The sequence below is a fragment of the Microbispora siamensis genome, from assembly GCF_016863095.1.
In the GTDB taxonomy this organism is placed as follows: domain Bacteria; phylum Actinomycetota; class Actinomycetes; order Streptosporangiales; family Streptosporangiaceae; genus Microbispora; species Microbispora siamensis.
This window is the reverse complement of sequence record NZ_BOOF01000009.1, coordinates 228,486-278,249: the sequence shown is the minus strand read 5'-3', so window position 1 is coordinate 278,249 and position 49,764 is coordinate 228,486. Positions and strand designations below refer to the sequence as shown.

47 protein-coding genes, 6 tRNA genes and 1 pseudogene (1 of these 54 cut by a window edge) are annotated in these 49,764 nt (G+C 71.4%); 28 read left to right on the top strand and 26 right to left on the bottom strand.

Annotated features, from left to right (window positions below):
• Nucleotides 1-93: 93 nt before the first annotated feature.
• Nucleotides 94-441, top strand: coding sequence for a hypothetical protein (locus Msi02_RS11220; RefSeq protein ID WP_204048264.1), 348 nt, complete (start codon nt 94-96; stop codon nt 439-441).
• A 563-nt stretch (nt 442-1,004) separates the two neighbouring features.
• On the opposite strand, the gene Msi02_RS11215 is transcribed toward Msi02_RS11220, so the two are convergent.
• Complete coding sequence (locus Msi02_RS11215; protein ID WP_204048263.1) at nt 1,005-1,778, bottom strand: GntR family transcriptional regulator; 774 nt, start codon at nt 1,776-1,778, stop codon at nt 1,005-1,007.
• Nucleotides 1,779-1,797: 19 nt separating this feature from the next.
• Here Msi02_RS11215 and Msi02_RS11210 point away from each other — a divergent pair, with 19 nt between their 5' ends.
• From Msi02_RS11210 to Msi02_RS43115, 4 genes are all read left to right on the top strand, one after another.
• Nucleotides 1,798-2,970, top strand: coding sequence for a replication initiator (locus Msi02_RS11210; RefSeq protein ID WP_239108300.1), 1,173 nt, complete (start codon nt 1,798-1,800; stop codon nt 2,968-2,970).
• A complete protein-coding gene (locus tag Msi02_RS43125) occupies nt 2,967-3,308 on the top strand; it encodes a replication initiator (RefSeq protein WP_239108299.1) in 342 nt (113 codons plus the stop codon). The genes Msi02_RS11210 and Msi02_RS43125 overlap by 4 nt, the downstream gene beginning before the upstream one ends.
• A 46-nt stretch (nt 3,309-3,354) precedes the next feature.
• Nucleotides 3,355-3,507 (top strand): helix-turn-helix domain-containing protein, encoded by a 153-nt coding sequence (locus tag Msi02_RS11205; protein WP_204048262.1) that lies wholly within the window; start codon nt 3,355-3,357, stop codon nt 3,505-3,507.
• 942 nt (nt 3,508-4,449) lie between these two features.
• Nucleotides 4,450-4,659, top strand: a complete 210-nt coding sequence (locus tag Msi02_RS43115) for a site-specific integrase (RefSeq protein ID WP_239108298.1) — start codon at nt 4,450-4,452, stop codon at nt 4,657-4,659.
• Between the two features lie 69 nt (nt 4,660-4,728).
• Here Msi02_RS43115 and Msi02_RS11195 read toward each other — a convergent pair.
• Nucleotides 4,729-4,800 (bottom strand) — tRNA-Val (locus tag Msi02_RS11195).
• 465 nt (nt 4,801-5,265) lie between these two features.
• Here Msi02_RS11195 and Msi02_RS11190 point away from each other — a divergent pair.
• Nucleotides 5,266-5,682, top strand: coding sequence for an SsgA family sporulation/cell division regulator (locus Msi02_RS11190; protein ID WP_036329836.1), 417 nt, complete (start codon nt 5,266-5,268; stop codon nt 5,680-5,682).
• Between the two features lie 3 nt (nt 5,683-5,685).
• On the opposite strand, the gene Msi02_RS11185 is transcribed toward Msi02_RS11190, so the two are convergent.
• On the bottom strand, nt 5,686-6,279 hold the full coding sequence (locus tag Msi02_RS11185; protein ID WP_239108297.1) for a DUF305 domain-containing protein: 594 nt from the start codon (nt 6,277-6,279) through the stop codon (nt 5,686-5,688).
• A gap of 83 nt (nt 6,280-6,362) precedes the next feature.
• On the opposite strand from Msi02_RS11185, the gene Msi02_RS11180 reads away from it, so the two are divergent.
• A complete protein-coding gene (locus tag Msi02_RS11180) occupies nt 6,363-7,742 on the top strand; it encodes an LVIVD repeat-containing protein (protein ID WP_239108296.1) in 1,380 nt (459 codons plus the stop codon).
• 3 nt (nt 7,743-7,745) lie between these two features.
• Here Msi02_RS11180 and Msi02_RS11175 read toward each other — a convergent pair whose 3' ends face one another.
• The 3 genes from Msi02_RS11175 to Msi02_RS11165 form a co-directional block, all read right to left on the bottom strand.
• The gene (locus Msi02_RS11175; protein WP_204048259.1) at nt 7,746-8,576 is read right to left on the bottom strand and encodes an aminotransferase class IV; all 831 of its coding nucleotides are present in this window, start codon (nt 8,574-8,576) and stop codon (nt 7,746-7,748) included.
• A 15-nt stretch (nt 8,577-8,591) separates the two neighbouring features.
• Nucleotides 8,592-9,605 carry a chorismate-binding protein gene (locus Msi02_RS11170; RefSeq protein WP_239108295.1) on the bottom strand — a complete coding sequence of 338 codons (1,014 nt, stop codon included), beginning with the start codon at nt 9,603-9,605 and terminating at the stop codon, nt 8,592-8,594.
• 69 nt (nt 9,606-9,674) lie between these two features.
• Nucleotides 9,675-10,562: a LysR family transcriptional regulator gene (locus Msi02_RS11165; RefSeq protein ID WP_204048257.1), complete on the bottom strand. Its 888-nt coding sequence runs from the start codon at nt 10,560-10,562 to the stop codon at nt 9,675-9,677.
• Between the two features lie 84 nt (nt 10,563-10,646).
• Between Msi02_RS11165 and Msi02_RS11160 the strand changes: the two genes are divergently transcribed.
• The gene (locus tag Msi02_RS11160; RefSeq protein WP_204048256.1) at nt 10,647-11,867 is read left to right on the top strand and encodes an NAD(P)-binding domain-containing protein; all 1,221 of its coding nucleotides are present in this window, start codon (nt 10,647-10,649) and stop codon (nt 11,865-11,867) included.
• A 21-nt stretch (nt 11,868-11,888) separates the two neighbouring features.
• Here the strand turns inward: Msi02_RS11160 and hutH are convergent, their stop codons facing one another.
• Nucleotides 11,889-13,436 (bottom strand): histidine ammonia-lyase, encoded by a 1,548-nt coding sequence (hutH, locus tag Msi02_RS11155; RefSeq protein WP_204048255.1) that lies wholly within the window; start codon nt 13,434-13,436, stop codon nt 11,889-11,891.
• A gap of 62 nt (nt 13,437-13,498) precedes the next feature.
• Nucleotides 13,499-14,269, bottom strand: coding sequence for an ArsR/SmtB family transcription factor (locus Msi02_RS11150; protein WP_239108294.1), 771 nt, complete (start codon nt 14,267-14,269; stop codon nt 13,499-13,501).
• Nucleotides 14,270-14,418: 149 nt separating this feature from the next.
• On the opposite strand from Msi02_RS11150, the gene Msi02_RS11145 reads away from it, so the two are divergent.
• The 3 genes from Msi02_RS11145 to Msi02_RS11135 all read left to right on the top strand — a co-directional run bounded on the left by Msi02_RS11145 (nt 14,419) and on the right by Msi02_RS11135 (nt 14,662).
• Nucleotides 14,419-14,490 (top strand) — tRNA-Gly (locus Msi02_RS11145).
• Nucleotides 14,491-14,503: 13 nt separating this feature from the next.
• Nucleotides 14,504-14,574: transfer RNA gene (locus Msi02_RS11140), tRNA-Cys, on the top strand.
• Nucleotides 14,575-14,587: 13 nt separating this feature from the next.
• Nucleotides 14,588-14,662, top strand: a tRNA-Val gene (locus tag Msi02_RS11135).
• A gap of 202 nt (nt 14,663-14,864) precedes the next feature.
• Here Msi02_RS11135 and Msi02_RS11130 read toward each other — a convergent pair.
• Genes Msi02_RS11130 through Msi02_RS11120 form a run of 3 tightly spaced genes read right to left on the bottom strand, consistent with a single transcriptional unit; the run spans nt 14,865 to nt 16,685 of the window.
• Entirely contained in the window at nt 14,865-15,098 is a 234-nt protein-coding gene (locus tag Msi02_RS11130; protein WP_079319924.1) for a hypothetical protein, read from the bottom strand.
• Complete coding sequence (locus Msi02_RS11125) at nt 15,095-15,970, bottom strand: nucleotidyltransferase domain-containing protein (protein ID WP_204048254.1); 876 nt, start codon at nt 15,968-15,970, stop codon at nt 15,095-15,097. Before Msi02_RS11125 ends, Msi02_RS11130 begins: the two co-directional genes overlap by 4 nt.
• 37 nt (nt 15,971-16,007) lie before the next feature.
• Nucleotides 16,008-16,685 (bottom strand): nucleotidyltransferase domain-containing protein, encoded by a 678-nt coding sequence (locus Msi02_RS11120; RefSeq protein WP_204048253.1) that lies wholly within the window; start codon nt 16,683-16,685, stop codon nt 16,008-16,010.
• A 61-nt stretch (nt 16,686-16,746) separates the two neighbouring features.
• Between Msi02_RS11120 and Msi02_RS11115 the strand changes: the two genes are divergently transcribed.
• Nucleotides 16,747-18,240, top strand: coding sequence for an LLM class flavin-dependent oxidoreductase (locus tag Msi02_RS11115; protein ID WP_204048252.1), 1,494 nt, complete (start codon nt 16,747-16,749; stop codon nt 18,238-18,240).
• Between the two features lie 154 nt (nt 18,241-18,394).
• Nucleotides 18,395-19,651 carry a hypothetical protein gene (locus Msi02_RS11110; protein WP_204048251.1) on the top strand — a complete coding sequence of 419 codons (1,257 nt, stop codon included), beginning with the start codon at nt 18,395-18,397 and terminating at the stop codon, nt 19,649-19,651.
• 215 nt (nt 19,652-19,866) lie between these two features.
• On the opposite strand, the gene Msi02_RS11105 is transcribed toward Msi02_RS11110, so the two are convergent.
• Nucleotides 19,867-20,871 (bottom strand): hypothetical protein, encoded by a 1,005-nt coding sequence (locus Msi02_RS11105; protein ID WP_204048250.1) that lies wholly within the window; start codon nt 20,869-20,871, stop codon nt 19,867-19,869.
• Between the two features lie 301 nt (nt 20,872-21,172).
• Between Msi02_RS11105 and Msi02_RS11100 the strand changes: the two genes are divergently transcribed.
• From Msi02_RS11100 to Msi02_RS11085, 4 genes are all read left to right on the top strand, one after another.
• Nucleotides 21,173-21,838 carry a response regulator transcription factor gene (locus Msi02_RS11100; RefSeq protein ID WP_204048249.1) on the top strand — a complete coding sequence of 222 codons (666 nt, stop codon included), beginning with the start codon at nt 21,173-21,175 and terminating at the stop codon, nt 21,836-21,838.
• 17 nt (nt 21,839-21,855) lie between these two features.
• The gene (locus Msi02_RS11095; protein ID WP_204048248.1) at nt 21,856-22,950 is read left to right on the top strand and encodes a sensor histidine kinase; all 1,095 of its coding nucleotides are present in this window, start codon (nt 21,856-21,858) and stop codon (nt 22,948-22,950) included.
• A 433-nt stretch (nt 22,951-23,383) separates the two neighbouring features.
• Nucleotides 23,384-23,902 carry an ATP-binding protein gene (locus Msi02_RS11090; RefSeq protein WP_239108293.1) on the top strand — a complete coding sequence of 173 codons (519 nt, stop codon included), beginning with the start codon at nt 23,384-23,386 and terminating at the stop codon, nt 23,900-23,902.
• Between the two features lie 190 nt (nt 23,903-24,092).
• The gene (locus Msi02_RS11085) at nt 24,093-25,136 is read left to right on the top strand and encodes a sulfotransferase family protein (protein ID WP_204048247.1); all 1,044 of its coding nucleotides are present in this window, start codon (nt 24,093-24,095) and stop codon (nt 25,134-25,136) included.
• Between the two features lie 41 nt (nt 25,137-25,177).
• Here Msi02_RS11085 and Msi02_RS11080 read toward each other — a convergent pair whose 3' ends face one another.
• Nucleotides 25,178-26,053, bottom strand: a complete 876-nt coding sequence (locus Msi02_RS11080) for a hypothetical protein (protein ID WP_079319934.1) — start codon at nt 26,051-26,053, stop codon at nt 25,178-25,180.
• Nucleotides 26,054-26,403: 350 nt separating this feature from the next.
• Between Msi02_RS11080 and gnd the strand changes: the two genes are divergently transcribed.
• Nucleotides 26,404-27,825 (top strand): NADP-dependent phosphogluconate dehydrogenase, encoded by a 1,422-nt coding sequence (gnd, locus tag Msi02_RS11075; protein WP_204048246.1) that lies wholly within the window; start codon nt 26,404-26,406, stop codon nt 27,823-27,825.
• Nucleotides 27,826-27,894: 69 nt separating this feature from the next.
• On the opposite strand, the gene Msi02_RS11070 is transcribed toward gnd, so the two are convergent.
• Nucleotides 27,895-29,493 carry an MDR family MFS transporter gene (locus Msi02_RS11070; RefSeq protein WP_204048245.1) on the bottom strand — a complete coding sequence of 533 codons (1,599 nt, stop codon included), beginning with the start codon at nt 29,491-29,493 and terminating at the stop codon, nt 27,895-27,897.
• Nucleotides 29,494-29,598: 105 nt separating this feature from the next.
• Here Msi02_RS11070 and Msi02_RS11065 point away from each other — a divergent pair, with 105 nt between their 5' ends.
• The 3 genes from Msi02_RS11065 to Msi02_RS11055 all read left to right on the top strand — a co-directional run bounded on the left by Msi02_RS11065 (nt 29,599) and on the right by Msi02_RS11055 (nt 31,414).
• Nucleotides 29,599-30,159, top strand: coding sequence for a TetR/AcrR family transcriptional regulator (locus tag Msi02_RS11065; protein ID WP_204048244.1), 561 nt, complete (start codon nt 29,599-29,601; stop codon nt 30,157-30,159).
• A gap of 28 nt (nt 30,160-30,187) precedes the next feature.
• Entirely contained in the window at nt 30,188-30,589 is a 402-nt protein-coding gene (locus tag Msi02_RS11060; RefSeq protein ID WP_079319937.1) for a nitroreductase family deazaflavin-dependent oxidoreductase, read from the top strand.
• A gap of 156 nt (nt 30,590-30,745) precedes the next feature.
• Nucleotides 30,746-31,414 (top strand): rhomboid family intramembrane serine protease, encoded by a 669-nt coding sequence (locus tag Msi02_RS11055; protein WP_204048243.1) that lies wholly within the window; start codon nt 30,746-30,748, stop codon nt 31,412-31,414.
• Nucleotides 31,415-31,424: 10 nt separating this feature from the next.
• Here the strand turns inward: Msi02_RS11055 and Msi02_RS11050 are convergent, their stop codons facing one another.
• Complete coding sequence (locus Msi02_RS11050) at nt 31,425-32,573, bottom strand: sensor histidine kinase (protein WP_204048242.1); 1,149 nt, start codon at nt 32,571-32,573, stop codon at nt 31,425-31,427.
• Nucleotides 32,574-32,711: 138 nt separating this feature from the next.
• Here Msi02_RS11050 and Msi02_RS11045 point away from each other — a divergent pair, with 138 nt between their 5' ends.
• Complete coding sequence (locus tag Msi02_RS11045; RefSeq protein WP_079319945.1) at nt 32,712-35,201, top strand: DEAD/DEAH box helicase; 2,490 nt, start codon at nt 32,712-32,714, stop codon at nt 35,199-35,201.
• 184 nt (nt 35,202-35,385) lie between these two features.
• On the opposite strand, the gene Msi02_RS11040 is transcribed toward Msi02_RS11045, so the two are convergent.
• Together Msi02_RS11040 and Msi02_RS11035 are read right to left on the bottom strand one after the other, a co-directional pair.
• A complete protein-coding gene (locus tag Msi02_RS11040; protein WP_204048241.1) occupies nt 35,386-36,348 on the bottom strand; it encodes a TAXI family TRAP transporter solute-binding subunit in 963 nt (320 codons plus the stop codon).
• Nucleotides 36,345-38,288 (bottom strand): TRAP transporter permease, encoded by a 1,944-nt coding sequence (locus tag Msi02_RS11035; protein ID WP_204048240.1) that lies wholly within the window; start codon nt 38,286-38,288, stop codon nt 36,345-36,347. Before Msi02_RS11035 ends, Msi02_RS11040 begins: the two co-directional genes overlap by 4 nt.
• Before the next feature lie 356 nt (nt 38,289-38,644).
• Between Msi02_RS11035 and Msi02_RS11030 the strand changes: the two genes are divergently transcribed.
• Together Msi02_RS11030 and Msi02_RS11025 are read left to right on the top strand one after the other, a co-directional pair.
• Nucleotides 38,645-39,544: a DNA-processing protein DprA gene (locus Msi02_RS11030; protein WP_204048239.1), complete on the top strand. Its 900-nt coding sequence runs from the start codon at nt 38,645-38,647 to the stop codon at nt 39,542-39,544.
• Nucleotides 39,545-39,546: 2 nt separating this feature from the next.
• Nucleotides 39,547-40,347, top strand: coding sequence for a hypothetical protein (locus Msi02_RS11025; protein WP_204048238.1), 801 nt, complete (start codon nt 39,547-39,549; stop codon nt 40,345-40,347).
• 45 nt (nt 40,348-40,392) lie between these two features.
• Here the strand turns inward: Msi02_RS11025 and Msi02_RS11020 are convergent, their stop codons facing one another.
• The 4 genes and pseudogenes from Msi02_RS11020 to dusB form a co-directional block, all read right to left on the bottom strand.
• A complete protein-coding gene (locus Msi02_RS11020; protein WP_204048237.1) occupies nt 40,393-40,788 on the bottom strand; it encodes a VOC family protein in 396 nt (131 codons plus the stop codon).
• Between the two features lie 20 nt (nt 40,789-40,808).
• The gene (locus tag Msi02_RS11015) at nt 40,809-41,861 is read right to left on the bottom strand and encodes a DUF6297 family protein (protein ID WP_239108302.1); all 1,053 of its coding nucleotides are present in this window, start codon (nt 41,859-41,861) and stop codon (nt 40,809-40,811) included.
• A 55-nt stretch (nt 41,862-41,916) separates the two neighbouring features.
• Nucleotides 41,917-42,087: pseudogene (locus Msi02_RS43915) on the bottom strand (ATP-binding cassette domain-containing protein); the annotation flags it as partial.
• A 67-nt stretch (nt 42,088-42,154) separates the two neighbouring features.
• Nucleotides 42,155-43,267 carry a tRNA dihydrouridine synthase DusB gene (gene dusB / locus Msi02_RS11005; protein WP_239108292.1) on the bottom strand — a complete coding sequence of 371 codons (1,113 nt, stop codon included), beginning with the start codon at nt 43,265-43,267 and terminating at the stop codon, nt 42,155-42,157.
• 102 nt (nt 43,268-43,369) lie between these two features.
• Here dusB and Msi02_RS11000 point away from each other — a divergent pair, with 102 nt between their 5' ends.
• The 3 genes from Msi02_RS11000 to Msi02_RS10990 all read left to right on the top strand — a co-directional run bounded on the left by Msi02_RS11000 (nt 43,370) and on the right by Msi02_RS10990 (nt 44,259).
• Nucleotides 43,370-44,032, top strand: a complete 663-nt coding sequence (locus tag Msi02_RS11000) for an ACT domain-containing protein (protein ID WP_143737706.1) — start codon at nt 43,370-43,372, stop codon at nt 44,030-44,032.
• Between the two features lie 54 nt (nt 44,033-44,086).
• A tRNA-Gly gene (locus Msi02_RS10995) sits at nt 44,087-44,158 on the top strand.
• A gap of 30 nt (nt 44,159-44,188) precedes the next feature.
• Nucleotides 44,189-44,259 (top strand) — tRNA-Cys (locus tag Msi02_RS10990).
• A gap of 164 nt (nt 44,260-44,423) precedes the next feature.
• Here Msi02_RS10990 and Msi02_RS10985 read toward each other — a convergent pair.
• The gene (locus tag Msi02_RS10985; RefSeq protein WP_204048235.1) at nt 44,424-45,341 is read right to left on the bottom strand and encodes an aminoglycoside phosphotransferase/kinase family protein; all 918 of its coding nucleotides are present in this window, start codon (nt 45,339-45,341) and stop codon (nt 44,424-44,426) included.
• Nucleotides 45,342-45,653: 312 nt separating this feature from the next.
• Here Msi02_RS10985 and Msi02_RS10980 point away from each other — a divergent pair, with 312 nt between their 5' ends.
• Nucleotides 45,654-46,298 (top strand): hypothetical protein, encoded by a 645-nt coding sequence (locus Msi02_RS10980; protein ID WP_204048234.1) that lies wholly within the window; start codon nt 45,654-45,656, stop codon nt 46,296-46,298.
• A gap of 62 nt (nt 46,299-46,360) precedes the next feature.
• Here the strand turns inward: Msi02_RS10980 and Msi02_RS10975 are convergent, their stop codons facing one another.
• The 4 genes from Msi02_RS10975 to Msi02_RS10960 all read right to left on the bottom strand — a co-directional run.
• Nucleotides 46,361-47,074 carry a phosphatase PAP2 family protein gene (locus Msi02_RS10975; RefSeq protein ID WP_204048233.1) on the bottom strand — a complete coding sequence of 238 codons (714 nt, stop codon included), beginning with the start codon at nt 47,072-47,074 and terminating at the stop codon, nt 46,361-46,363.
• A 52-nt stretch (nt 47,075-47,126) separates the two neighbouring features.
• Entirely contained in the window at nt 47,127-47,897 is a 771-nt protein-coding gene (locus Msi02_RS10970) for a phosphatase PAP2 family protein (protein WP_204048232.1), read from the bottom strand.
• Nucleotides 47,894-48,892: a YihY/virulence factor BrkB family protein gene (locus tag Msi02_RS10965; RefSeq protein ID WP_204048231.1), complete on the bottom strand. Its 999-nt coding sequence runs from the start codon at nt 48,890-48,892 to the stop codon at nt 47,894-47,896. The genes Msi02_RS10970 and Msi02_RS10965 overlap by 4 nt, the downstream gene beginning before the upstream one ends.
• A 230-nt stretch (nt 48,893-49,122) precedes the next feature.
• Nucleotides 49,123-49,764: the 3' portion of a hypothetical protein gene (locus tag Msi02_RS10960; protein ID WP_204048230.1), read on the bottom strand. It continues 81 nt past the right edge of the window; the window shows 642 of its 723 coding nt (coding positions 82-723); the start codon falls outside the window, past its right edge; its stop codon occupies nt 49,123-49,125.

Below are 49,764 nucleotides of genomic sequence, written 5' to 3'. Positions count from 1 at the left end.
AGCGACACACCGAACCAGGAACAGCTCCCCGGCACCCTCACCGCTTAACCTGCAGAAGCGGATCACGCGGTGGCAGGCTCATACACCACCTCCGTGGACGTGACCGGCGTGACGGCGCTTGCGCTCGCCGAGCGGCTCGCGGTGGCGCTGGCCCGGCACAACGTGCCCAGCTACGTGTATCCGCTGGGAAAGTGGTGGGTGGCCGTGTCGGTCTGGCGCGGCTTGGTCGCCCATACCAACGGAGAGATCATCTGGTGGACGCCTCCGCATCCGAGCCGCCGAGGGCAGGCTCTGCTCACCTACGCGCTCGCTCCGGACAGCGCTGCCAAACGGATCAGCGATCACTATCTCCTGGTTCGGGCTCGTCACCCTGATCCGTCCCCCTACCTCGCCGAAATCCACGGCCCGCAACAGGTCAATGTGATCGCCGGGCCTGCCTGAGACCGGGCGCGGCGGCACGATGACCTCTTCGCCGGGTTGAGGAGGTTGCCCCCGTATCGTGCCGCCGCGAGCCCTTCCCGGGGCTACGGCCCTGGCCCAGTCCTCCCCCTGCCCCCGATAGCTGCCGAACCCAGTGGCCCGACCGAGGGGTCAACGCCGTCTTCGCGTGTCCGTCCGCCAGCGTCGTACAGCGCAACCCACACCCAACGGGAACAGACGGCGTTGACGCCGACCGAGGGTCACGGACACTGAGGCAGCGGGGGCAGGGGGAGATACGGTGCTCAACCCTCCTGAACGTCCGGAGTGGAGCGGCCGGCGCAACGCCGTAGGCGCCCGAAGGGCCGCGAAGCGGTTGGGCCGGCGGCGGAGCGGTGGGCGACGGCGCGTGTGTGATCGGCGGGTTCGGTCGGTACGGCCTGGCGCTGGTTGCGGCGGGGCGGCCCGAGCCGCCGACGTCCGGGACCGGCCGGAGAGCCGGACGCCCGGACGGCGGGCGGGCGTGGGGCCGCCAGCGGCGGCGCGGAGCGCCGTCGCCTTGAACCAGTAAAGAAACTTTGAGCCACCTACACCCGAAGGGCTGCGAGTGCTCCCGGTTCGGCGGTGTCATGGTCGCTGACGGATGCGGCCTCGAAGCGGTCGCCGGGGGCTTCGATCTCGGTGAACTCCAGCGGGCGGCCGTGCTGGCTGAGCATGACCCGACGCACGACCAGCAGGGGTGTTCCGATCGGCTCCATGCCGAGGTCCTCGTAGGTCTCGCCGTAGGGCATCCGGGCGTGGACGGCGGTGGTCCAGCGCAGCGGCCCGTGCTGCCGCTCCAGGTGGGCGTAGTAGTCCTCGGGCTCGACGTGGGATTCGATCTCCCGGCCTGAGCCTTCACCTTTGATCGTCGCGACCTGGTCGGCGAGCACGTACGAGGACAGATGGATGCGGGCGCGGGTCTTGGTGTGCTGCCAGTAGGCGTAGCGGTAGACGACCATGGTTCCCCGGCGTACCGCCAGGATGTCGGCTCTGCTGCCCTCGGCGGTCATGAACAGCGCCGAGTTGGGCGTGACCTTGCTCTGGGCGCGTTCGGCCTCGCTGGGGACGGTGACGTATTCCCATCCTTGCTTGGCGGGGTCGTAGGCCGGGCTCAGCAGGTCCTCGTGGTCCGGCCAGCCGGTGAGGAGCAGACGGCGGTCGGGGGTCGGGCGGACGAATGTGCCGCGGCCGTGGGCGACGGTCAGTAGTCCCTCGCCGGCGAGTTGGGCGATGGCCTTGCGGATGGTCGGCCGGGAGGTGGCGTACTCGCTGATCCATGTGACCGAACACGTAGCACGTCTTGGACTACCTGCCGGCAACGAGGTAAGGAGGTCAACGATGAACGAGGAGGCAAACCCGGCGTCCACGAATGGACCGGACGCCCACCCCGAATGGCTCACCGACATGGTCCGGGTCCTCAACGACCCCGGCTATGAGCGGTGGCGCTCCATGGTGGCGGCAACCGGCGGTTGCTCCCACCCCGTGCACCTGGCCGGTGAATCGCACGTGATCGACGCGGCGACCGGCGAGGTTCTGCACTCCTACCGGACGGCCGACGAACCGTCCGGGCACCTGCTGGTCGCGTGCGGGAACCGCCGCGCGTCGGTCTGCCCCGCGTGCTCGGAGGTCTACCGGGCCGACACCTACCAACTCATCCGGGCGGGCCTGTCCGGCGGCAAAGGCGTGCCGGAACAGGTCAGCGAACACCCTCGCGTGTTCGCCACCCTCACCGCGCCGTCCTTCGGGCCGGTTCACACACTGCGCGAGCGCAACGGCAAGACGCTGCGCTGCCGCCCCCGCAAGAACGCAGGCACCTGCCCCCACGGGAACCCAGTGGGCTGCCCAGGGATCCACGGCGCGGGTGATCAGCTACTCGGGCAGCCCATCTGCCCGGAGTGCTACGACTACCCGGGCGCGGTGCTCTGGCAGGCGCACGCGGGCCTGCTGTGGCACCGCTTCACCCTCGGCCTGCGCCGGGAGATGGCCAAGATCGCCGGGATCAGCCGCACCTCCTTCACCCGGCAGGTCCGGCTGTCGTTCGCCAAGGTGGCCGAATACCAGCGGCGCGGCCTGGTCCACTTCCACACCGTGATCCGGCTCGACGGCCCGGACGGCCCGGCCGACAGGCCACCCGCGTGGGCGACCACCGACCTGCTCAGCGAAGCGATCCCGCTGGCCGTCCGCGCGGTCCAGATCCCCACACCGGACAGCGCCATCGGCACCCGCCTACTCGGCTGGGGTGACCAGCTCGACATTCGCCCCATCCTCCTGTCCCGACACCTGGACGGCCTCAGCGAGGAAGCGGTGGCGGGCTACATCGCCAAGTACGCCACCAAAGGCGCGGAAGCCTCCGGAACAGTCGATCACCGCCTGTCCTGCGGCACCTGCGGCGGACGGGGCCGCCCCCGGGCCGGGGCCTGCTGGTCACCTGCGCCCGCTGCAAGGGGACCGGCCTCAAACCGGGGCTCGACCTGGAGGCGCTCCCCGTCACCGACCACGCCCGGCGCATGATCCGCACCTGCTGGGACCTCGGCGCGCGGCCGGAGCTCGCGGGCCTCCGCCTCCGGCCCTGGGCGCACATGCTCGGCTTCCGGGGCCACTTCTCCAGCAAGAGCCGCCGCTACTCCACCCGCCTCCTCGACCTCCGGCAGGCACGCACCGACCACCGCGCCAAGGAGGCACGTGAACGCTACGGCCTGCCCGGACCCGGCGAGGAGACCACGCTCGTCCTCGCTCACTGGCGATTCGCCGGCAGCGGCCACACCCCTGGTGAAGCCGTCCTGGCCGAACAGCTCCGCCAGCGCATCGAACTAGCCCGGAAGATCGCCGCGCAGCGGACGGCCGAATGACCGAACTTGGGAGCGACGACCGGCGGCTCTACCGCGTCCTGACGCGATGCGCCTGCTCAGCCTGAGCCGCAGCGTGATCTACGAGCAGATCCGGGCGGGCCGCCTGCGCACCGTCCGCCAGGGCCGTGCCCGGCTCATCCCGGCCTCGGCCATCGACGACTACATCTCCCTACTCGAACAGGAGGCCAAAGCATCATGACCGCACGACGCAGCCGGGGAGACGGCGGCCTGCACTGGGACGAACAGCGGCAACGCTGGATCGCCTCGGTGACGGTCGGCTACTCCCCCGCAGGAAAGCGCATCGTCAGGAAGGCGAGTGGCAAGACCAAGACCGAAGCCAAGGAGAAGCTCAAGGAGATCCTGCGTGATCTCGATGACGGTCTGTCGGTCGGCCCGGCCAACTACACCGTCGCGGACGCCGTACAGGACTGGCTGAGGTATGGCCTGCACGGGCGGGACGAGGCCACCGTACGGACCTGCACGTACCTGGCCGACAAGCATGTGATCCCGGCGCTGGGGGCTCGCAAGCTCCGCGAGTTGTCAGCGGAGGACGTGGACCGATGGCTGGCCGACAAGGCGAAGACCCTCAGCACCCGGACCCTGCGGGACATCCGGTCCGTCTTGAAGCGGGCCGTGGACCGCGCGCAGGCACGTGACAAGGTCAAGCGGAACGTGGTCCTGCTGAGCGAGGTCCCCAAGGGTAAGGAGGGGCGTCCGTCCAAGTCGCTCACCTTCGACCAGGCGGCGGCCATCCTCGACGCGGCGGAGGGTACGACCATGCACGCGTACATCGTGCTGTCCCTCCTTCTCGGCGCCCGTACCGAGGAACTGCGGGCGCTCACCTGGTCACGGGTGGACCTGGACGGGAAGCCGGATGCCACTCCCCGGGTGCCGCCATCCATCATGGTCTGGCACTCCGTACGGACCGGAGGAGACACGAAGACCCGCAAGTCGCGGCGAACGCTGGCACTGCCCAAGCGGTGCGTGGAGGCGCTGCGGCTCCATCGGGAGAAACAGGAGAAGACGCGGCAGAGGGCCGGCGCCAAGTGGCAGGACCTCGACCTCGTCTTCGCCGGAGGAACGGCGCTCAACGCGGGCAACGTCCGCCGGGCCTTCCGGACCGTCCTCAAGAAGACCGACTGTGAACCCCGACGACTGGACGCCTCGGGAGATGCGGCACAGCTTCGTCTCGCTGCTGTCCGACAGCGGTATGCCGCTGGAGAACATCTCCCGGCTCGTGGGGCACGGCACGACGATCGTGACCGAGACCGTCTACCGCAAGCAGCTCCGCCCGGTCCTGCTGGACGGCGCGCAGGCGATGGACGATCTCTTCCCCGCCCGGGAACCGTAGTCACTCAGTTAGTCACTCGGAAGATCAGAAGAGGCCACCCGCGTGGTGGCGGATGGCCTCTGAGCTGTGTGGGCGATACTGGGATCGAACCAGTGACCTCTTCGGTGTGAACGAAGCGCTCTCCCGCTGAGCTAATCGCCCGGGATCGTCTGCGCCTTGCGGCGCCGACGGGGAAAACCATACCGCACTCGAGGGGGTGATGGCGAAAGCACGGCCCGGTCGGCTCGATCGTCCCGCCTTCGTCAACACCTTCGAAAGGTTCGCCAGACCGTCCCCGGCGTGGGGGTGTGGTGTCATAGCATCGTGATGCTCCATGCTCGACCTATACGCACGACCTGAGATCATTCGCCCGCAATGGCATCGCCGGCGCGGCCCCGCCGACACGCAAAGCAGAGGTAAGGACAAGCCTGTTGGTGATGTTTGAGCTGGTAGATGACCGAATGTCAAGCTGTGATGTGCGTTACAGAAGGGCCTGGAGGCGGAATCTTTCCTACGGGTCTCTTCGTTCGCCTCGTAGCACGAGCGCCCGGCGAGGCCCGACCGCACAGTGAAGACGCAGTGAAAGCCCCTGACAGGGGACCCGACGACGAAAAGGTTTGGCTGACGATGAACAGCACCACCGTCTCTGCCGAGCTAGGCCTTCGGCTTGTGGTCCCCGACCGTACGACCGTCCCCCTGCTCGCCGGCCTGAGCTACACGGCCGAGGATCCGTACGCCATTCGGATGGCCTTCCACGTGGGGAATGACGAGCCGGTCGAGTGGATCTTCGCCCGCGAGTTGCTGACCGTGGGCATCGTGCGGCGCGTGGGAGACGGAGACGTCCAGGTCTGGCCGGCCCGGTCGGACGGCGAACGGACGCTCAACATCAGTCTCACCTCGCCCTTCGGCCAGGCCCTGTTCGAGGTGCCCCTGGCCCCCCTCACCGAGTTCCTGCATCGGACCTACGAGCTCGTCCCCGCCGGCCGTGAGACCGACTTCATGGACCTGGACGAGGAGCTCACCAACATGCTGTGGAGCTCCTAGGGACTAGCCCAGCCTGCGCTGGATGCCCCGCATCCGCGCGATCTCGATCTGCTGCCCGGAGACGACGTCCTGGGCCATCGTCCACATGGCCCGGTCCCGTCCCCGGCGCAGTTCCTGCGCCGCCATGCGCACCGCGCCCTCGTGGTGCCGGATCATCAGCGTGAGGAACAGCGTGTCGAAGGCCCGCCCCCGTGCCGTACGCAGCCGGGTGAGCTCCTCCTCGCTCGCCATGCCGTAGCCGCCCGCCCCGTGACCGTGCGCCGGCGGAGGGGTGCGGCCCAGCCCCCGCAGCCACGACTCCATCACGGCGATCTCCGGGCGCTGCCCGTCCACCACGCGGTCCGCCACCGCCGTCACCAGCGGGTCGCCGGTACGCGCCGCGGCCAGCCCCGCCATCTCCAGCGCCTGCCGGTGATGCGGGATCATCGCCTCGGCGAACCGTACGTCCGCCGCCACCGGGCCCGCCTCCGCCGACGGGCGGGCAGACGCCGGACCGGACTGCCCGGGAGCGCCGGGGACGATCACCGGGGCGTCGGCGCGCGCCGGTGGAGTGGCCCCGGACGAGCAGGCGGCCAGCGCCGGCCCAACTGCCAGCACAACCGTTACCAATCCGGTCCGCACCGGCCGCGGGCTCGACATAACTTCCATAGTGGGCGATGATCCGCGGGCATGGGGGCGATGTGAGCAGACCGAGGCTGAAGGCCGCGCTGGTGGCGTCCGTCCTCCTCCTGGCCCCGGCCTGTGCCTCCGGCGAGCCCGCGCCGTCCCCGACGGCCGCCCCGACCGGCATCCCGGGGCAGGACGAGATCAGGCACAGCCCCAACATGACGCTGGTCGCCAACGTCCCCCTGGCGGCGCCGTTCGACGGCCCGGACGATTGGGGCACCGACCTGGCGTTCCAGGGCCGCTACGCGTTCGTGGGCAACTACCGGGGCTTCACGGTGCACGACATCGGCGACCCCGAGCATCCCAAGGCCGTCGCCCGGGTGGAGTGTCCCGGCGGGCAGAACGACATCTCGGTCTCCGGCGACCTGCTGTTCCTGTCGGTGGACGAGCCCCGTACGGACGACACCTGCGCGAGCGACGCCGGAGACCCGGCGGCCGCGGGAGCGTGGGAGGGCATCCGCGTCTTCGACATCTCCGACAAGGCCCACCCGCGCTACCTGAAGTCCGTACGCACGGAGTGCGGCTCCCACACGCACGCGATCGTGCCGGGCAGGGACGCCGGCACGGTCTACCTGTACGTCTCCTCCCCCGGCCCCGAGCCGGACACGACGAACTGCGGGCCGCCCCACCAGAACATCTCGATCGTGGAGGTCCCCGTCGGCGACCCCGGGAAGGCGCGGGTGGTGGCCAAGCCCGAACTGTTCGCGGGCAGGCCGGCGGGCGAGGAGGAGACGGGCGGCTGCCACGACATCACCGTCTACCCGGAGAAGCACCTGGCCGCGGGCGCGTGCTTCGGCGACGGCGTCCTGCTGGACATCTCCGACCCGGTACGTCCCGAACTGCTGCAGACCGTGCGCGACGAGAAGAACTTCTCCATCTGGCACTCGGCCACGTTCAACAACGAGGGCACCAAGGTGGTCTTCAGCGACGAGATGGGCGGCGGGATGGCCGCCACCTGCCTGCCCTCTGTCAGCGCGACCAAGGGCGCGGACGCGATCTACGCGCTGACGCCGGAGCGCAGGCTCGTACGGCAGGGCTACTTCAAGATCCCCCGGGCCCAGGGCGCCGAGGAGAACTGCGTGGCCCACAACGGCGCGCTGGTCCCCGTCCCCGGCCGCGACGTGATGGTGCAGGGATGGTACATGGGCGGAGTCTCGGTCTGGGACTTCACCGACTCCGCCCACCCGCAGGAGATCGCCTACTTCGAGCGCGGGCCGCTGCCGCCGGATCTCCATCTCGGCGGCTCCTGGTCGGCCTACTACTACAACGGCTACATCTACTCGAGCGACATCACCAAGGGACTCGACGTGCTGCGCCTCGACGACCCCCGCACCGATCCCGCCAAGGCCGTACGCCTGAAGGAGCTCAACGCCCAGAGCCAGCACGCCTACTGATGATCATGGGTCGAGGTCGGCCGCCGAACGCTCGGCGAAGACCTTCATGGCCTCCAGCGTGATCGGCCCGGGCGCCTGCGGCAGCACCTTCCCGTCCACGGCCCTGATCGGCTGGATGTCGCGGGTCGTGGAGGTGAGGAACGCCTCCTCGGCCTCGTACAAGGCCGAGATCGGCACGTCGGCCTCCTCTCCGCCGCACCATTCGAGGGTGAGCGCGCGGGTGACGCCGGCCAGGCAGCCGGAGGAGAGCGTCGGGGTGACCAGGCGCCCGCCGGTGACGATGAAGATGTTGCTTCCGGTGCCCTCGCACAGGTTCCCGGCGAGGTTCTCGAAGATCGCCTCGGCGCCGCCGCGCTCCTTGGCGTACGCCAGGGCCTTGGCGTTGTCGCCGTAGGAGGTGCTCTTGACACCGGCCAGCGCGCCGCGCTCGTTGCGGGGCCAGGGCACCACGGTGACGTCGGCCGTGGCGGGGAACGGCGCCTGCTCGCCCACGATGACGATCGCGTTCGTGCCGGCCGACCCCCGGTCGGAGCCGAGCGGGCCCGGGCCGCTGGTGTAGGTGATCCTGATGCGCGCCAGCGGCCACTTTGGCGCGGCCGCCAGGCAGCGGCGGACACCGTCGGCGATGGCGGCGAGGTCGGGCTCGGGCAGGTCCATCCGCTTGGCCGACAGCGCCAGCCGGTCGAGGTGGCGGGTCAGCGCGAAGGACTCCCCGTTCACCGCCTTGACCGTCTCGAACACGCCGTCGCCGACCATCAGCCCGTGGTCGTACACCGAGACCACGGCCTTGTCGAGCTCGTACAGCTCCCCGTTCACCCAGATGGGTACAGACATCTCCTGCTCCGTTCGTTACCGATGTCGCGGCCCGCCCGCGGACGCGAGGCCGATGAGCCGGGCGGCCTTGAGCTCGGTCTCGTGCCATTCCCGCCGGGGGTCGGACCCCCAGGTGATGCCCGCGCCCGTACCGAACCGGATCGTGTCGTGCTCGATCCAGAAGGTGCGGATGCCGACCGCCAGCGCCCCCTCGCGCCGGTCGGCGTCGACCCAGCCCACGGCCCCACAGTACGGCCCGCGGGGCTCAGGTTCGAGCTCGTTGATGATCCGCAGCGCCGACGACTTCGGCGCTCCGGTCACCGAACCCGGAGGGAAGGTGGCGGCGAACAGCTCCGGCCAGCCGGCGTCGCCGACCAGCCGCGCCCGCACCGTGGACACCAGATGCACGAGCCCGGGGTGCTCCTCGACCGCGAACAGCGAGGGCACGGTCACAGAGCCTACCTCCGCCACGCGGCCGAGGTCGTTGCGAACGAGGTCGACGATCATGAGGTTCTCGGCGTAGTCCTTGTCGAGGAGATCGTCGGCCGTCACGCCGGTGCCCTTGATCGGCCGCGACTCGACCACCGCACCACTCCTGGACAGGTACAGCTCCGGCGAGGCCGACACGACCGTCAGCCCCGGCACGCCCACCACGGCCGCGTACGGCGCGGGATTGCCCTCGGCCAGCCGTACGGCGAGGGCGAGGGGGTCCACGTCCGGAGAGGGCAGCGGCGCGGACAGGACGCGACAGAGGTTGGCCTGGTAGACCTCCCCCTGCTCGATGTAGTCCCTGATCCGCTGGACGCCCCGCTCGTACCCCTCCCGGTCGAGGGACGTGGCCCAGGCGTCGCGGGCGGGTCCGCGCCACGGGCCGCGCGGCCGGGGCAGCGGAGCGGGCCGGACCGTGTCGAACCGCGCGCAGACGACCTTCCCCTCGTACGACACGACCACCGCCCACCAGCCGGAGCCGTCGAGGGCGGACAGGTCGGTGGTCACCTCCCGCAGGCCGGTGGCCAGATGCCCCCCGATGTGGGCGAAGCCGTCGTACACGTGTCCATTCTCCCGCCCCTGTGCCGGAAACACGTGCCGTCCCCGTGGCTGCCCGGCCGAAGCCATGAATCAGACGGCCTGGCGAGCCAGCAGGCCGAGCAGCGCGCGGGCGGCCGGGAGCGGGGCCGTGCGCGGCAGGGCGCCGTACACGGTGCGGCGCGGCGCGAACTCGCCGAGCGACCGCAGCGCCACGTCCCCGCGTACGGCGGGCGCGGCCATGGCGGGCACCAGCGTCACCCCGAGCCCCGCGGCCACGTAGCCGAGCTTGCCGGTCCACTCCCCGATCCGCAGGTCGACCCTGGGCGCGAAGCCGGCCCGGGCGCAGGCGGCGCCGAGCATGGTCACGGTGCCGGGAGGCGCGCCCTCGATCCAGCTCTCGTCGCGCAGGTCGCGCAGGTCCACCTTCTCGTACCCGGCCAGCGGGTGGTCAGCGGGGAGGGCGACGAGCAGTTCGTCCTCCATCAGGCGGGTGACCTCCACCTCGGGACCCGCCCCCAGCCCGGAGGGATAGTCGCTCACCACCGCGATGTCGATCTCCGCCCGGCCGAGCCCGTCCATGAGCGCGGTGCTCAGGCCCTCCACCATGCTGACCGCCACCTCGGGGCGGGACGCCCGCAGCTCGCGCAGGGCGGCGGGGACCAGCACGGCGTTGGCCGTGGCGAACGCGCCGACCCGCAGCCGCCCGCCGGTGCCCTGGTGGATGGCGGAGAGCTCCTCCCCCGCCCGGCCGAGCCGCTCCAGCACCTCCCGGGCGTAGCGGTGCAGCGTCCGGCCCGCGGGCGTCAGCCGCACTCCGCGGGGCAGCCGCGCGAACAGCGGGCCGCCCGCCTGGGCCTCCAGGGACGCGATGCGCCGGGACACGGCTGACTGGGTGTAGTTGAGCTGCACCGCGGCGGCCGTGAACGACCCCGTACGGGCCACGACGTCGAGCAGCACAAGCGCGTCGGTGTCGAACATGCTCCGATCCATGAGCGAGGGGAATGGGTGTCATGCAATCTAGTCGCTGGTGGAATGACTTGTTCCTCCCATAACGTCCAGGACATGATTGCTTTTCTTGGCTTGGGACGCATGGGCGTCCCGATGGCCGGCCGCCTCGTCGTCGCCGGTCACAAGGTGGCCGTGTGGAACCGTACGCCACGGGACGTGCCGGGCGCGGAGGCGGCCCCCTCGCCCGCCGCTGCCGTCGCCGGAGCGGACGTCGTGATCACCATGCTGAGCGATCCGGACGCGGTGTCCGAGGTGGTGCGGGCGGCGTTGCCGGGGCTGCGGCCGGGGTCCCTGCTGGTGGAGATGTCCACGATCGGCCCCGACGCCGTGCGGCGGCTGCGCGGCCTGCTCCCCGAGAGCGTTGGCCTGGTCGACGCGCCCGTGCTCGGCAGCGTGGGCCCGGCCGCCGAGGGCACGCTGGTCGTGCTCGCCGGGGGCCGCCGCGAGGACCTCGACCGGGTGTCGGACGTGCTGCGGGTCTTCGGGACGGTCCGCGAGGCGGGCGGGCCGGGATCGGGCGCGGCGGCCAAGCTCGCCGTGATGAGCGCGCTGGTGACCGCCCAGGTGGGGCTGGCCGAGACACTGGCCTACGCGGACGACCTCGGGGTCGGCCGCACCGCCCTCCTGGACGTCCTCGGGGCGACGCCCCTGGCCGGGCTATCGGAGCGGCTGCGGCCGGTGGTCGAGTCGGGCCCGTTCGAGACGCGGTACGCCCTCGGCCTGGCCGCCAAGGACCTGCGCCTTGCCACGGAGGGGCCGGGGAGGCGCCAGACGGTGACCGCCGCCGCCCGCGACCTGCTCTCGGGGGCGGTCGCGGCCGGGCTGGCGGGGCACGACCTCACCGCCGTCGTCCCGTTCGCGGCGTCCCGGGCGGCGGGGACCCCCGCGTCGAAGGAGGTGCGGGCGGTCGACCCGCCCTCCGTCCCGGCGACCAACGGGTACTACTCCCACGCCGTACGCTTCGGCGACCTGCTGTTCGTGTCCGGGCAGGTGGCGCTGGGCGAGGACGGGAAGGTCGACGGCGAGGGCGACATGACCCGGCAGTCCGAGGTCGTGATGGAGAACCTGGGCCGGATCCTGGCCGACCAGGGCTCGTCGTTCGACCGGATCCTGCACATCAGGACGTTCCTGACCGACATGGACCGGCTGCACGAGTACGGCGCGGTCCGCAGCCGGTTCGTCACCGGCGAGCCGCCCGCCAGCACCACCGTGGAGGTCGAGCGGCTGTTCCGGCCCGGGCTGATGATCGAGGTCGAGGTGGTCGCGGCCCTCTGAGGCCTGCCGCCCTGTAAGGCCTTACGCCAGGGGGCCGGCGACGGATTCGGCGGCGGCGACCACGGCGCCGCTCTCGACGAGCCGGACGACCGCTTCGATCTCCGGCGCGAGGAAACGGTCCGGCCCCGGCCCGGCCACCGGCTCGCGCAGCGCCGCGACGACCGCGCCCGTCCCCGGCGCCGGCGCGTACGGCGCGCGCAGGTCGAGCGCGCGGGCGGCGGTCAGCAGCTCGATCGCGAGCACGCGGGTGAGCCCGTCGACGGCGCGGCGCAGCTTGCGGCCCGCCGACCAGCCCATCGAGACGTGGTCCTCCTGCATGGCCGAGCTCGGGATCGAGTCCACGCTCGCCGGCACCGCCAGCCGCTTGAGCTCGGACACGATCGCCGCCTGGGTGTACTGCGCGATCATGTGCCCGGAGTCCACCCCCGGGTCGTCGGCGAGGAACGCCGGGAGGCCGTGGCTGCGCGCCACGTCCAGCATGCGGTCGGTCCGCCGTTCGGAGATCGAGGCCAGGTCGGCCACCGCGATGGCCAGGAAGTCCAGGACGTACGCCACCGGGGCGCCGTGGAAGTTGCCGTTGGACTCCACCCGCCCGTCGGCGAGCACGACGGGGTTGTCGATGGCGCTGGCGATCTCGCGGGCGGCGACGGCCGAGGCGTGGGCGAGGGTGTCCCTGGCGGCGCCGGCGACCTGGGGGGCGCAGCGCAGGGAGTAGGCGTCCTGAACGCGGGTGCAGGAGCCGTCGCGATGGGAGGCCATGACACCAGAGCCGGCGAGCAGCGTCCGCATGTTGGCCGCCGCCAGGGCCTGGCCGGGATGGGGACGCAGCGCCTGCAGGTCGGCCGCGAACACGTAGTCGGTGCCGAGCAGCGCCTCCACGCTCATCGCGGCGCTGATGTCGGCGGTGGTGAGGAGCCGCGACAGGTCGTGCAGCGCGAGCACCAGCATGCCGAGCATGCCGTCGGTGCCGTTGACGAGCGCGAGCCCCTCCTTGGCGGCCAGTTCGACGGGCTCGATGCCGTGCTCCTTGAGCGCCTCCGCGGCGGGCCGCAGGCGTCCCTCGGCGTCCCTCACGACGCCCTCGCCCATGATCGTCAGGGCGACGTGGGAGAGCGGGGCGAGGTCGCCCGAGCAGCCGAGGCTGCCGTACTCGTGCACGATCGGGGTGAGCCGGGCGTTCAGCAGGGACTCCAGCACCCGGGCCGTGGCCGGGCGCACGCCGGTGTGCCCGGTGGCGAGCGTACGCAGGCGCAGCAGCATCATGGCCCGCACGACCTCGGTCTCCACCTCCGGCCCGGAGCCGGCCGCGTGGGAGCGGATGAGACTGCGCTGGAGCTGGGCGCGGAGCGCGGGGTCGATGTGCCGGGTGGCGAGGGCGCCGAAACCGGTGGAGACGCCGTAGGCCGGGGTGTCGGCCTCCGCGAGCTCCTCGACCCTCCCCCGCGAGGCGGCCATCTCGGCGATCGCGTCGTCCGTCAGGCGGACCTGTGCCCCGTACCTCGCGACCCGGACCACGTCGTCGAAGGCGAGCGGTCCCGGGCCGACGGCCACGACCTCGTTGTCGTGCATCGTCCCACTCTTTCACGTCGTGCCGCTCGCGCCCTGCGCGCGTGGCGAGTAACCAGCGTACCTCAGCTTAGGTCCTTACATCCAAAGATCCTCTCCAGTCCCTCCCGCCCCGGGCCTGTCAGCCGCAGGGCGCGGGGCACCGTGCCGCGCACCAGCCATTCCCGCGCCAGGAGCCGGTCCAGGACCGCGGCGCCGAGCGCCCCGCCGAGGTGCGGGCGGCGCTCCAGCCAGTCGAGGCAGTCGGGGGCGAACCTGCGGCGGGCGCGGCGCACCCGCTCCACGTCCACGCCCAGCTCCGTCAGCGCGTCCGCGCCGCTCGCGGTCAGCAGGCAGCCGCCGTCGGCCTCGACCAGACGCCCCTCGCGCACCAGCGCGTCGTACAGTTCGACCCCGACCCGGCCGGCCAGGTGGTCGTAGCAGCTACGTGCCTCCCGGAGCAGCCGGGCCTGCCGCGACTGCCGCAGGGACCGTACGGCGACGCGCCCGCTGATCCGGGCCAGCACCTCCAGAGTGCGGGCGACGTCGGGGCCGGCGAGGCGGTAGTAGCGATGCCGCCCCTGTTTGACCACGGTCACCAGGCCCCCGTCGAGGAGCCGGGCCAGATGGGAGCTCGCGGTGGGGGCGCTCACGCCCGCGATCCTGGCCAGCTCCCCCGCCGCCAGCGCCCTGCCGTCGAGCAGCGCGGTGAGCATGGCGGCGCGGGCGCCGTCCGCGATCAGGGCCGCGACGGGGGCGATGTCGGCGTCTCCCGCGATCTCGGCGTTCCCCGCCGTTTCGGCGTTCCCCGCCATCTCGGCCGTCGCGGCGTGTGTGCGGTCATGTGTGACGGACATGTGTCGACGCTAACGCGGGGACGGTTCGACGGAGCTGGAAGCATCTGCCGGAACTCGCGGCGTGAGCAGGGGGAACGCCGTTGATTTGGGGAGTCGGCGGAAGATTGGATAAGGTCTTCCCGTGAGCCCGGCCGGACAGAGCCGGGGACGCGGAAGTGGCTCAGTGGTAGAGCATCACCTTGCCAAGGTGAGGGTCGCGGGTTCGAATCCCGTCTTCCGCTCGGAGCTTTACACGGTGGAGTGGCCGAGAGGCGAGGCAGCGGCCTGCAAAGCCGCGTACACGGGTTCAAATCCCGTCTCCACCTCTTGGGTTTCCAAGGGCGATTAGCTCAGCGGGAGAGCGCTTCCCTGACACGGAAGAGGTCACTGGTTCAATCCCAGTATCGCCCACCACGCAGTACGGCAGAGGCCGGATCCCCCAGGGATCCGGCCTTTCGCGCGTCCGGCGTCGGGGTTGCGCCTGCTGCCGGGGGCGGTCCGGACGTCGACCACCTCCCGCACACCGGCAGCCTGCAGCAACGGGATCAAGGGAAGGCATGGCGACGGGACGGCCGCCCGGGCACGCCGGGCGGCCGGTTCCCGCACGTCGCGCGGGTCAGTCGGCGCGGGCGGAGAGCTCGTCGAAGAGCTCCAGCGCGGCCTGCCGTACGTCTGCGGGCGAGATGCCGTTCAAAGTGCTGCGTGCGTGATCGGCGTCACGGGTCGTGGCGAAAGTGATCGCGACCGACTTGGCGGCCGCGTGGCGCAGCGATCCGGTGGGCGCGCTGTCGGCCAGTGCCTCCGCGCTCGCGGCCAGGTCGAGGTTGTCTTTGCCGAACGGAGTGGTCAAAGCGTTCTCCTGGGATGATGGCGGCTTGGCCCATTATCCGCGATGGCCCCCGCGTGCGGTGCGGCACCCCGCGTTGTTCGCGTGTCCCCGTCCTGTTTCACCGTTCGGTCCCCCGTTGAGCGTCCGGCGAGGCGGGTCCGAACGACGAGGTCGTGCAGGGCGTCGTGGGCCGACGGGGCGTCCGGCAGCGCGGAGGCGTCCCGGGCCTCCTCCAGGCGGGCGGTGAGCGCGTCGAGATCGGCCGCGAGCCGTTCCCCGCCGGGCGCGCCGTCCGGCAGCCCGCCGTGCTCGGCCGCCCGCTTGGCCTCCACCAGGCCGGGCAGGTACGGCGGCCCGCCGTCGAGGAGCAGGGTGAGGTCGGCGACGAGCTCACCCGCGCGCATGAGGTGGATGCCCGTCAGCAGCACCCGGAACGCGTAGAGCAGCGGCTTCAGCTCCCCCGTACGGTCGAACAGCCGCCGCTGGGTGCGCGCGAAGCCGAGGTAGTGGTGGGCGTGGTGCCGGGTCAGGCACCCCCGCGCGAGGGCGCGCATCTCCTCGTGCAGCGGGGAGGTGGCCACGACCAGCGGCGACAGGAGCTGCTCCAGCACGTAGCCGTTGCGGCCGAGCAGCAGCCGGCAGAACTTGGCGAGGTCGTGGGTCACAAGGTCGACCTCCACGCCCTCGCGGATCCACGAGCGGGTCACGGTCTCCTCACCCGTGCGCAGGCCGACGACCTCCTCGGCCGGCAGCACGTGCACGCCCCGAAGGTCCACGTCCGAGTCCACCGAGGGGAACCCGTACAGATGCGCGCCGCTCACGGTGGCGAACGCGAGCGGGTGCCGCTCACCCGCGGCCACCTCGGGCAGCCAGGACGGCAGCACGGCGGTCACGACGCCTCCCCTCCCATTGCCTCCCCTTTCATCACGGTCACAGCGCCGACCTCCGTACGTCGATCAGGAACTCCTCCACGGCCGCCCGGTCCGGCCGCTCCGGCAGCGCGCTCCCGGCCCGCCCGTCCAGCTCGGCGAGCAGCCGCCCGCGCCACTCCAGTACCTCGGGCCAGGGCGCCTCCCCCCGCCGTACGGCGAGCAGCCGGTCGCGGTGTACGCCCACCTCGACCAGTGGCTCCCCGTGCCCGGCCAGATGGGCGGCGCCCAGCAGCAGCCGGATCATGTGCATGGCCATCTTCCAGCGCCTGCCGTCGCCGCCCGGCCGGGGCGGGTCCTCCGGCCCGAGACGGCGGAACTGCCGGTCGGCCGATCCCGCGAACGCCCGCTCCGCCTTCACGGACAGGAACGCGCGGCGCAGCGCCAGCAGCCGCTCGCCCACCGGGGTGACCAGCTCCACCAGCGGCGACCACAGGCACTCCAGCGCGGCCGGATTGCCCTCGAGCGCGAGCACGCAGAACCGCTCGACCTCCCACGAGAGCTGCTCGGGCAGCGGCCCCTCCACGTGGTCGGGCGGCTTGTCGAGCCGCCAGAACATCGGGGTGGGCGTCACGAACACGCCCCGCCTGTCGACGTCCGACTCCTCGGTCTCCAGCCCGTACGCGCGCGAGCCGATGACGACCGACAGGACGGTGCCGCCGGGAGCCCTCAGGGTCATGTCGCCGGATCTTGTCACGAAGGTAGGCTCCCGGTCCGGGACGCGGAAAGGTAGCGATTTAATGGCCGACTTCGGACATGAGCTGTGGTTCGGGGCGTTTCTCACGCCCGACGCGGCGGGGCATCACCGGATCGTCCGGCAGGCCGTGCTGGCCGACGAGATCGGGCTCGACATCATCGGCATCCAGGACCACCCCTACCTGCCGGCGTTCCTCGACACCTGGACGCTGCTGTCCACGCTCGCGGGGCGCACCGAGCGGGTGCGGCTGTTCCCCGACGTGGTGAACCTGCCGCTGCGGCCGCCGGCGGTGCTCGCCAGGGCCGCCGCGTCCCTCGACATCCTGAGCGGGGGCCGGGTCGAGCTGGGGCTCGGCTCCGGGGCGTTCTGGGACGGCATCGCGGCCATGGGCGGCCCGCGCCACAGCCCTGGCGAGGCCGTGGACGCGCTGGAGGAGGCCATCGGGGTCCTCCGCGCGCTGTGGACCCCGGGCGACGGGGGCGTACGGCTCGACGGCAGGCACTACCGGCTGGACGGCGCGCGGCCGGGGCCGTTCCCCCCGCATCCGATCGGGCTGTGGCTCGGCGCGTACAAGCGGCGCATGCTGGAGCTGACCGGGCGGCTCGGCGACGGGTGGGTGCCCTCGTCCGGGTACGCCGCGCCCGGCGAGCTGGGCGCGATGAGCGAGATCCTGGACGCCGCGGCCGAGCGGGCCGGGCGCGACCCCGCCGAGATCCGCCGCGTCTACAACATCGAGGGCCGGTTCTCCGGCGTCGCCGGGGAGGGGTTCCTGGACGGGCCGCCCGCCCTGTGGGCCGAGCGGCTCACCGAGCTCGCGCTCCGCCACGGCATGAGCGTGTTCGTGCTGGCAGTGGACGACGACAGGGACCTGAAGGTCTTCGCCGAGGAGGTCGCCCCCGCCGTACGCGAGGCCGTGGCGCGCGAGCGCGAACGGGGATCACGGCCGGACGCCGCGGGCCCGGCCGGGACCGCGAAGGTGACACCGGCGCGGGCCGTGCTCGACGAGGGCACGCGGCCCCGGCTGCCCAAGCGGGACATCGCCGCGCTCACGCCGCAGCAGCAGGCGAACGGCCGGCGGCTCGTGCTCATCCACGACCACCTGCGCCGGGAACTGACCCAGATCAGGGACGCCCTGGAGCAGGTCGCCGCGGGACGCTCCGACGCCGCCGCGCTGCGCTCGCTGATCAACGAGCTCACCATGCGGCAGAACTACTGGACGCTCGGCACGTTCTGCGCGTCGTACTGCCGCCTGCTGACCACCCACCACACGATCGAGGACGAGCACATGTTCCCGATGCTGGCGGCGGCGCAGGAGTCGCTGGCGCCGGTCGTGGCCCGCCTGGAGCAGGAACACGAGGTCATCGCCGGCGTGCTGACGGAGCTGGACGCCGCCCTCGTCGCGATGATCGAGGACCCGGACCAGCTCGACGGCGTACGCGACCAGGTGGACCTGCTGTCCGACGTGCTGCTGTCGCACCTGCGCTACGAGGAGGAGGAGCTCGTGGAGCCCATCGCGCGCCTCAATCTGGACATCTGACGCCTCGCGAGGTGGACGCGCTTCCAAGAGCCGACGAGCTCCTGTGACGGCGGTGACACGGACTGCTCACGGGGAGGCGCGTTTCGCACCACAGGACGACGCGGTTCTGGAATGATCTCGAGGAAAACCATCGGACGTCGAGAGACCGTGACTGATGCCCCCCATTGACCAAATAACCGCCTTCGCGTCGGCCCATACGGTCGAAACGATCCTCATCAGTGTCATCGCCCTGGTCTTGCTGGTCCTGGCCTTCTTCGCCCTGCGCGCCCTGATCCGCCTGTTCCGCCGCTGGGCGGCCGGCCGGCCCACCGAGGACGTTCTCACCATCGTCGCCGCCAGCATCGCCACAGGCGTCTCCGCACAGGGCATGTGGCGCTTCTCCGGCGACGTCCTCGGGTTCGACGGGCCGCTGCGGCTTCTGCTGTTCGCCTTCATCGAGGTCGCCGTCATCACCAGCGCCGTACGCGCGCGCCGCAACATGCGGGAGAACTACTCGGCCGGCATCGACGGTCTGGCCGTGTGGGTGCTGACGTCCCTGTCGGCCGTCCTGTCGAGCATGGACGCCCGCAGCGTCGCCGAGGCCGTCTTCCGTCTCGCCGCGCCGCTCGTGGCCGCCTGGCTGTGGGAGCGCGGCATGGCCATCGAGCGGGTGCGCATCACCGGCCGGGGCCGCATCAACTGGCGGCTCACCCCCGAGCGCGTGCTGGTCCGGATCGGCCTGGCCGAGGCGAGCGACCGTACGGCGAGCGAGGTGGACGCCCACCGCAGGCTCACCAGGGTGGCGCTGGCCGCCAAGCGGGTCCGCGCGCTGCGCGAGGCCGGGGCGTCCGACCGCAAGCTGCGCGCCGCGATGGCCAGGCTCGACAAGGCGATGGACCAGGCCGTGGAGTACACCGGCCTGGCCGTGGACGAGAAGCGGCAGGAGGCCCTGCTGTCCCAGATCGGCGCGCTCTACAACACCTCGGCGCTGATCGACCTCGCTCCGCCGGTCCCCTGGGCGCCCGAGCCCGAGCAGCCCGCTCCCCCGGCGCTGCCCGCCGCGGCCATCGCCGAGCTGATCGACGACGAGGAGGAGGACGTCCCGGCCGAGCCGGCGCCGCCCGTCGTCGACACCGCCCAGCGCGCGGCTCAGCTCCGGGCCGCCCGGCAGTACTGGGACCAGCAGATCGCCCGCAAGTACGTCCCCCGGGCCGCCGACATCGCCCAGGAGGTGGGCATCCCGCTCCTCGTGGCGAAGGAGTGGCGGGCGCTGTGGAAGCTCGAACCCCAGGCGTACGCGCTGATCGAGGCGGCGTACCGGGAGCACGGGATCGTCGACACCGGCACGTTCCCGGCCATCGAGGTGCCCGAGCGCGAGCGCGTGCTCGTCGTGAACGGCTCCGCCCCGGGAGCGGCCGCGCACGACTCCTGACGGGGAGCCCGCCCGGCTTCACCGACGGAGACGGGGCGGCGGGACCGGACCGACCGGTTCCGCCGCCCTGTCGCTTTTCCGCGTCGTGGACCTGGGCGCGCATGGCCGGCGCGCTGGTGGCGGGCACCATGGTGCGGCCGGTGCCGACCAGGATCCGGTCACCGGTGACCTTGCTGGACGCGGCAGCACCCTCGGGTGAATCCGCGCTTTCGCTGTCAGTCGCCGCGGCCGGCCGCGCAGCTCACCGGAGGTGGCGCGGGCAAAGTGATCGGCTGCTGCCGCCGGTACTGTTCCAGGTCGACGAGGTTCCCGTTGATCGCGTTGCGCCTCTGCAGTTCCGCCCAGTACACCGGGTCGAGGAAGATCGCGGGGTTCCACTGCGACTGTGTCAGGTCCGTCCGTTGCCCCAGGTACAGCACGGCGTCGGCCAGCTTTCCCAAGGGGACGCCGCACAGCCGCGGCGCGTCCATGAACTGTCCCGCGTCGGTGGATTCCAGCCAGCTGCCCGAGCACGGGACCACGGTGCGCCGTGGACAGGTCACCAAGCGGGGATGGCTGCCGGCCACGATCACGTAGACGCGCTGGCCGGTCTGTTCCTCGATCAGCGGGACTCCGTGATCGGCGTTCTGTCCTGGCTCCGGCGAGTGCATCACGTGCCCGCTGCCGTAGCAGATCAGTGCCCGGCGTCTCTTGGCGAGCACTTCCCGTTCCACCACTGACGCCATGTGGGCGTCACGCTGGGCGAGAAAGACATCCACCTGGTCTTGGGTGGTGATGTGGGACCAGTCGATCGGCGGATCCCCGAGCAGCACCCGGATCCTTCGCTCCGCGGGCAGCGTCCAGTTGACGGCGCGGACGGTCCGGAAGAACTGTTCACGGATCGGCTGGTCGCCGGTGGCCACGGGCGACTGCGTGGTGTTCCGCCAGACCTGCCGCAACACTTGGTCGTCGACGGCCGCACCGGCGACGAACCGGTCAACGATCGGCTGGTACAGCGCGTTGCCGAACTCGACGACGATGTCGTCGACGACCTGCGGCAACCGCGGATCTGCAAGCAGCATCTGCTGCGCGTCACCGTGTTCCTGCTGGCCGTGTGACTCACCGATCGCAACGAGCCGGTGGCGCTCGAAGGCCGCGAGCACCGCCTGGGTGAGGTCCCGTGCGGCCGCGTCGGCCCTGCCCGTCGAGCCGGTCGTCAGCAGTCCGCCGCCGCTGCCCACCGAGCTGGTCGTCAGCAGTCCGCCGGCTGCCGTACCGGCACCGGTGACGGCGAGGAACCTACGCCGCGTCAACCGTGGATCTCTCACGTCTGGTCCTTTCCGAAGGGGATTCGCTCGTGTGACGGACACCGTGCTCACGGGTCGTGCCTCTCGTGGACGCCTCTCCGGGATGGTTGTACGGCACGGCCGGTGTCGCCCGGGTGTCAGCGGCTGACACCCGGCCGACACCGGATCCCTGGCATCGTGAGCAGTGCGGTCGCGCCTGCCGAACGCGGCACCGCCAACGAGAAGGAGGACGGTCGTGCGAGTTCTGGTCGTCGAAGACTTCGAGGTTCTGGCCAGGACGATCGGTACCGGGTTGCGCCGCGAGGGCATGGCGGTGGACGTCGTTCTCGACGGCGACGACGCTCTGGCCCACCTGGCCGGCACCCGATACGACGTGGTGGTGCTGGACCGTGACCTGCCCGGCACACCCGGCGACGACGTGTGCCGTCACATCGCCGCCGGCGGCGCCGGGTCGCGGGTGCTGATGCTCACCGCCGCAGGCACCGTGCGAGACAGAGTCGAGGGCCTGGGTTTGGGCGCCGACGACTACCTGCCCAAACCGTTCGACTTCATCGAACTCGTGGCCCGCGTGCGCGCGCTGGGGCGCCGCTCGGCGCCCGCCGTGCCTCCGATCCTCCAGGCGGAGGATCTGACCCTGGACCCGAGCCGGCGGGTGGCCTTTCGCGGCGGACGGCGCTTGGAGCTCACCCCGAAGGAGTTCGCCCTGCTGGAATGCCTGCTCGCTGCAGGTGACCGGGTCATGTCCTCGGAGGAGTTGCTGGAACGGGTCTGGGACGAGGCCGCCGACCCGTTCACCACGGCCGTCAAGACGACGGTGCGCCGGTTGCGGGCCAAACTCGGCGAACCGCCGGTGATCGAAACCGTCCGTGAGGGCGGCTACCGGATCGGAGTCCCGCGATGAGTCCCGCATCGGACCCGATGGTGACCGGCCGCGCCGACCGCGCCCGGCACCGCCTGCGCCGGCCGTCCCTGCGCGCGCAGCTCACGGCACTGTACGCCGGCCTGGTTCTGGCCGTCGTCGTCCCGATGCTGCTGTTCGCCGGCTTCCTCTTCGGGAGGGACCAGATCCGCCTGCGGGCCGGGGACACCGCCCCTCCTCCCGACACGGCCCTCCAGCGGGCCGATGCCGCGCTCGTGATCACCGCGATCATCGTCGTGATCCTCACCGTACTGATCGCGTGGTGGCTGGCCGGGCGCTTCCTCCGCCCGCTGCGGGCCATGACCGTGACCGCCCAAGAGATTTCGGCCACCAACCTCAACCGCCGGCTGGGCCTGCGCGGCCCGGACGACGAGCTGACCAAGCTGGGGCGCACCCTCGACGACCTGTTCGAGCGGCTGGACTCCTCGTTCACGGCGCAGCGCAACTTCGTGGCCAACGCCTCGCACGAGCTGCGCACCCCGCTGGCCGGTCAACGCGCCGTACTCCAGGTCGCACTCGCCGACCCCGACGCGAGCGAGGCCAGCCTGCGAGCCGCGTGCGAGGAAGCACTCGGTCTCGGAGAACGGCAGGAACGTTTGATCGACGCCCTGCTCACATTGGCGGAAGGACAGAAGGGCCTCGATCACCGGGAAGTGGTCGACCTGGCTGACGTCACCAAGGAGGTGATGCTGTCGCGCCGTGCGGAGGCTACCCGGCGAACCATCACGGTTCAGGCGTCGCTGGACCCGGCACCGATCAGCGGTGACCCCGACCTGATCACCAGCATGATCGGCAACCTGGTCGACAACGCGCTCCATCACAACGGTCCCGGCGGACACGTCACCATCGCCACCGGACTCACGAATGGTCGCGCCCGCCTATCGGTCGGCAACACCGGCCCTACCATCCGATCGCAGGACCTACGACGGCTTTTCCAACCGTTCCAGCGACTCGGTACCCAGCGAACCCACACCGCCGACGGCCACGGACTGGGCCTGGTCATCGTGCAGGCCGTCGCCGAAGCACACGGCGCGCAGCTGACGGCCCACCCGCGCCCCGGGGGCGGCTTGGACGTGGCGATACTGTTCGGCTGATTCCACCCGGCCTACGCCTCGAAGCGGAAGCCGGCGGCGCGGGACCCGAGCATGGGCCGGGATCTCACGCCGGCGACGCCATGGCCTGTTCGCGGCGCGCGACGGCCGGCATCAGGGCGAAGGCGAACACCGCCCACAGGATCCCTGTCGCGGCGCAGGCCCACCACAACATCCCGGCCTGGAACAGTACGGCGCCGACGGCCGGGCCGGCGAAGCGGGCGACGGCGGTGGTCCGTGGGGGCCGACACCGTTCCCGGCTGAGTCGTCTGCCCCCCCTGCGCGGGGCCTCCCTGTAGGTTCCGGCCGGCTTCCGGTCGCCGCCCGGAGGACGCGGGTGGCGGGGTCGCTTTCCCGGCATAGCGGGGCAAGCAGACTCCTACTTTCCCGTGACATCGCGGGCGCGGGGGCGGACGTCCTCTCCTGCGGCGGCCACATGGCCACGCGTTGGGAGGAGCTCATGGAGATCTCGGGGGACGGCGCGGGGAACCGCGTGGCCCGGCTCGCGGGTGGGCGGGACCAGGTGGGGCGGGCGCGCAGGCTCGTGTCGGCCGCGCTCGGACGCGGCCATCCCCGGCACGACGACTGCGTGCTGCTGACCAGCGAGATCGCGACGAACGCGGTCGTCCACTCCCGTTCGGGGGACGGCGGCACCTTCACCGTCACCGTCTCGTGCCTGCCCGACCGCGTGCGGGTCTGCGTGGAGGACGACGGCTCGGCCGGGCCGCCGTGCGCCGGTCACCCGCTCCCCAACGGGTCAAGCCAGGGCGGTCGCGGGCTGCCGCTGCTGGACCTCCTGGCCGACCGGTGGGGGCTGGTCCGCGAGGGCGGCCGCAACGAGGTGTGGTTCGAGGTCTGGTCCGACGGCGACCGGCGCTCCGCCGCGCTCGCCCGCCACCGGCCGGCCGTGTGGGTGCGACCGGCCGCCGCGACGCCCGGCGCGACCTCCATCTGACCCGGCCTTTCGATTTCCCGGTCGCGGGCGACCCTGCCGGGCGCGCCAGGCGGGGAGCCGTGGCGCCCAAATTGGGGCCGAGATACGGCATCGGCACCTGTTTCGGTGGTACTACACCCAGGTCGGGTGATTTTTTAGGCAAGGAAGGGGCAAAACCAACCTAATAAATCGGGAAAGTAGGAGGACTCCCATGGCCCTGCCCGACTTCCTGGTCATCGGGGTGCCGAAGGCCGGCACCACGGCCCTGCACGCGGCGCTGGCCCGCCATCCCCGGCTGTTCATGTCTCCCGTGAAGGAGCCGAAGTTCTTCCTCACCGACGGCCCGCCTCCGGCGAAGGGCGGGCCGGGGGACGCGGAGACCTACCGCGAGCACGTGTGGCGGCGCGCCGACTACGAGGCGCTGTTCGCGGACGCGCCGCCGGGGGCGCTGCGCGGCGAGTCCACCCCCTTCTACCTGTACGACCGCGCGGCCCAGCGGCGGATCCGCGAGGCGATCCCGGACGCGAAACTCATCGTCTCGCTGCGCGACCCCGTGGAGCGCGCGCACTCCAACTGGACCCATCTGTGGTCGGCAGGCCTGGAGCCGATCGGCGACGTCATCGAGGCGTGCGCGGCGGAGAAGCGGCGGATCGCCGACGGCTGGTCGCCGTTCTGGCACTACGTCGGCCTCGGCCGGTACGGCGAGCAGCTCGAGCACCTGTTCACGCTGTTTCCCCGCGAGCAGGTGCTGGTCTTCCGCTACCGCGACCTGGTCGACCGCCCCGCCGCCACGCTCGACCGGATCTGCGCGTTCCTCGGGGTGGAGCAGGGGCTGATCAGCGAGGTGCCCAGGGAGAACGTCACGGCCCATCCGCGGCACAGCCGCAGGCACCGCATCCTGGCCCGGCTCGCCCGGCTCGGCGATCCGCTGCTGGGCCAGCGGCTCACCGCGCCATTGGAGCGGGTGCTGCAGCGCGACGGGCAGCCCCGGCGGCCGCTCACCTGGGAGCAGCGCCAGGAGCTGCTCGCCTACTTCGCCGCCGACATCGCGCTGCTGCGCGACCTGCTGGGCCGCGACTCCTTCGGCGAGGACTTCGGCGACTGGCTGCGCCCCAGGGAGCGGTCGGGCGGCCTGGTCGGCGCGCGGCCGTCCGGCCAGCGGCAGGCCCGCAACGGTCGCCTCAGAAGCGCCTCCGACCCCGCCCGGCCGCCCGGCGTGGACGGCCCGCCGGGAGGCGATCCCATCGGGGCGTGAACCCCCATCCGGGCCCGCCCGCCGCGACCGCCCCGAGATGATCAGCGCAGCTCGGTGCGCAGCTCGTGGCCCCCGTCGGCGCGGGTCAGCTCGTAGTACAGGCGGTGGCCCCCCGCCACGGGCACGATCGACAGGTAGCGCAGCCCTCCCCCGCCGTGCTCCGACTGGGCGACGGGGGCGGTTCCGGTGGCGGTGAGCGTGGACGGGTCGGGGCCGATGGCCACGCCCGTGCGCTCCTCGTAGTTCTCCTCCGCCGACGCGCGGCCGTCGTAGTACGCGATGACGGTCCCGCCGCTGAACGTGACCGCGCTCACCCGTACGCCGCGCGAGTCCCACTCGCCCGGCCGCCGGTCGAGCGCGGTCCCCTGCCAGGTCCACTCGACGCCGTCCGCGCTGGTGGCGTAGTCGGTCACCATCTGGTCGGCCTCGTCGGGGTCCTCCAGGGGGTGGCAGGACGCCCACAGGTGCCACACGCCGCCGTGATGGAGGATCACGGGGTCCTTGACGCCGGTCTTGAGGTCGCCGGGCAGCACCACCCGCGCGTCGGCGGGGTCGAACTCCGCCGGCCCGGCGGCCTCGATCATCTCGACCCGCCAGTGCTTGGTGCCGTACGTGGCGCAGCTCAGGTACAGGCGCCACCTGCCCTCAGGCGTCACCACGAGCGTCGGGCGCTCCAGTGACTCGGTCTTCATCTCCTCTTTGGTGATCGTGAGGATCTTCTCGAACCGCTCGCCGTCGGCCGAGCGGGCGATCTCCACGGCGTACCCGCGCCCGTCGCCGAGCGGCCGGCGCAGCCGATAGGCCAGGTAGATCCATCCGTCCCGGCTCACGGCGCTGGGCGCGCCCGCCCAGAATCCGGGCCCGTCTCCGGGCGGAGGAACCGCGACGACTGACCGTTCCGGCTTCGGTGCGAACACGTCTCTTCTCCGTAGTGAGCGACGACGGTGGGCGGGACCGGCTCGCGCCGGCCCTTCTTGGCTGTAGTGACTTACCAGCGGTCCGGCGGGAGGCCAAGTGTCCTCGCCATCGGACGGCCATGTCTATACAAAACCCGCTTGCTTTGCGGGTTTTGTCAGGATAGGGCAGATGTGCTACTGCGCGCGCCCCTACCTGCGGAAAAGTCGGGTGGCGCCCGGCGGGTCCGGCGCGTACGCCGCCCACACGGCCGACGGCTACGGCTGCCGAAAGCGCTGCTCACCACGACCGGCCGCGGAACACGCCCACCCGAGGCCGGTCGCCCGTACCCGAGAACGGTATGACTGTACACATGGACAAGGCAGACATCGGAGTGACGGGCCTGGCGACCATGGGTCGCAACCTCGCCCGGAACTTCGCCCACCACGGTCACGTGGTCGCGGTGCACAACCGCACGGAGAGCCGTACGACCCGGTTCATGGAGGAGCACCGCGACGAGGGCGCGTTCCTGCCCGCGGGCACGATCGAGGAGTTCGTGGCCTCTCTCGAACGGCCCCGCAAGGCGATCATCATGGTCAAGGCCGGGGCGCCCACCGACGCCGTGATCGAGGAACTCGCCGCGGTCATGGAGCCGGGCGACATGATCATCGACGGCGGCAACGCCCACTACATGGACACCCGCCGCCGGGAGGCCGCGCTGCGCGAGCGGGGCATCCACTTCGTCGGCACCGGCATCTCGGGCGGCGAGGAGGGCGCGCTCAACGGCCCGAGCATCATGCCCGGCGGCGACGCCGAGGCGTACGAGACGCTCGGCCCCCTGCTCGAGGACATCGCGGCGAAGGTCGACGGGGTGCCGTGCTGCGTGCACGTGGGCCCCGACGGCGCGGGCCACTTCGTCAAGATGGTGCACAACGGCATCGAGTACGCCGACATGCAGCTCATCGCGGAGTCGTACGACCTGCTCCGGCAGGCCCTCGGGCTGAACCCGAAGGAACTGTCCGACGTCTTCCGCGAGTGGAACAGGGGCGACCTGGAGTCGTACCTCATCGAGATCACCGCCGAGGTGCTGGGCCACACCGACCCCGCCACGGGCAAGCCGTTCGTGGACGTCGTGCAGGACCAGGCCGAGCAGAAGGGCACCGGCCGCTGGACCGTGCAGAGCGCCCTCGACCTCGGCGTCCCGGTCACCGGCATCGCCGAGGCGGTGTTCGCCCGGGCGCTGTCGGGTCACCCCGAGCAGCGGGCCGCCGCCCGCTCGCTCACCGGCCCCTCCGGCACGGCCGGCGACTCCGCCCTCGTCGAGGACGTGCGGCGGGCGCTGTACGCCTCCAAGGTCGTCGCGTACGCCCAGGGGTTCGACCAAATGGCCGCCGCGAGCGCGGAGTACGGCTGGAACCTGAACCTGGGCGAGATGGCCACGATCTGGCGCGGCGGCTGCATCATCAGGGCGCGCTTCCTCGACCGGATCAGGGCGGCGTACGACGCGGATCCGAACCTGCCGACGCTGCTGGTGGACCCGACGTTCGCCCAGGCGCTGGAGGAGGCCCAGGAGTCGTGGCGGCGGGTCGTGGCGACGGCGGCGACGATCGGGGTGCCCACGCCGGGCTTCTCCTCGGCGCTCGCCTACTACGACGGGCTGCGCCGCGACCGGCTCCCGGCGGCGCTGCTGCAGGGGCTGCGTGACTTCTTCGGCGCCCACACCTACCGGAGGGTCGACCGGGAGGGCTCCTTCCACACCGACTGGTCGGGAGACCGGGCCGAGCGGCCCGCCTGACCACCCCGGAGAACGCGGTACGGCGCACGCCCGGGTGGGGCGTGCGCCGTACCGGCTCTTTGAGTCAGGTCACTCGAAGGCGGCGGCGGCCATCGGCTCCGCCTTCTCGCCCCCGGCGGCGCCGGGAGCGCCGCTGCGCAGCGGGACGTGCTTGACGAAGGCGGCGATCACCGGGACGAGCGCGGCGAACAGGACCGACCACAGGAAGACGGTGCCGATCGTGTTGGCGAGCGCGTCCAGGAACCCGGCCTTGACCGGCGGCGGAAGCTGCTCGAGCACCCTCCGGTCGATCTGGCCGCCGCCGGAGGCCGCCAGGGAGGCCGCCTGGGGGCCGAGCTTTGCGGCGATCTCGTCGGCCAGGCGGTTGTTGAAGATCGCGCCGAACAGCGAGATGCCGAACGAACCGCCGATGGAGCGGAAGAACGTCGAGGCGCTGCTGGCCACGCCGATGTCCTTCTGCTCGACGCTGTTCTGCGCGATCAGCATGGTCGTCTGCATCAGGAAGCCCATGCCGAGACCGAGGACGGCGATGTAGACGCCGGTCCGCCAGGCCGGGGTGTGGACGTCCTGCGTCGACAGCAGCCACATGCCGATGGCCATGATCACTCCGCCGATCACCGGGTAGCTCTTGTACTTCCCGGTCTGGGTGATCGCCTTGCCGACGAACAGCGACACGACCATGGACGAGGCCATCATCGGGAGCAGGAGCAGGCCGGAGTTGGTGGCCGTGGAGCCCTGCACGATCTGCTGGAACATCGGCAGGAAGGTGATCGCGCCGAACATCGCGAAGCCGAGCAGGAAGCCGAGCACGTTGATCAGCGTGAAGTTGCGGTTGGCGAACACGTGCAGCGGCAGGATCGGCTCGGCCGCGCGCCGCTCGACGGGGATGAACACGGCCAGCGCGACGACCGCCAGGGCGGCCAGCCCAAGGATCTGCCACGAGCCCCAGGGGTACCCGTGCTTCTGGCCGCCCCACGAGGTGATCAGCACGATCGCGGTGATCGCCACGGTGAGGACGGCCGCGCCGAGCCAGTCGATGCGGTGCTCGGTGCGGTGCCTGGGCAGGTGCAGCTTGAGGATCAGCCAGATCAGCGCCACGCCGCCGAGCGGGAGGTTCACGTAGAAGGCCCAGCGCCAGTTCAGGTGGTCGGTGATGAAACCGCCGACGAGAGGCCCCGCGATCATGGCGAGCGACATGATCGCGGCCATGATGCCCTGGTACTGACCACGCTCACGGGGCGGGACCAGGTCCCCGATGATCGCCATCACGCCGACGATGAGCCCGCCGGCGCCGAGGCCCTGCAGTGCCCGGAACGCGATCAGCTCGATCATGCCGTCGCCGGTGCCGCCGAACAGCGACGAGCCGGCCATGCCGCACAGCGCGGAGCCGACCAGGAAGATGGCGATCGAGCTCAGGAAGATGTTCTTGCGGCCGTAGAGGTCGCCGATCTTGCCCCAGATCGGCGTGGAGACCGTGGTGCCCAGCACGTACGCGGTGGTGACCCAGGTGAAGTAGTCCAGGCCCTTGAGCTCCCCGACGATCCTCGGCATCGCGGTGCCGACGATCATGTTGTCCAGCATCGCCAGCATCATCGCCAGCATGAGACCGGGTAAGACGATCATCACTTCCCGGGACCGGCCGGGCGCGGCCGCGGTCTCCGTGGTCATGGGTGCCCCCTTTGAACGAATTTACTTACTTGCCGACAGGCTAGTGCCCGAGGCACGGTATTGTCCTTACTTGCCGGCCGTCAAGTTATTTAGGGACAGCAGGGAATGGGTGCTCATACCGACACACGCAGCCGCATCCAGGAGGTCGCGATCAGGCTCTTCACCGAGCAGGGGTACGAGGCGACGTCGCTCCGGGAGATAGCCGAGGCCCTCGGCGTGACCAAGGCGGCACTCTACTACCACTTCCGCACCAAAGAGGACATCGTCGCCAGCCTCATCGAAGACCGCGTCAAGGCGCTGGACGAGCTGATCGCGTGGGCGAACGGGCACCCCCGCACTCCGGAGACGCGCCGGGAGGTGATCCGCCGCTACTCCGCCGAGATGACCCGCGGACGCCACCACGAGGTCATGCAGTTCATGGACCGCAACAAGACGGCGCTGCAGGGCCATGCCAAGGTCGACCTGATGCGCGAGCGCATGGGCGAACTGATGCAGACGCTGTGCGAGCCGGACGACCCGCTGCCGGTCAGGCTCAGGCGCTCGATGGCGCTGTTCGCGATGCACGCGGCCTGGTTCTTCCTCCGCGACGAGTCGGCGACCGAGGAGGAGCGGGCCGCGGCGGGACTGCAGGTCGCCCTGGAATTGGCCGACGGCTCAGACGGTTGATCCCTCTCTGATGGGAAGGTGATCGACCATGCTTTTCGGACAGGAACACGTCAAGCGCTACATCGAGACCGACGGTGAGGAAGGCCACGACTGGCAGGGCACCACGGTGGCCATCCTCACCACGAAGGGCCGCAAGTCGGGACAGCCCCGCAGCACCCCGCTGATCTACCAGCCGTACGGCGACGCCTACCTGGTGGTCGCCTCCAAGGGCGGGGCCGACGAGCACCCGCTGTGGTACCTCAACCTCCAGGCCGAGCCTGAGGTGGAGTTCCAGATCAAGGGGGACAGGTTCAAGGCGCGCGCCCGCACGGCGACCTCCGAGGAACGACCGGATATGTGGCGGACGATGACCGCCACCTGGCCCGCGTACGACGAGTACGCCACCAAGACCGACCGGGAGATCCCGATCGTCGTCATCGAGCGCGTGTAGGGCGTCACGCCGTGCCGGGACGCCGGGCACCGGCGGTCGGTCACCGGCCGGTGCCCGGCCCCCGTCGTCCACGGCGTGCAGACGCCGCGAGCCGGTGACTCGTGCGGCCGTCGGCTGTATCTTTCCGGGGTGATCCTCAGTGACGGGGGAGGTTCCGTGAGCGACGGCCGTACCGCCGAAATCATGCTCGCCGAGGCCCGGAAGGCCTTCTGGGTCATGGTCGGCTTCCTGGCGCTGATCTGGGTCGTGCAGGTGGCCAACTGGGCCTCGGGCTACTCGCTCAGCTACAGCTACGGCATCAGGCCCTGGGACGTCGAGCGCCTGCCCGGGATCGTCTCCGCGCCGCTCCTCCACTGGAGCTGGGCGCACATCGAGGGCAACTCCGGGCCGCTGTTCATCTTCGGGTTCCTCGCGGCCTACCGGGGCGTACGGCGCTTCCTCGGCGTGACCGGGCTGATCGCCGTCGCCAGCGGGCTCGGCTCGTGGTTCACCGCCGACTCCTCCACGGTCGGCGCGGGCGCGAGCGGTCTGGTGTTCGGCTACTTCGGGTACGTGCTCGTACGCGGGGCCTTCGACCGGCACCTGATCGACATCGTCATCGGCCTGGTCATGGGCCTGTGCTTCGCCTACCAGTTCGCCGGGCTACTGCCGGCCGAGGGCATCGGCTGGCAGGCCCACGTCTTCGGCTTCGCGGGCGGCATCCTCGGCGGCTATCTGTTCCGCGACCGGCGGGCCAAGGGCACGACCGGAAGCGCTCCCCGCGAGGCCGCCCCGCCCGACTCCAGGGCGGCCCTGCTCAAGGAGATCGAGGACCTCGGCCTGTGACGCGTACCGGTCAGGGCTCGTGCTGGTCGGGCGGGTGGAAGGGGATGGTGGCGGTGAGCGCGAACCCGCCCTCGGCGGTCGGCCCGTACGTCAGCCGCCCACCCACCAGGGCGACGCGCTCGCGCAGGCCGGGCAGCCCGTAGCCGCCCCCCGCGTCTGCGGGCACCCGGACCGGCACGGCCCGGCTCTTGCCGCTGTTGACCACCGACACGTTCAGCACGCCGCCGTGGGCCTCGCAGACGACCTGTACATCGGCCCCGGGCGCGTGTTTGCGCACGTTGTTGAGGCCCTCCTGGACGACTCGGTAGCAGGCGTGGCCGGCCTGCCGCGACAGCGCCTCCTCCGGCACGTCGTAGTGCAGGGCGACGCGCAGGCCGGTGGCCCTGCTCTCCTCCACCAGGCGCGGTATCCCCTCGACGCTCTCCGCCGAGGGCGGCAGGTCCCTGCGCCGCAGCGCCGTGAGCAGCTCGCGCAGCTCGGTCAGCGCCCGCACGCCCTTGTCCTCGATGTTCCTGGCCAGCTTGCGGATCTCGTCGAGCTCGTCGGCGTCCTGGATGAGACCGGCGTTCAGGACCATCACGGTCACCGCGTGCGTCACCGTGTCGTGCAGCTCACCGGCGATGCGGCGGCGTTCCTGGGCGGCGGCGCGCTCCTCCCGCGCCCGCACGCCCGCCCGCAGCTCCCGGATCATCGATCGGTAGCGCCACACCCAGGTGCCCACCAGCGCGGGAAGGAAGATCAGCGTGACCGCCCGCACCGCCACGGCGACGGGCAGCCGGTCGGTGTAGGGGCTCGTGTAATCGGCCACCGCGAAGACCCCCGCCAGCACAGTGGTCACCCACGGCCATCGCCGCACCGTGTTCCGCGCCGTCATCGAGTACGCCGCCAGCATCAGCGGCATGGTCTCGCCCGCGAGAAGCGCGCAGGCGACGGTCGCCACGACCATCGGCCAGGCCACACTGCGCCGCGCCAGCATGGACACGGCCGCTGCGGCCGACGCGGCGATCTGCGCCCACCACGGCACGGCCAGGAACGGCAGGGCCGGGAAGGAGCGGCCGAACACCACCGCCGGCACCGTGAAGGCGAGGACGGCGACGGCGAGCAGCACGTCGGCCGCCGCCTCCCGGCGCGCGGCGAGCCCGGCCCACTTCTCCCCCATACCGCTAGTTTGTGGGTTTGACCTGCGGCTTCGTGCAGCGCCACACCCCTTTGACGTAGCTGTGCCACACCTTGCCGTACGTCGAGCCGGTCGAAACAGTCATGCGTCTTGGGCAGGATAAGAGGCGTGAGCGAAAGCATGAGCCTCCTCCGCCGTCTTCCGTCCGGCTCTGAACCCGACGCGCTGTTCGACGCGTTCGTGTCGTGGAACGCCGATCGGGGGCTCACGCTGTACCCCGCGCAGGAGGAGGCCCTGATCGAGGTCGTCTCCGGCAACAACGTGATCGTGTCCACGCCCACGGGCTCGGGCAAGAGCCTGATCGCCGCCGGGGCGCACTTCGCCGCGCTGGCCCGGGACGAGATCAGCTTCTACACCGCGCCGATCAAGGCGCTGGTGTCGGAGAAGTTCTTCGACCTGTGCGCCCTGTTCGGCACCGAGAACGTCGGCATGATGACCGGCGACGCCACCGTGAACGCCGACGCGCCCGTCATCTGCTGCACCGCCGAGATCCTCGCCCAGATCGCGCTGCGCGACGGCGCGGACGCCGACGTCGGCACCGTGATCATGGACGAGTTCCACTTCTACGCCGAGCCCGACCGCGGCTGGGCCTGGCAGGTGCCGCTGCTGGAGCTGCCGCAGGCGCAGTTCGTGCTGATGTCGGCCACGCTCGGCGACGTCGAGCGGTTCCAGACCGACCTCACCCGGCGCACCGGCCGCCCCACCAGCGTGGTCAAGCACGCCGAGCGCCCGGTGCCGCTGATCTACTCCTATCGCACCACTCCCCTGCACGAGACGCTGGAGGAGCTGCTGTCCACCCAGCAGGCCCCGGTGTACGTCGTGCACTTCACCCAGGCCGCGGCGATGGAGCGCGCCCAGGCGCTCATGAGCATCAACATGTGCACCAAGGCCGAGAAGGAGGCCATCGCCGCCCTCATCGGCAACTTCCGCTTCACCACCCGCTTCGGCCGCGCCCTGTCCCGGCTCGTACGGCACGGCATCGGCGTGCACCACGCGGGCATGCTGCCGAAGTACCGCCGCCTGGTGGAACGGCTGGCCCAGGCGGGCCTGCTGAAGGTCATCTGCGGCACCGACACGCTCGGCGTGGGGGTCAACGTCCCGATCCGCACCGTGCTGTTCACCGCGCTGTCGAAGTTCGACGGCACCAAGGTGCGGCGGCTGCGCGCGCGGGAGTTCCACCAGATCGCCGGGCGGGCCGGCCGGGCCGGTTTCGACACGGTCGGATACGTCGTCTGCCAGGCGCCCGACCACGTGATCGAGAACGAGCGGGCGCTGGCGAAGATCGGCGACGACCCCAAGCGGCGCCGCGGCTACGCGCGCAAGAAGCCCCCGGAGGGGTTCGTGGGCTGGAGCGAGGAGACGTTCGAGAAGCTCCAGACGGCCGAGCCCGAGCCGCTGACCTCCCGGTTCAAGGTCAGCAACGCCATGCTGCTGTCCATCATCAACCGGCCCGGCGACTGCTTCCAAGCAATGAAGCGGCTGCTCACCGACAACCACGAGGACCGCAAGGCGCAGCGCCGCCACATCAGCCACGCCATCGCGATCTACCGCTCGTTGCTGGCCGGCGGCATCGTGGAGAAGCTCGCCGAGCCCGACGAGCACGGCCGCATGGCCCGGCTCACCGTGGATTTGCAGGAGGACTTCGCGCTCAACCAGGCGCTGTCCACCTTCGCGCTGGCGTCCTTCGAGCTGCTCGACTCCGGCTCCCCGACGTACGCGCTGGACATGGTCTCGATCGTCGAGTCGACGCTGGACGACCCCCGCCAGATCCTGCACGCCCAGCTCAACAAGGCCAGGGCCGAGGCGGTCGCCCAGATGAAGGCCGACGGCATCGAGTACGAGGAGCGGATGGAGCGCCTCGCCGAGATCACCCATCCGATGCCGCTGGCTGACCTGCTCTTCGGCGCGTACGAGACCTACCGGCGCGGGCACCCGTGGGTCGGCGACCACGTCGTCAGCCCCAAGACGATCGTGCGCGACATGTACGAGCGGGCCATGACCTTCACCGAGTACATCCAGTTCTACGAGCTGGCCCGCTCGGAGGGCACGGTGCTGCGCTACCTGGCCGACGCCTACCGGACGCTGTCGAAGACGGTGCCCGAGCACCTGAAGACCGACGACCTCGTGGACCTCATCGAATGGCTCGGCGAGTTGGTGCGCCAGGTCGACTCCAGCCTGATCGACGAGTGGGAGAAGCTGGCCAACCCCGCCGAGGCGCTGGCGGCCGGGGAGGAGCTGGAGACAAGGGCCCGCCCGGTCACCGCCAACGCGCGCGCCTTCCGGGTGCTGGTCCGCAACGCGATGTTCCGGATGGTGGAGCTCGCCGCGCTGGACCGGGAGGAGGAGCTGGCCGAGCTCTACCCGGACGTCGACTGGGGCGCGGGCCTGGACGCCTACTACGAGGAGCACGACGAGATCCTCACCGGCCCGGCCGCCCGCGGTCCGGCCCTCCTGCTCATCGAGGAGGAGAAGGAGCTGTGGCGGGTGCGTCAGATCATCGACGACCCGGCCGGCAACCACGACTGGGGCATCAGCGCCGAGGTGGACCTGGCGGCCTCCGACGAGGAGGGCCACGCCGTCCTCCACGTCATCGGCCTCACCCGCCTCTGACGATCCCCTGCGGCGGGCCGGGGGCCGTACCCGGCTCCCGGCCCGCCGCGTGGGCTACGAATTCTCGACTGCGCCGGTCGCGCAGGTGACGGTGACGTCGACACTGGCGGTGACCGTCCCCGCGTTCACCGCGTACATGCTCCAGGACGCCGGGAGACCGTGTACCGGTCTCCGTCGTGCCGCGTCAGCCGTAGAACTTCCTCGCGCCCTCGTGGAGCGGCACGGGGTCGGTCTTCGGCGCCTCGGCCAGCGTGATCTCCTTGGCCGACGCGTGCACCTTCTCCAGGTCGGCCTTGTGCTCGAAGAGCAGCCGGGTGAGGTCCTCCGCGAGCTTCGCGTCCATCGCAGCGTTCACCACGAGGAGGTTCGGCACGACGATGGTCGGCACGTCGGACGGCGTGCCGTACGCCCCCTTCGGGATCACGCCCTCGGTGTAGACGGGACCGTGGGCGGCGCGCACGGCGGGCAGCACGTCCTTCAGCGGCACGAAGGTCACCTTGTCGCCCATGCTCGTCACCAGGTCGGTGATGCCCGAGGTGGGCAGCCCGCCCGACCACACCAGCGCGTCGAGGGTGCCGTCCTTGAGCCCCTGCACGGTCTCGGGCAGCGACAGCGCCTGACGTTTCACGTCCTTGTCGGGATCGAGCCCGGCGGCGGCGAGCAGCCGCAGCGCGATCACCTCCGTTCCCGAGTTCGGCGAGCCCGTGGACACGCGCTTGCCGCGCAGGCCGGCGACGGACGTGATCCCGGCGTCGGTCCGCGCGATCACTTGGGTGTAGTTGCCGTACAGCCGGGCGAGCGCGCGGATGGGCTGCGGGGCGGTGAAGGCGCCGGTGCCCTTGACCGCGTCGGCGGCCGTGTCCGCGAGCGTGAAGGCGATGTCCGACTGTCCTCTGACCACCCGCTGGATGTTCTCCACCGAGGCGCCGGTGGCCTCGGCGGTGGCCCGGTGACCCGGCAGGTGCTTGTCGATGAGTTCGGCGAGGCCGCCGCCCAGCACGTAGTAGACGCCGGTGGTGTTGCCGGTGGCGATCGACAGGCGGGTCCCGCCGCCCGCGCCGCCCTTCGTGGCCGACCGGTCGCCCCCGCAACCGCCGGCCAGCAGTGCCGCGGTGACGGCCAGCGCCGTCACGAGCCTGAACCTCACGGATGCGCCTCCCTGTGTCTGCGGACGAAGTGGACGGCGAGCGCCAGGGCCGCGACGCCCAGCCCGGCCAGCACGGGCCAGGGCGACAGGACGAGCAGCAGGACCGCCGCCAGTGCGCACAGGCCCCGCTCGACCGGGCCGGCGGGGCCGGTGATCCAGCCGCCGGTGGCCACCGCGAGGACGGCCACGGCCATCGCGGACACGGCCGCGGCGAGCACGACCTCGCCGATCGGGCCCTGCGCCAGCAGGGCCGCGCCGGACGGCGTGAGCACGAACGCGAACGGCACGAGGAACGCCGGGAGCGTGTACTTCCAGGTTGCCCACATCGTGCGGTGCGCGTTGCCGCCCGTGATCGCCGAGGCGGCGAAGGCCGACAGCGCCGTCGGCGGGCTCACCTCGGACAGCACGGCGTAGTAGAAGATGAACATGTACGCCTCGGCCGGGGTGACGCCGAGGTTCAGCAGCGCGGGTCCGATGATCACGGCGGCGATGACGAACGACGCCGTGACCGGCACGGCCAGCCCGAGCAGCAGCACGGCCAGCGCGCAGGCCACGGCGGTGGCCGCGAGGTTCCCCCCGGACAGGCCGACGATCAGCGAGCCGGCCTTGAGCCCCAGCCCGGTGAGCGTGACCACGCCGACGATCGTGCCCGCCGCCGCGCAGGTGACCGCGACCGGCAGCACGCCGGTGGCGCCCGCCGCCAGGGCCCGTACGGCACGGCGCGGGGTCAGCCGGTTCTCGCCACCGGGAGCGCGGTCGAGGAACGACAGCGCGAAGGCCAGCAGCGTGGCGTACACGACCGCGCGGAACGGCGACTGGCCGAGCGCCATCAGGATGATGATCACGAACAGTGAGCTGAAGTGGTAGCCGAAGCGCCTGATCAGCGGCCAGGGACCGCCCGTGTCCACCGGAACGGCCCGCGTGCCGAACCTGCGGGCGTCCATCTCGATCGCGAGGAAGACGCCCAGGTAGTACAGGACGGTCGGGATCGTGGCGTAGACGAGCACGGTCAGGTAGCTCACCCGCAGGTATTCGGCGATGATGAACGCCGCCGCGCCCAGCGTGGGGGGCGACAGGATCGCGCCGATGCCCGCCGCCGCCAGCACTCCCCCGGCCTGCTCGCGCGGATAACCGGCACGGCGCAGGATCGGCCAGGCCACGCTGCCCACGCTCACGGTGGTCGCCACGCCGGAACCGCTCACCGTGCCGAGCAGGAACCCCGCGAGCGTGACGGTCCGCCCCGGCGCGGAGCGCGAGCGGCGGAACGCGGCGAAGGAGACGTCGACGAAGAACCGCCCCGCCCCAGAATGGTCGAGCACCGCGCCGTAGATCGTGAACAGGATGATGTAGGTCGCCGCGACGTCGAGGGGCACGCCGTACACGCCCTCGGTGCCCATCGTGAACGCCGCCACGATCCGGTCCAGGTCGTAGCCCCGGTGGCCCAGCGCCCAGTCGGCGGGCAGGTAGCCGCCGTAGTAGGCGTACGCGAAGAAGACCAGGCACACGACGGGCAGGATCCAGCCCACGGTCCGCCGGCACGCCTCGAGGAGCAGCAGCGTGAGCAGCGCGCCCGCCGCCACGTCGAGCGGCGTCGGAGCGTACGCCCGGCGGATGAGGTCGTCGAAGACGACGAGCGGATACACGCAGACGGCCAAGGACAGTGCCGCGAGCACCCAGTCGAGCGGGCCGGGCCGGTCCCGGCCCCCGCGCCGCGCCTTGTAGCAGACGAAGGCCAGCGGCAGCACCACGGCCAGGAACGCCATCCGGTAGGGCAGGACCGCCCCCGGCCGGAAGGTCTGGTAGAGCGCGTAGAGCGACAGGGCCAGCGCGACGACCGTGACGAGTGCCGCCGTGCGGCCGGACAGGCGCCGGGCGGGACGCTCCGCGTCGAACTCGGCGACGAGGTCCTCCGCCGACGTCTCGTGCCGGGTCTCGGTCACGCGTCTCCCCTGCGATGCGGCAAGCCCTTGACCGCAAGGTACGCCGAAGTTGACTTCTTGTAGTCACAATCCGGATCACAGTCAGGTCACGGACCGTAGTTCCACTCCTACCCGCGGTCGGTCCCCTTGCCGGCCCCTTCCAGCAGATCGTCGACTCACCACCCGGCCGTCCGTCGCGAGGGGCGGTCTCCCTGCTGTCAAAGTCCGACACGGCATGGCCCGTTCGCCGCGAACACGGCGTGCCGTCCCGTCGGCCGCGGCACGATAGCCACCGCGCCACCGCGATCCCGTATCGCGAATGTCGGTGCCGGAGCGTACGTTGAGGCCGCGCGACCGAGTCCGGGTTGGTGATGACCATGACCACGATCGACGAGCAGGCAGCCGTCCTCGCCCTCACCAGAGCCACGCACGACAAGCCCTGGTTCCACACGGCGCGTGTCATCCTCGACTCCGGCAGCGCGCTTCGGCTTCTCGACGGCGGCTACGCGGGCCGGGACGAGGACGACCAGGCGCACGCCGCCGCCGTCGCCACCCGTGTCCGGCCCGGCCACCTCGCCTGGGGACGCGACCTCATCGCCGCCATGCGGGCCGAGGGAGTCGATCTCGTCACCGTTCTCGACGGCACCTACCCCGGCAACCTGATCTGGGCCTACGACCGCCCTCCGTTTCTGTGGGTACGCGAGCGGTTCCAAGCCGGTGACCATCGCGCCGTCGCCGTGATCGGCGAGGACGACATCAGCCATGCCGCCGCCGCGGCACAGGCCCTGGCCGAGGCCGGTCTGGTCGTCGTCGCGCCCCTGCGTACGCGTCTGGACGCCGCGGTCCATCAGGCTGCGCTGGCCGCCGGCGGCCGTACCGTGGCCGTCCTCGCGGGTGGCATCGCGGAGCCGGCCACCTACGGCGAGTACGCCAATGTGGCCAAGCGGATAGCCGAGCGCGGCGCGATCGTCTCCCCCTTCTGGCCCCGCTCCGTCCCCATCGGCCGCTCAGACGCCTTCGCAAGCGCCGTGACCTGCGGGTTGGCCGACTGCCTGTACGTGGTCGACGGTGCCGACGGAGGGCCTTCCTGCGGGCACGTCGAGGAGGCGCTGCGAATCGGCACCCATGTGCTCGCGTCCCAGCGGCTTCACCAGGAACAGCCGTGGGTGGAACGAGCGGCTTCGCGGGGAGGCATGACTGCCGTTCGGGACATTGACGACCTGTGCGAGCAGGCGGTCAATCTCGTAGATATGGCCTCTCCAACGAACACCTGCTGACCATGGGTGACGCCGAGGCGTTCACTCGCGGTTTCCTGCCGCTGTTCCATGCCGTTCCGCCCGTGCGACTGGGGGTTTGCCGAATCTGTCACTCCGGGCCGAACAACCGCGGGAACGGAAAGCCATGGCCCACCTGCGCCAGTTGCAAACGCACCACACAAAATCTGACCGGTTACACCGAAAACGTGGTGCCGATCTCGCTGACCACCAAGGAGACGCAGTTGTACGACGTCCTGGTCCGCGAGAAAACCCCCTACGGTGTCACAGGCCGACGTAGCCGCGTGGATTTCCTCGCCGCGACAGTGACCCACTTCTACCAGAAACACGCCGGCTGCCTGCGGGGGCTGGCCGGCGGGTCCTTCACGATCGTGGCCACGATACCGAGCACCGGCGCCGAGCGCCCCATCCAAGCGTTCCCTCTCATGGATGCGGTCGTCGGCAAGGTGAGCGCTTTGGCTCGCCTCTTCCGGCCCCTCCTGCTGCAGGCGGATGGCGAATTCGCTCCGGTGCTCGCCGCCCGGAAATCCCATTCGAACGCGTTCCGGGTGCGGGGCGGCGAGTTGAACGGTGAGCGGGTACTGCTGGTGAACGATCTGTTCGTGTCCGGCGCGCACCTGCAGAGTGCCGCGTCCGCACTCATCGCCAAAGGCGCCCAGACAGTGGTGGCCCTCGTCGTCGCACGGTTGATGAATCCGGCGTCCACCGACCCGTACAGCGCCAAGATCTGGCAGGAGTCATGCGACCGGCCCTTCAGCTTCGATCGCTGCTGTGTTTGCGAGTCGGCCTGTGGCCGGGCCGCCTGAAGCGGACCGGCGATCCCGGCTACCGGCCCTGTGAGCGCGCTTCGATCAGATCAGGCCCTGGTCGGTCCAGATGACGCCCTTGTTGCGGCACAGGCAGAAGGGGTGGCCGACCGGGTCGGTGTAAACCCGCCAGCCGTAGCCGTTGGGGCCGAAGAAGTCCTGCCGCAGCGTCGCGCCGAGGTCGAGGACGCGGCGCTGCTCGGACTCGATCTCGTCCACTTCGAAGTCGAGGTGGAACTGCTTGGGGTGCTCGCTGTCGGGCCACTGCGGAGCGCGGTAGTCGTCCACCCGGATGAAGGCCAGCTCGACCTCGCCGAACTTGATGCCGGCCCAGTTCTCGTGGCTGCCTTCCTTGATCGGGCGGCCCGTCACCTCGGAGTAGAAGGCTGCCAGCTTCATCGTGTCCGGGCAGTCGATGATGAAATCGGTGAGTCGCAGCATTTCGCGATCCTGTCACAAGATCAAGGGAGTCTTGCCCGTCTCGAAGCCGTCTGCCCTACTGTGCGACGACTTCGAGACAGGCCCTGGCCGCCGACTCTCCGGGCGGACCTGAGGACGTAGGCGGCGAGCACCGCGGCTCCTACGACGGCCTGCGCCGCGACGTACGGCGCCACCGAGGCGGGCCGCGACGCCAGCGCGGCGAGCGCGGGCAGGGACCCGAGCAGCGCGAGGTCCACGCCGGTCGCCAACCAGATCAGCGGTCCGGTCGGCACCGCGCCGCCCGGGGTGTCGATGACCGGCATGGAGTGGTCGACGGGCCGCCGCCGGGCCATCCGCAGCGCGCCCGCGGCGAGCGCGGGCGCGGCGGCCGGGCCGAGCGCCCACCAGGCCCCGGCCGGCAGCGTGCTCGCGGCCTGGAGGACCACCAGGGCGAGCGCCGACCAGGAGGCGGCCAGCAGCGTGGGCAGCACCGCCCGGGCGGCCGTCACGGCCCTGCCGTCCACGGCCAGCATCCGGGCCAGGGCCGGGTCGCCGCCGTCGCGCCGGACCCCTCCGGTGCACATCGCGGCGGCGGTCAGCGCCCCGCACAGCAGCATCCCGGCGGCCGGCCCGGACCCGCCTCCGGTGGCGTTCGCGCAGACGGCGGGCAGGGCCGCCGCGCCGAGCAGCGCCGCCAGGCGGCCCGGCCGCCTGCCCACCCGCAGCCACTCCTGCCAGGCCAGCGCGGGCGCGGCGCCGAGCCGCGACACCAGGCGGGGCCAGGGGCGGGAACGCAGCGCACGGCCGCGCCAGTGGGCGTCCTCCGCGACCCAGGTCAGCATCCCGGGATCCAGCGTGGTCGCCGCCGAGGTCACCCGCGCCGTCCTGGTCGAGGAGGCCAGGATCCGGCGGGCGGGGATGCGGTCGAGCGCCGCCCAGGCCCGCCGTACGAGGAAGGCGGCCACGACGGAGGCGACGCCCGCGACTGCCGCGCCCAGGGAGGCGGGCGCCTCGGCGACGGCGGCGAGGATCCGGCGGCCGGGGCCCGCGCCGAGCACGGCCGCGAGCACGGCCGCGGAAAGCGCCCCGGCGATCAGGAACTGCAGCCGGGCGTCCGAGGCCGGGGACTGCTGGCCACTCGCCGCGCGGCGAGGGGTGCAGGCCGGCCAGGCAGCGCAGCAGCGTCGACTTCCCGACGCCGTTCTCCCCCATGACGGCGACGATCTCGCCCGGAACGGCGGTGAGATCCACGCCGCGCAGCACGGGCACGCCGCCCAGGTCCAGCCCGACCCCCCGGGCCGTGATGATCGCGTTCGTCATCCCCCGAGCCTACGCGCGCGCAGCGGGCGCCATGAGCTCGCGGGCGGAGCGGGCGCCATGAACGCGCTCAGCCGCCAGAGGTGGGGTCCTCGGCCCCGGCGCCGGGGATCGTCATGTCGTCGGGGTCGTCGAGCCAGCCGTGCGGCAGCGACACCTTCGATCTCTCGCCGCTCTTGCCGCGGGGGCCGTCGGCCTCGTCCGGCCACGGCTGGTCCGCGTCGAGCTCGGCCACCCGTTCGGCCATCTCCGACAGCCGGGTGACCGAGGTGAGGGCACGGCGGGTCTCGGCTCCGACGACGAAGCCCTTGAGATACCAGCCGACGTGCTTGCGGAAGTCGGCCAGCCCGTGCGGCTCACTGCCGATGACCTCGCACAACAGCTCGGCGTGGCGCAGCATCATCGCGCCGACCTCACCCAGGCGAGGCCGGACGCGCTCGGCCGAGCCCCGGAAGGCGAGGTCGAGGTCGCGGAACAGCCACGGCCGCCCCAGGCAGCCCCGCCCGATCACCACGCCGTCGCAGCCGGTCTCCGCGACCATGCGCAACGCGTCGTCGGCGCTCCAGATGTCGCCGTTGCCGAGCACCGGGATCTCCGGCACCGCGTCCTTCAGCCGCTTGATCGCGTCCCAGTGCGCGGTGCCGCCGTAGTGCTGGCGGGCCGTACGGGCGTGCAGGGCGACGGCGGCGAGGCCCTCCTCCACGGCGATGCGTCCCGCCTCGACGTAGGTCAGGTGGTCCTCGTCGATGCCCATGCGCATCTTCATCGTGACCGGCAGCGGCCCGGCGCCGGCCACCGCCTCGCGCAGGATGGCGCGCAGCAGGTTGCGCTTGTACGGCAGGGCCGACCCGCCGCCCCTGCGGGTGACCTTGGGCACGGGGCAGCCGAAGTTCAGGTCGATGTGGTCGGCCAGGTCCTCCTCGGCGATCATCCGCGCGGCCTTGCCGATGACGGCCGGATCGACGCCGTACAACTGGATGCTGCGGGGGGACTCGTCCGCGCCGAACCGGATCATCTGGAACGTGAGCGGCACCCGCTCGACCAGCGCCCGCGAAGTGATCATCTCGGACACGAACAGGCCACCGCCCTGCTCCCGGCACAGCGTGCGGAAACCGATGTTCGTGATGCCCGCCATGGGAGCGAGCACCACCGGGGGCCAGACCTCGAGCGCGCCGATTTTCACTCGTTCATTCTCCCCGCTGCCGGCGGTGAGCCGTACAAGATCATGGACGTGAGGCTTTTGACCCGGTTAATCTGACCTGGACCAACGGTGGGGGAGGTCGTCATGTTGCTGCGGCTGAGAATCGCCTTGCCGGATCGTCCGGGCTCGCTGAGCCAGGTGACCGGGATCCTCGGGTCCGCGGGCGCCGACATCACGCAGGTGACGGTGCTCGACCGGGGCGACGGCCGCGCCCTCGACGACTTCACCGTCTACTGGCCCGACACCGCCCCCCGCGAGGACCTCGTACGGGCCCTGGAAGGCGTGGACGAGGTCAGGATCGAGGGCGTCTGGGGCACCAGGGAGGCGCCCGGCACCTATCCGGAGCTGGAGATCCTCAAGTTCCTCACCACGGCGGGCGACCGCGCGCTCGGCACGCTGATCGACTCCATGCCGGTGCTGTTCAGCGCCGACTGGGCGGCGGCCACAACGGAGAAGGACCCGCGCGTCACCGTGTACGCGAGCTGGCGGGCGCCCGAGGACATTCCCTTCCCCGAGGACACACCGCCCCGGCCGACGGCCGCCACGCTGCCGTCCGGCCTGCACGTGATCGTCGCACCGCTGCCGCCGCTGGCGCTGTCGCTGATGCTGGCTAGGGCGGAGGGGCCGGCCTTCCACCGCAACGAGGTGCACCGGCTCACGCGGATCCTGGAGATCTTCCTGACCCTGCCCGCGATCGAGCGGGGAGCCGACCGGGTGTTCCGCAGGCCGAGCGCCCGGCCGTTCTGAGTACACACCGGAGCGGAAAACCCGGTACAGTAGCCACGTCGCCGCAAGGCGGACGCGGAAGTGGCTCAGTGGTAGAGCATCACCTTGCCAAGGTGAGGGTCGCGGGTTCGAATCCCGTCTTCCGCTCCGAGAGGTCACGACTGCGGGCCTCGCTCTGGTGGAGTGGCCGAGAGGCGAGGCAGCGGCCTGCAAAGCCGCGTACACGGGTTCAAATCCCGTCTCCACCTCTGTTTTTCCGACCCGGTTCCGGATGTCGGCGTTCATGTCACGCCCACGCACGGAACTTCCGCTTCCACGGTCGTCGCGCTCGGATCGGGCTGCTGCCGGGCATGATCCGGCGCGGCCGGCAGCGGTGGGTGGAGCCACCGACCAGATCCCGCCCGTCGTCACGTCAGAGCCCCGCACGCCTCATCCTCGTGCCGGCTTCTTCGCGCCCCAGTGCGTCGAAGTCGTCCAGGTGGAACTTTTTGGCGTTGAACGCGCGCACCCACAGGCCCGCCGCCCAGCACAGCTGCAGTTCGTTCTCGCTGAACGCGTGTCCGCGCGCGCTCTGGTACGCCTCGAGGAATGCCTCGGTCCGCTCGACCGAGGCACCCGCACCGGTGGGCCCGCCCTCGAACATGGCGGCCGCCTGACCGACGATCACCACCTCGGGCTCGTAGACCACGCTGTCCCAGTCGTGGACCGCCAGCGGCCGGCCGCGGAGAAACGTCACGTTGCGCCCGTCCCAGTCCCCGTGTCCGATGACGTACGCCGCGTCGCGGACCTCCTCCAGCCGCTCGCGCACGGCCGCACCGAGCTCGTCGATCCATGCGGTGACGGAGCACCGCTCGGCATTGAGGTCGACGTCGCGGTCGTCCGGGACCGGCCAGACGCCGTCCTCCTGGTGGTACCAGTGGACCCAGGCGGGCGCGGGCCGCAGTACCGGCTGCGGTCCGAGGCTCTCCGCACAGGTCACGAAGTCGGCCAGGAGACCGGCGAACAGCTGCGGCGCATCGGCGAGTTCCGGTGGTCCACCGCCCGGCAGCGACGCCTCGGCGCTGGCGGCCTTCGGTCCCAGCGGCAGCACACCGGTCAACGGCTCCGGGCACGGGAATCCCGCCTGCCACATCCGGCGCTGTACCCAGGTACAGGCGTCCAGCCGCGGATCAGCGTTCCGAACTTTCAGCACCACCTCGCGGTCGTCGGCCAGCCGCAGGCCGTACACCGTGGACAGGTTTCCCGCGGTGAAGGTGCGTCCGGCGACCGGGGAGCCCAGGTGCTCAAGGCACCAGTCGCTCACCGCCTGGTCGTCGATGTCTGCAGGCATATCTCTTAAATAAACAACCCGCCCAGGTAGCTGTCACGATGCATCCCATGGACGTGGAGAACCCCGGCGGGCCGGTTATTCGCCGCGCGACCCGGCCGCCGGTGACGGCCCCCGTGGCCGCCACTGGTGCGTTCCCTCATGCGAGGGACAAGTCGCGGTAAGAGTTCTTCTCAACGTCCGATAGCGAGCGCACACTGAAAGGGACACAACAGGCGATTCAGCGTGGAGTAGCTCGTGCACGGTCAGATGCCTCCAGCGATGCCCATGCTCTCTCGTGGCAAGCATCGAAATCCCAGCAAGGGCGCCTGCTTCATGGAGTTCGCGTCCTACCTCGCAGGTGAGCGGTGGAGCGACCATCCGTCGTGTACGCACCCGCTGCTCGCCGGGCTCGCCCGCCTCGTCAACGACCACACCTCCGACGCCGCCCGGCCCCGCCTGGCCGAGCTGATTCCGTCGGTGATCGGCCTGACGGGCGACGATTCGCGCCTCGACGCGCGGATCGCCCTGTGCTCGGCCAGGGCGGCGCTGCCGGTCGTCGCGCACGAGCGCCAGCTCGCGATGGCGGTCTCGGTCCTGTCGGCCGAGCACGTGCTCGCCGAGCTGGAGGGCCGCCCTGCCGGCGACCTGGACGAGCGCAGCAGGCAGGCGCTGGCCCAGGTGCCGGACGCCACCCGCTGGGCCTACACCTTCGGGCGCGGGGTGCGGGTCTCGCCCAAGGGCTTCCGCAGGTACGCCGCGCCGAACACGGTGCAGCTCGCGGTGCGGGGCATCGCTCAGGCGTGCGTGCCCGACCCCGATCCGCTGCTGCGCGATCTGCTGGCCGACACGATCGACGACTGCTGGTCCCTGCTGCGACCCGCCGCCGGAACCGCCACCGAGTCCGCCGAGCCCGCCCCCGCCGCGGTGGATCCCGCACGCTGGGCGGACGCCTGCCGCCTCACCGGCCTTTCGGCCTGACCGCCACGGCCACCGGCTCGCCGCGGAGCCGGTGGCCGTGAACCGGCTGATCGCTGAGGCGATCAGGTAAGCGCGGCCCCGCGTACGGCCCGCTTCGGCGCGGCCCGCCGCGACGCCGTGATCGGCCGCAGCAGCAGGGCCTGGGCGAGCACGACCACGCAGAAGATCCCGAGCACGTAGCCCCAGCTCACGTCCGTCAGATGGTGCATGCCCCGGTAGAGCCTGGCCAGGCCGACCGCCAGGGCCGCTCCCGCGCCGAGCAGCCACCACAGCGCGTTCAGGATCGTGTGGCGGTGCGTGTGCAGGGTCAGCACGAGCGCGGTGCCGCAGTAGAACGCCACGGCGGCGCTGGTGTGCCCCGACGGATAGCTGGACGTGGGCGGCGCCGGGTCGAGATGCGGCACGTGCGGGCGGGCCCGCTGTGCGAACACGGTCGCCAGCAGGAAGATCGCCGACTGGGCGCAGACGGCGGCCACCAGGAAGACCGACTCCCGCCAGCGCCGGTAGACGACCCGGAAGAGGATCGCCATGATCGTCGTCACCACGATGATCACCGGGGTGTCGGACAGCATCGAGGCGTAGTGGGTCACCTCGTTCCAGAACGGCGTGCGCTCCTGGGCGATCTCGCGGCTGACCGCCTCGTCCTGCGCGACGAGCGTCGAGTGCTCCAGGACCCTGGTGAGCAGCAGGCCGAGCCCGAGGGTCACCAGGGCCATGAGCGCGAGCGGGAGCAGGACCCGCCGTGCCGTCTCCGCGGCCACGCGTCGAGAGGGCACGCGTCGAGTGGGCATGGAGGACGACCGGGCGTCCCGGGCCGTACCACGTTTACTATCGGCGGCCAATTCGTCCTCCTTCGGGGGCGATCTCCCTCTTTGTCTCGGGCCCGACGCCCTCGCGTAACGGCTGTGCGGGGCGGCGGCCCACGTCGCGGCGGCGCCAGGTCTCGAAGGCGGCGGCCGTGGCGGCCACCACGGCCACGCCGAACACCAGTCCGCCCACCACGTCGCTGAACCAGTGCACGCCGAGCGCGATCCGGCTGAAGCCGACCGCCAGCGGGATCAGCACGGCGAGCGTCCAGGCGACCGCCCGCCCGCGTTCCCGTACGAGAGGCAGGACGAGCAGCAACAGGATCCCGGCGCCGAGCGTGGCGTTGACCGTGTGTCCCGAGGGGAACGACGCGCCGGGGGCTATGGCGACGGGATCGGGCAGGCTGGGCCGGGCTCGCGCGACGATGACCTTCAGGGCGAGGCCGAGCAGGCCGCCGACCGTGATCGTGGTGGCCGCCCACAGGGCCAGGTGGTAGGCGCGCCGCCAGACCAGCCAGGCGACCGCGGCGCCGACGGCGATCCGCCAGGTCAGCGGTGCGAAGACGTCGCTTATCAGTTGCATCAGCCGGGCGAACCCGGGGTTGCCGATGGCGTAGGCGTGCAGGTCCCACGCCGCGCCCTGGTCGATTTCGGTGAGCGGGCCGAAGGAGGTCTTGACGAAGACCAGCAGCACTGTGAACGGCACCCCGATCAGCGCCAGCGCCGCCGTCGCCACCGTCAGCCGCAGGCCCAGTCCGTGCTCGGGGTCGAGCCGCCTGCGCCACCAGCTCATCGGCCGCTCCCGACCGGCTGCCGCTCCCGCGACGAGGCCGGAGCGGGGCCGGGGTCGGGCTCGGCCGGCTCGCCGCGGCCCGCACGGCAGGCCTCCAGCTGCGCCGAGAAGGAAAGGCCGAGGAAGAGCGCCATCGAGCTGAGGAACGACCACAGCAGCAGCGCCATGACCGCCGTGAGCGGGCCGTACGTCGCGCCGAAGGTGTGACTGCTGGCGGTGTAGAGCGCGAGCAGCCAGGTGAACAGCGTCCACAGCAGCACGGCGACCGTCGCCCCGACCGCGAGCCAGGTGTGGCCGGGCTGCTTGCGCCGGGGCGAGGAGCGGAACAGCACCGAGATCGACAGGACGGCGAGCAGGAAGCCGATCGGCCAGCGCAGCCAGCCGAACAGCCGCTGGGTCGTGTCGCTCCAGCCGTAGACGTGGGCCGCGGCCTCGCCGACCGCGCCGCCGCCGACCAGGATGACGAAGCCGACGCTCATGAGGAGGCCCGCCGTGACGGCCATCAGCAGCGCCCTGCCGTACTTGGCCACGAAGGGGCGGTCGCGCTCGATGCCGTAGATGCGGTTGGCTCCGCGTTCGAACTGGCCCATGGCGGTGGTCAGCGACACCAGCGCGGTCAGCAGACCGAGCCACAGGGCCAGCTTCTCCCCCGCGCCCGAGGCTTGGTGGCTCTGGCTGAGCGTCTCCTGGATGACCTGCGAGCCCGCACCGGGAGTGAGCCGCCGCAGGGTGAGCTCGAGGAGCCTGCCGAGGTGTTCCTGGTGCAGCACCGAGCTCAGACCCACGATGGCGATCGCTCCCGGGATGATCGCGAGGCAGGTCTGGAACGCGAAGGAGCGGGCGTTGCTCGTGCCGTCGCCGTACCTGAACCGGACGTACGCGTCACGGATGAGGTGCCAGCCGCCGTACCGTCGTATGGCGGCGTATGCGTCGTCGGCCGACAGTTCGTCGCCGCTCATGCTCCTGGTCTCCGGCACCGGGGTCGCGGTTCCCATGTCAGTCCTCACATCGTCAGGGGGTGGGGACCACCGGGGGCCGGGTCGCGGGCCGGCCTCCGGCGGTCCCCGCAGGCCCACCGACTACCCCGATCACGGTGCTTGGAACGCCAGGCCTATCAGAAGATCCCCTGACCTGGGCGGCGGCTGTCCGCGACGCGCCGGAGGACCGGCCCGACCGGACCGGTCCTCCGTGTCGCGGCACCGCCGGTGCCATCGAGGAGCGGGTGTCACAGGACGGCGCAGCCGACGCGTACGGGAAGGCGGGGCGACCAGCGGCCGGAGACGACGTCCTGGGCCTGCGCGTAGGCGTTGGCCGCCTTGCCGGCCGCGGCGCAGTCGAACACGCCGGTCTTCTTGCCGAAGCTGCCGCCGGCGTAGCCGCTGTGCGCGCTCGCGCTCACCGTGCCGCTCCAGTAGAGCCTCCCGGTGTTGTAGCGGATGTAGAGCCGGACCTGGCCGATGTTGAAGTGGTCGCCGTTGATCTTGAGCCGCGGGATGTCGTCGACCGAGGTGCTGGTGGAGGTGCCGTCGCCGTTGTCCACCGGGGGGACGGTGTAACGGCTGATCCACAGCCGGGCCGAGACCCTGCGGTCGGCCGCCTTGCCGTTGTCGAGCTTGGCCTGCGATCGGACGGCGGGGGTGACGCACACGTCGTCGCCGGTGAACGCCTCACGCCAGACGTACCCGGTGACGCAGGTGTGCGGGCCGAACGGGCCGGAGGTCCAGCGGGACGCCTTGGCGGCGTTGTCGGCGAGGGTCTGCGTGCGGGTCGCGGGCGTCACGCACACGACGTCGCCCGTGCGGGCCTCGCGCCAGACGTAGCCCTCCAGGCAGGTGTTCGGGCCGAAGTCGCCGCCGGCGGAGGCCGG

Coding starts and splice junctions, on each gene's coding strand:
- gnd (WP_204048246.1), top strand. CDS start 26,404: ATGGACAAGGCAGACATCGGAGTGACGGGCCTGGCGACCATGGGTCGC.
- Msi02_RS10970 (WP_204048232.1), bottom strand. CDS start 47,897: ATGAGCTGGTGGCGCAGGCGGCTCGACCCCGAGCACGGACTGGGCCTG.
- hutH (WP_204048255.1), bottom strand. CDS start 13,436: ATGCACGACAACGAGGTCGTGGCCGTCGGCCCGGGACCGCTCGCCTTC.
- Msi02_RS11060 (WP_079319937.1), top strand. CDS start 30,188: ATGCTTTTCGGACAGGAACACGTCAAGCGCTACATCGAGACCGACGGT.
- Msi02_RS11190 (WP_036329836.1), top strand. CDS start 5,266: ATGAACAGCACCACCGTCTCTGCCGAGCTAGGCCTTCGGCTTGTGGTC.
- Msi02_RS11210 (WP_239108300.1), top strand. CDS start 1,798: ATGAACGAGGAGGCAAACCCGGCGTCCACGAATGGACCGGACGCCCAC.
- Msi02_RS11050 (WP_204048242.1), bottom strand. CDS start 32,573: ATGGGGGAGAAGTGGGCCGGGCTCGCCGCGCGCCGGGAGGCGGCGGCC.
- Msi02_RS11000 (WP_143737706.1), top strand. CDS start 43,370: ATGTTGCTGCGGCTGAGAATCGCCTTGCCGGATCGTCCGGGCTCGCTG.
- Msi02_RS11085 (WP_204048247.1), top strand. CDS start 24,093: ATGGCCCTGCCCGACTTCCTGGTCATCGGGGTGCCGAAGGCCGGCACC.
- Msi02_RS11160 (WP_204048256.1), top strand. CDS start 10,647: ATGATTGCTTTTCTTGGCTTGGGACGCATGGGCGTCCCGATGGCCGGC.
- Msi02_RS11020 (WP_204048237.1), bottom strand. CDS start 40,788: ATGCTGCGACTCACCGATTTCATCATCGACTGCCCGGACACGATGAAG.
- Msi02_RS11095 (WP_204048248.1), top strand. CDS start 21,856: ATGGTGACCGGCCGCGCCGACCGCGCCCGGCACCGCCTGCGCCGGCCG.
- Msi02_RS10965 (WP_204048231.1), bottom strand. CDS start 48,892: ATGGGAACCGCGACCCCGGTGCCGGAGACCAGGAGCATGAGCGGCGAC.
- Msi02_RS11110 (WP_204048251.1), top strand. CDS start 18,395: ATGCCCCCCATTGACCAAATAACCGCCTTCGCGTCGGCCCATACGGTC.
- Msi02_RS43125 (WP_239108299.1), top strand. CDS start 2,967: ATGATCCGCACCTGCTGGGACCTCGGCGCGCGGCCGGAGCTCGCGGGC.
- Msi02_RS11165 (WP_204048257.1), bottom strand. CDS start 10,562: ATGTTCGACACCGACGCGCTTGTGCTGCTCGACGTCGTGGCCCGTACG.
- Msi02_RS11070 (WP_204048245.1), bottom strand. CDS start 29,493: ATGACCACGGAGACCGCGGCCGCGCCCGGCCGGTCCCGGGAAGTGATG.
- Msi02_RS11175 (WP_204048259.1), bottom strand. CDS start 8,576: ATGTCTGTACCCATCTGGGTGAACGGGGAGCTGTACGAGCTCGACAAG.
- Msi02_RS11115 (WP_204048252.1), top strand. CDS start 16,747: ATGGCCGACTTCGGACATGAGCTGTGGTTCGGGGCGTTTCTCACGCCC.
- Msi02_RS10985 (WP_204048235.1), bottom strand. CDS start 45,341: ATGCCTGCAGACATCGACGACCAGGCGGTGAGCGACTGGTGCCTTGAG.
- Msi02_RS11030 (WP_204048239.1), top strand. CDS start 38,645: ATGACCACGATCGACGAGCAGGCAGCCGTCCTCGCCCTCACCAGAGCC.
- Msi02_RS11205 (WP_204048262.1), top strand. CDS start 3,355: ATGCGCCTGCTCAGCCTGAGCCGCAGCGTGATCTACGAGCAGATCCGG.
- Msi02_RS11065 (WP_204048244.1), top strand. CDS start 29,599: ATGGGTGCTCATACCGACACACGCAGCCGCATCCAGGAGGTCGCGATC.
- Msi02_RS10980 (WP_204048234.1), top strand. CDS start 45,654: ATGGAGTTCGCGTCCTACCTCGCAGGTGAGCGGTGGAGCGACCATCCG.
- Msi02_RS11025 (WP_204048238.1), top strand. CDS start 39,547: ATGGGTGACGCCGAGGCGTTCACTCGCGGTTTCCTGCCGCTGTTCCAT.
- Msi02_RS11150 (WP_239108294.1), bottom strand. CDS start 14,269: ATGTCCGTCACACATGACCGCACACACGCCGCGACGGCCGAGATGGCG.
- Msi02_RS11090 (WP_239108293.1), top strand. CDS start 23,384: ATGGCCACGCGTTGGGAGGAGCTCATGGAGATCTCGGGGGACGGCGCG.
- Msi02_RS11120 (WP_204048253.1), bottom strand. CDS start 16,685: ATGACCCTGAGGGCTCCCGGCGGCACCGTCCTGTCGGTCGTCATCGGC.
- Msi02_RS11045 (WP_079319945.1), top strand. CDS start 32,712: ATGAGCCTCCTCCGCCGTCTTCCGTCCGGCTCTGAACCCGACGCGCTG.